We start from the raw sequence: 56,045 nt of genomic DNA, 5'->3' as shown, positions 1-56,045 counted from the left end.
CAAGCCGGCCGCCAAAGTAATCTGAGATGGCGGTGAAGGCGCGGCGGATGGCGGGAATGCCGCGCGCCACCATGCCGGGTTTGACCACCAGGGCGGCGTCCTCTGCATAGAAGGCCATCAGGGCGTCGAAGTCGCGCCGGGAGATGGCGGCGTCGCAGGTCTCGATCAATGTGCGAAGGGGATGTGGATTCATCGTTGCTCCTCGGTGGCTGGCGGGGGGGGTTGCCCGCCCCGGGCCGGATAAAAAATCCCCCGCTCTCGATAGAAAAGCGGGGGATTTTCATTTTTTCATTAGTGCTTAACCGAGCAGGAAGGCCTTGAGGCGGCCAAAGTCGGCGGGCAGGTTGTGGGAGAGCAGCGGCAGGGCGGCGTGCTTGGCGAGCGGGCCCGGCAGCGGCACATCCAGACCCAGGATCTCGTCCACCGACTCCTTGAACTTGGCCGGATGAGCGGTGCAGAGGAAGACCCCTACCTCGTCCTCGGCGAGCTGCTCATTCAGCAGATCCCAGGCGATGGCGCCGTGGGGCTCGCACAGGTAATCGAGCTGGTGCAGGCGTTTAAGGGCATCGCGAGTCTCGGCATCGCTGCGCATGCCAGACCCCAAGGTTTCCAGCGCCCAGCCTTCGCGGCGGCACAGCTCTTCCACCCGTGGCCAGTTGTTGGGGCGGCTCACGTCCATGGCATTCGACAGCGTTGCCACCGTCTGGTGCGGCTCCCAGCTGCCGGTTTTCAAGTAGCGCGGCACTGTGTCGTTGGCGTTGGTGGCGGCGATGAAGCGCTTCACCGGCAGCCCCAGCGCCTTGGCGATGAGACCCGCGGTGAGGTTGCCAAAGTTGCCGGACGGCACGCTGATGACCGCCTTGGCACGATCGGCCTTGGGCAGCTGGGCCACCGCCTCGAAGTAGTAGCAGACCTGCGCCAGCAGGCGGCTGATGTTGATGGAGTTGGCGGAGTTCAGGCCGATGGCGGTCTTGAGCCCCTCATCGTCGAAGGCATCTTTGACCAGCGCCTGACAGGCATCGAAGTCGCCGTCGATGGCGATGGTGCGGATGTTGCCGCCGAGGGTGCAGAACAGCGCCTCCTGCAAGGGGCTTATCTTGCCCTTCGGGTAGAGAATGACCACCTCTATCCCCTCCAGGCCATAGAAGGCGTGGGCCACGGCGGCGCCGGTGTCGCCCGAGGTGGCGGTGAGTATGGTGATCTTGTCGTTGGTGCGGAAGGTCGCGAGGCACTGGGCCATAAAGCGACCGCCGAAGTCCTTGAACGCCAGGGTCGGGCCGTGGAACAGCTCGAGGGCATAGGTGCCGTCTTTGAGCTTCACCAGCGGCGCCGGGAAGGTGAAGGCGGCATTGATCAGCTCGCTCACCTTGGCAGCAGGCACTTCGTCCCCCAGCAGGTGGCTGATGATGCGCGCGGAGCGCTCGGCGAGCGGTAAGTCCAGCAGGGCATCGACTTCAGTCAGGGGCGCGATGGTTTCGGGGAAGAAGAGCCCCTGCTCGCGACCCAGGCCCTGGCGCACCGCCTGGGCAAAGCTGACCTGTTCACTCTTGTCCTTGATATTGTAAAGATTCATAGCTCGCTTCCTGTTACCCGTGCCCCTTCGATGTCTACTTTGCAGACCCGGGCAAATCCATCTTCATTGCGCACGAAGTGCGCCTCCATCCACTCTTTCATCCGTTCGGCCTGGGCCAGATCCTTCATCACCACGAACACGGTGGGACCGGAGCCCGAGATGCCGGTGGCCAGCGCCCCGTTCTGGGCGCCCTGGGCCCGCACCTCGTTGAAGCCTTCAATCAGCGCCGCACGGTAGGGTTCGGCGATCACGTCCTTCAATACGCTGGCCGCCAGCCCCTCCTGCCCTGTGTAGCTGGCGTGCACGAAGGCCGCCAGGCGACGACCGTAGGTGAGGCAATCCTGACGGCGATATTGCGCGGGCAGTATGGCACGGGCGGCGGCGGTGGAGACCACGGTGCCCGGGTAGCAGACCACCCAGTACCACTGCTCAAACACCGGTATGCCCTGGCTGATGACGCCGTGCTCTTCCAACACCAGCTGCATGCCCCCCAGATAACAGGGAGCCACGTTGTCGTAGTGAACGGAGCCGGAGATCTTGCCTTCCATCTCCCCCATCAGCAGCAGCATGTCGTGTTCATTGAGGGGGGCGCCGTGGAAGGCGTTGAGCCCTTCCAGCGCCGCCACCACGCTGCAGGCGCTGGAGCCCAGACCCGAGCCCACCGGCAGGTTCTTCTCCAGCACCATCGCCAGCGGCTTGAGGCCCAGGCCGCGCTTCTCCAGCGCCTCGCCATAGGCGAGCCAGCAGTCATAAAGGATGTTCTTCTTGGGATCATCCGGCAGCTTGTGGGCGTAGCGGCCCACGGAGGAGAGGGCGAAAGGCACCTCTGCCGATTTGACCTGGACGCGATCCCCCAGCAGGGAGCCATCCACGGGGGCGAGCGCCGCCCCCAGTACATCAAATCCCACGCTCAGGTTGGCGCTGGAGGCCGGTGCATAGGCGACCACGCTGCCGCCCTGCGCCATGGCATCTTGTTCAAAATCGGGGTTCATCGCTGAACTCATGTTACAGCTCCTGCTTCCAGTTCTGGGTGCGCAGCACGTCGGCGAAGACGCCGGCGGCGGTCACTTCGGTCCCTGCGCCATAGCCGCGCAGCACCAGGGGGATGGGCTGGTAATAGGTGGAGAAGAAGGCGAGCGCATTCTCCCCGTCTTTTACCTTGAACAGAGGCTCGTCGGCACCGACCGCCTTGATGGCGACCTTGCACTTGCCACCTTCAATCGACCCCACGTAGCGCAGCACCTTGCCCTCGCTCTGAGCCAGGGCGAACTGATCGCGGAACCAGCCATCGGCCTCGGGCAGACGGGCCATAAAGGACTCCACATCGCCGCTGACGTCAAAGCCAGGGGGCAGCGCCTGCTCCACTTCCACGTCGGACAGCTCCAGCGCCATGCCAGCCTCGCGGGCCAGGATCAGCAGCTTGCGAGCCACGTCCATGCCGTTGAGATCGTCGCGGGGATCCGGCTCGGTGAAGCCGTTGCCACGGGCAATCTTGGTGGCGTCGGAGAAAGCCATCCCCTCATCCAGCTTGCCGAAGATGAAGGAGAGCGACCCGGACAGGACGCCGTCGAAGGCGCGCAGCTTGTCACCGGCCTTGATGAGATTCTGCAGGTTCTCGATGACCGGCAGGCCCGCGCCCACGTTGGTCTCGTAGAGGAACTTGCGGCGGGTCTGGCGGGCGGTGCGGCGCAGCGCCTTGTAGTAATCCAGCGACCCTGTGTTGGCCTTCTTGTTCGGAGTGACCACGTGGAAACCGGCGGCCAGGAAGTCAGCATACTGAACGGCGACCGCCTCGCTCGAGGTGCAATCGACGATCACCGGGTTGATGAGGTGGCTCTCTTCCACCAGCTTCTTCACCGCTTCCAGGCTGAAGCTGTCACGGGCCTCCACCAGCTGCTCACGCCAGTTGGCGAGGCTCAGGCCATCCTTGTTGACCGCCATCTGGCGGCTGTTGGCGATGCCGACCACCCGCAGACCGGTGCCCTGTTCGGCCAGCACCGGCTGCTGGCGGGCAATCTGATCCACCAGGGCCGCACCGACGCCGCCGACCCCGACCACGAAGAGATCGATGAATTGCTGGCTGCCGAAGAAATTCTGGTGGCACGCCTTGATGGCTTCCGCCACCTTGCGATCCCGCACCACCGCAGAGATGGAACGCTCGCTCGACCCTTGCGCGATGGCGACGATGTTGATGGAGGCTTGCGCCAGCGAGGTGAAGAAGCGTGCAGCCATCCCCTTGGAGGTGCGCATGCCGTCACCGATGAGGGAGATGATGGCGAGATCTGTCATGATCTCCAGCGGATCCAGCAGCTGGTTCTTGAATTCCAGCTCGAACTCGCGCTCCAGCACCTTGCGGGTCTTGTCGCTGTCGTAGCTGTGGATACAGAAGCTGACGCTGTATTCGGAAGATGACTGGGTGATCAGCACTATGCTGACCCCGGCGCGGGAGACGGCGGAGAAGATCCGGCCCGCCATGCCCACCATGCCCTTCATGCCGGGGCCGGAGACGTTGAACATGCACATGCCGGAGAGATCCGAGATGGCCTTCACCTTGAGATCGTCATCCCCCTGCTCGACGCCGATAAGCGTCCCCGGCCCCTGCGGGTTGAAGCTGTTCTTGATGAGGCAGGGAATGTGGAACTGGGCCACGGGGGCGATGGTTTTCGGGTGCAGCACCTTTGCACCGAAGTAGGAGAGCTCCATCGCCTCCTTGTAGGAGAGGGTTTTCAACAGGTAGGCGTCAGGCACCAGGCGCGGGTCGCAGTTGTAGCAACCTTCCACGTCGGTCCAGATCTCGCAGCATTCGGCATCCACACAGGCGGCCAGCACGGCGGCGGAGTAGTCGGAGCCGTTACGGCCCAGCAGCACGGTTTCGCCCTTGTCGCTGCCACCGGTGAAGCCCGGCATCAGGTAGAGGCAGTCGGAGCGCAAGCCCTTGGCTGCAAAGCGCAGGCGGGAGGCCTCGATGTCCACATGGGCTTCGAGGTAACCGCCGTCGGTCACCAGCAGCTGCTCCGGCACGATGAGATCCAGTTCGAGACCGCGCACTCGCAGCAGCTCGTGCATGAAGGCGATGGAGAGGTTCTCCCCCCGGCTCAGGATGCGGGCCTGGACGTTGTCCGGGCAGAGCCCCAGCAGGCGGATACCCTGCATCAGGCGCTCCACCTGATCCAGCTCGGCGGTGAGACGGGCCTGCAACGCCTTGTCATCCAGCGCCGGATAGGCCGCCTTCAAGCCCGCCAGCAGGCGGGAGAAGATGCCGTTGATTTCAAACAGGGTATTGCTGGCATCCATGCCGCGGCTGGTCTGCTCTACCAGGGCCACCAGGTGGTTGGTTACCTTGGCCGGAGCCGACAGCACCAGGGCAACCTGGGATTGGCCGTGGGTGTTCACCGCGATATCGGCGACCCGTAAGAAACGCTCTGCGTCGGCCAGTGACGACCCGCCAAATTTCAACACTCTCATCGCTTTCTCTCCCTGTAAATCTATGAAATGCAATCTAAAAACCAATCCAACAAAAAGGCCCGTACTGGGTGGGTACGGGCCTTTTAAGATTTCTGTGCTTGTTCGTCAGCGCATCAACCGGCCCCAGTGCCACCTGTGGTGGTACCGGTAATAATGGTGGTGGTGATGATGTTGGTGAATAGCTGCATGACGAACACTCTTGAACGAAACTGGTTGTTAGCAATACCTTGCCGGACCTTGGGCTGTCAACCTAAACCTCTTTGCCAAACTTGCGGGCGAGGTCTTTGCAGAGCAGATGCAGCATATTCAGATCCCGCTGCGGCAGCATGGGTACTCGGTCCATCACCCATTGATGCAGCTTTTCATCCTGAGAAACTCCGAGTTCACCAAGCAATTCTGCTGTTTTTGATTTGAGTACGCGAACCTGCCCGGCACCATCAAAATTTTCTGCTACCACCTGGGGCTCGTCCAGCAGGGGACTCATCTCGTAGGCATACAGCATGATCGCCTGCCCCAGGTTCAAAGAGGGATAACTCACCTTGAGGGGCAGATAGCTGATGAGGTCCACCTGGGCAAGCTGCTCGTTGGAGAGGCCGGACTCCTCGCAGCCAAACACGATGGCCACCTTTTCGAGGGAAGGCTTGGCGCGGATCTGATCGCGGATCTCGGCCGGGGTGAGGTAGTGCTGATAACGGCCACGCTGGCGGGCCGTGGTGGCGACCACCAGATCCATGTCGGCAAGGGCCTCCTCCAGGGTGTCGAAGGCGCGTGCCTCGGTCAGGATCTCCTGGGCGCCATGGGCGACCCAGCTCGCCTCCTCCTCTTCGTGTACCCGGCTCCCTACCAGTCGCATGGCATCGAAGCCCATGGTTTTCATGGCGCGAGCGGCCGCACCCACATTGGCCGCGCGAGCGGGGGCTACCAGTACAAAATAGAGTTTCATCGGGTTTCTCCTGAACAGGGCCGACGCCGCGAACTGCAGCAAACCGCCGGTAAAACAGGGGCGCAATCTACCGTTTATCCCCGAACATTGCCACTTGAACAGATGTTTGGATGTTGCCATAGTGGCCGGACGAGTGAGCCCGTTGCCTACCGGCACAGACGCCATCGGCCCGATACATCACAAGGAAGAGAGAGATGCAGCAGCCATTGGAACAGGCGGTCGCCGAGACGATCTTGCAGCGTTTCGAGTCGTTTTACAGCCGCTTTCTCGAGATAACCCAGGGCAGCAAGAGCCGCTTCGAGAACAGCGACTGGTTGGGGGTGCAGCTCGCCGGGCGCGAGCGCATTCGCCTCTATGATCATCACGTCGGTGCCACCACCGCCCTCATCAAGCAGATGATGGGGGAGCAGTTGCCGACCCAGGCCCTGCTCAAGCAGGTGAAGGGGGCCTTCAGCGATCTGCTGCCCCGCTGCGAGAACTTCGAGGTGGCGGAGTCCTTCTTCAACTCCGTCTATCGCCGGATCTTCCGCCATCGCAACATCCGCGACGAGAATCTCTACATCCACCCCTTTCGCAGTCGGGGTGAGCACCCGGATCTGAGCGCCTTGCTGCGAGTCTATCGCACCGACCTTGCCCACCTGCCGCAGACCCTGAGCCAGCTGCTCGGGGATTACAGCTTCACCCTGCCCTTTGAGGACAAGCAGCGGGACATCATCGACATTCACCGCCATCTGGCGGAGAGCGGCCCGGCCATACTGCACGAGGAGCCATTCGCCATCGAGCTCTTGAAGGAGGTGTTTTACCGCAACAAGGGGGCCTATCTGGTGGGCCTCATTCGGGTGAAAGGCGAGGTGCATCCCTTCATCCTGCCGCTGCTCAGCACCGGCCAGAGCATCTATGTGGACACCGTCATCTTCGAGCCTGAGCTGGCCTCCATCGTATTCGGCTTCGCCCGCGCCTACTTCATGGTCTATGCCCCGGTGCCGGCCCTGTTCGTGCTGTTCCTGCGCCAGATCATGCCCCGCAAGCCGGACTACGAGATCTACAACGCCATCGGCTGCCAGAAGCACGGCAAGACCGAGCTCTATCGCCACTACCAGCAACACCTGGCCCAGAGCCGGGAGCAGTTCGTCATCGCACCCGGCATCAAGGGGATGGTGATGAGCGTGTTCACCCTCCCCTCCTACGATGTGGTGTTCAAGGTGATAAAAGACGAGTTCACGCCGCCCAAGGACGTGAGCCACGAGCAGGTGAAGGCGAAATACCGGCTGGTAAAACAGCACGACAGGGTGGGTAGGATGGCCGACACCCAGGAGTTCACCAACTTCGAGTTTCCCCTGGACCGCATCTCGCCGGAGCTCCTGGCCGAGCTCAAGTCGGTGGCCCCCTCGGCGCTCACCATTACGGCCGACAAGCTGGTGATCAAGCACCTCTACACAGAGCGCAAGATGATCCCGCTGAACCTCTATCTGGATCAGGCGGACGAGCAGCAGACCCGGCTCGCGCTGGAGGAGTACGGCAACGCCATCAAGCAGCTGGCGGCGGCCAACATCTTCCCCGGCGACATGCTGTTCAAGAACTTCGGCGTGACCCGCCACGGCCGGGTGGTCTTCTATGACTACGACGAGATCTGCTACATGACGGAGTGCAACTTCCGCCAGATCCCGCCGCCACGCTACCCGGAGGACGAGTGGAGTGCCGAGCCCTGGTATTCGGTGGCCCCCAATGACATCTTCCCCGAGGAGTTCGCCACCTTCCTGCTGCAAAAGCCCCAGGTGCGGGAGATCATGATGCAGGTGCACAAGGAGCTGTTTGATGCCAACTACTGGAAGATGCTGCAGGGCAACATCAAGGAGGGGGTATTCGAGGATGTCTATCCCTATCGGCGCAAGAAGCGCTTCCGCTTTCAGCGGGGGGGATGATCCCGGCTGAAACAGCAAGAAATGACGCCGCAGCGTTAATGTCGGGCAATCCAGGGGCCATTGACCGACCCTCTGCTGTGTAAGAATCCGAAACCAGTTGATTTGGTTTCGGATTCTTTATGCGTATTGAACAGGATCATGACCGCCTTCACGCCAACGATGTCGCCCAGCTTGAATCGCTCTCTGACCTCATTCCCGCGGCCCCTAACCTCACTGCTCGGGGAAGAGGGCCTCGTCACCCTGCACCCTCGACGCCTGTCCATTACGCCTCTCTTTCTATCCCTGCCATGTCGCGCCGCGGCACAGATCCGGCGCTACAACCAGGGCAGGGTCGCCGCACTGGTGGGGAGCGACTGGTTGAGCAACGCCAGCTGCACCGTCTCCCGACTCACGTGGGGAGCATAGAGGTGGATGAAGTCGTACATGTAGTCCCGCAGATGGGCATGCCTGCGCAGGCAGACATGGGCCGTGCTCGAGGCGATCAGATGATCGATGTTGAGACAGACCAGGCTCTCCCTGTCCGCCTCGTCGAACGCCGAGGTGGCGATCACTCCCACCCCCATGCCGAGGCGCACATAGTGCTTGATGATGTCGCTGTCGGTGGCGGTCAGCACGATGCGGGGACTGAGGCCATGACGGCCGAACGCCTTGTCCATCTTGGAGCTGCCGGTGAAGCCGAACACATAGGTGATGAGGGGATAACGGGCCAGATCCGCCATGGCCAGCGGCTGGCAGTCGAGCAGAGGATGACCATGGGGTACCACCACGCCGCGCCCCCAGCGGTAACAGGGAACGGTCGCCAGCTCCTCGAACAGGTGCATGGACTCGGTGGCGATGGCCATCTCCACGTCCCCGTTTTCTACCATCTGTGCCAGCTGGGCCGGCGCCCCCTGATGCAGCTGGATGCCCACCGCTGGGTAGCGGCGGGAGAAAGCGGTGATCACCGCGGGCAGCTTGTAGCGGGCCATGGTGTGGGTGGTGGCGATGCGCAGCACCCCGCTGGTGGCCAGCTGGTCACCGAGGGAGAGCTGGCCAATCTGTTCGACCTGGGCCACCACCCCCTTGGCCAGCTCCATCACCTGCTCCCCCATGGGGGTCAGGCCCGCCAGGTTCTTGCCCTTGCGGGTGAACAGCGCCAGCCCCAGCTCCTCCTCCAGCATCTTCATCTGCTTGCTGAGGGTCGGCTGGGAGGTGTAGAGCTTCTCCGCCGTCGCCGAGATGTTGAAGTTGTTCTTCACTATCTCGGTGAAGTTCTTGAGCCGGGCAAGGTTCATCAGGGGGCCAGGCGCTCGATGTGCCAGCCATCCCCCTCGCGGCTGTAATAGAAGCGATCGTGCAGGCGATGCTCACCCCCCTGCCAGAACTCCACCGTCTCGATCCGCACCCGGAAACCACCCCAGAAGCTCGGCAGCGGCACCTCGCCATTGGCAAACTTCTGCTTGAGCTCGAGGAACTTGGCCTCCAGCACGCCACGGGCCGAGATGCGGGTCGACTGCTTGGAAACCCAGGCGGCTATCTGACTGTCCTTGGGGCGGCTGTGGAAGTACTTCATCACCTCGAAGGTGCTCATCTTCTCCACCCGGCCGGTCACGTGCACCTGACGATCCAGGGTGTGCCAGGGGAAGAGCAGACTGATACGGGGGTTGCCTTCCAGCTGGTGTGCCTTGCGGCTGCCCATGTTGGTGTAAAAGACCATCCCCTGGGCGTCGTAGTGCTTGAGCAGCACGGTACGCTGCCAGGGCTGCCCCTCGGCATCCACGGTCGCCACCACCATGGCGGTGGGATCGGTCAGCCTGGCCTCGCACGCCTGGGCCAGCCACTTCTCGAACAGGGCGAGGGGTTCGGCCGGCAGATCGGCCCGGTGCAGCCCGCCCCTGGTGTATTCACGACGCAGATCAGCCACATCCATCATCTTGATTTTCCTTCTCTCTTTCTTTGCCGCCCGTGCGGCGATGCGTGCAGGCATTGTGCGACGAGCACGTCATGGGTACAAGGCTCGGGGCGACCAAATAGCGGTGCAAAAAAGGAAAGGGAGGCCCATGCCTCCCTTTTTCTGCGAGCAGGCTGCCGCCTGTCTATGGTTTGCCGTCAACCGGCGGACAATGGGCCAGCATGCGCTGATTGTATTGCGCCGCATAGGTGCTCAGTCTGGCATGGGCCTCTTTCTGATCCGGCTTGATGACATCGCCGAACCCGTCCAGATAGCGCACGCCACAACGGGCCTTGGCTGCCGCCTGTTCACCCACCGCAATGCCGGGTGCCACCTCGCCACGCCCGGCCCGCACGATCAGCCGGTAATCCTGCTTGGCCAGGCTGGCACTGATCGCCTGATCCAGGGCGTCGGCATCGGCCTGGCAGCCGCCTATCAGGGTGAGCAGCAGCACGCCGGCCAGTCTCATGCCCGCCTCCGTTGCCAGCCCAGCAACGCCAGGGCCAGGGTCCAGAAGCCGAGGGCACCGCCACCACCGCCGCCCCCTTCCACGCGCTGGGTCACCGACAGCTTGAGCGGACTGATGGCAAAGAAGAGGTTGTCACTGCAGGCCACTTTCAGCCTGGCGGTGCCGTCACTGCCCGCCGGAATGGCGACACTCGCCGACCCCGAGTTCGGCTGGCCGCCGGCGAGCAGGGTCCAGTTCACCCCCTCGTCCCGGGTCATGTAGAGATCTACCTTGCTGCAGTTGATGGGGGCCGCGTTGGTACCGGCGACGTCCCAGTCGATGGTCTGTGTCTGGCCGGCTGCCAGCGGCGTCACCAGGGGGCTGGTCAGTGCAAAGGCCTTGCCGGTGTTGACCACCTGGATCTTCATGTCGTCGCTGCTGACACCCCCCTTGCCGTCCCGAGCCGTGAGGCGGAAGTTGAGATCCCGGTTGGTGGCAGGCCAAGCCTCCCCCTTCGCCAGGGTGTTGGTGAGCAGCGAGGGAAGGCTTGGCAGGGTGCGTTCCGGCGCGCTGGTCGGCGCCACGAAACGGAACAGCGGACGACTGCCGTCGTCCACCATGCTGGCGACGCTGAAGGACTCGGTGCCGAGATCGATCTGCTCCCAGGTGTAACTCAGGGCGTCGTTATCCAGATCGGTGCCGGCCCCCTTGAGCACGAAGGGGGTGTTGGCCGGGATCACATGGTCGTTGCCAGCGGCCACCTGGGGCGCATTATTGGTGAGGCTCTGGGTGGTACCGCAGCTCGACACCGTGGCCATGTGCGCCCGCATCTGCTCGATGGACTTGCTGTGGAAGTAGGGCAGGCTGTTGGCCTGCAGGTCCTCTTCCCCGCAGATCCCGGCATAGGCCATGATGGAACTGCCGCTGCCGGGCTCCCAGGCCTGGCTGGCCTCCCGGTTGCCGCCACCACAACTGCCGGTGGTGCCGTTGAAGGTATGGTCGGCCCCGAACTGGTGGCCAATCTCGTGGGCCACGTAGTCGATGAAGAAGGCATCTCCCACCGGGTTCGAGGAACCGGTCATGCCTGCCGATTTATCCGCGGTGCAGAGCACTCCCAGCCCCGCCAGCCCACCGCCCCCGGTGTTGACCACGTGACCGATGTCGAAGGCACCGAGCCCCTGGGTCTGCGCCACGGCCTGCACCTGCATGTTGACGTCGACGTCGCTCAGGCCAGAGCCGGACGGGTCATCCCCGTTGAAGAAGGGATCCGTGGCCGCGTCGGTGAAGATGATGGTGTCGTTGCCGCTGGCCAGCTGGAACTCGGCTGCCACGTCACGCTGGTACACCTCGTTGACCCGGTTGAGCAGGGTGGTGATGGCGCCGAGACCGGCCTCCACAGTCCCGCCGTGATACTGGGTGTACTCCCCCGCCGCCGAGATGGCGATGACGTAGCGCTTGCGCTCGTTGCCATCCACCAGCACCTGGCGGGCCAACGTGCCGGCCTTGCTGCCGATGACGCGATCGGCCTCCTCTTCCAGCCGGCTGTGGGCATCCTGCTGGTAATAGACCGCATAGCCCTCGCCGTTGCGCAGGGGATCGACAAACACCATCCGGCCCTGGTGGCTGAACATGGCGTGGAAACCCTGGGGACCGAGATCGACACGCCCGGTTTCGACCGGGTTTGCTTCGTCGTGTCCCTTGAAGGTCCGGATCCCGGGGTACTTGGCGGCAAGATCTGCCGGCAGCAGATCATAGGGCTGCAGGCTGAAGGTCACCTCCTTGTCATCCGGCAGCGGCAGGGTCAGTCGATGCTCCCCTCCCAGCAAACCGGCGAAGTAATCGGCCGGTACGGTGGCGATGCGATATTGGCTGGCTCGCACCTCATAGCCATCGGCAGCGGTGGCCTTTGCCGCCACCGTATTCCACTCACTGGCGGCCAGGCCGGTGGTGCTCATCAGACCGGCCACCAGCAGCGCCAGCGGAGAGTATTTCATCAACTGCATCTTTTTATTCCTTTTTCAATGCGTTCGCCTGAACTGCCTCAGCATCATTTTCCTGCCACGGTGAGAAGTCCAGCACCATCCGCTGTACATTCCCCGAATGGGGACGGTTGCACCAATGCAGTCTAGCCCCTATCATGGCGCGGATTTGTCCGTTTCAGAACCCTCCTGTGTCACGGGCCGGTTCATCCTTTTTTGGCCAAGGTTAATCTCATGCTCAAATCCCCACTGTTGCCCCGTTTCGGGGATCTGGTCGTTGCCATCGTTGACGATGTGCTGGGTCAGGGTCTTACCCTCGACCGCGCCTATGCCCGTCACTTCTCCGGCATCGAACTCAAACCGCAAGAACAGGCAAGGATTGCCCTGGTCACCGGCGACCTGCTGCGTCGTCTCAGTCTTTATTGCTTCCTCACCGGCATCCAGGTGCGTCAGGCCGAAAAAAATGTCTGGCCGCTGCTGCACGGCTGGCACGCCTTCCACAAGATTGCCCAGCCCAACAACCCGACCCTGGATCGCTTCAACGAAGAGGCGTTCCGTCGCCGTCTGACCGAGGCCAAGAAGAACCCGGTGCTGATGGATGGCTGCCCTTCCTGGCTGGAAAAACTCGGCAGCGAGCAGCTGGGTGACGCCTGGCCCGCCGAGCGTGCTGCCCTGGCCTGGATGCCCAAGCGCTACCTGCGGGTCAACACCCTCAAGTGCAGCCGGGAAGAGCTGCAGGCCATTCTGGCCAAAGAGCACGTCACCACCATCCCCGTCGATGGGGTGGATACTGCCCTGCAGGTCACCTCTGACGCCGCCCTGTTCCGCACCAAGGCCTTCGCCGACGGCTGCTTCGAGCAGCAGGATGCCGGCTCCCAGCTGGTCGCGGCCGCGCTGGAAGTGACCCCGGGCATGCGCGTCATCGACGCCTGCGCCGGTGCCGGTGGCAAGACGCTGCATATCGCCGCCATGATGGAGGGAAAAGGCCGCCTGCTGGCGATGGACGTGGAAGAGTGGAAGCTGGAGAACCTCAAGCAACGCGCCCGCCGCGCCGGTGCCCACAACGTGGAGACCCGGGTCATCACCAGCAGCAAGACCGTCAAGCGCCTCAAAGAGAGTGCCGACCGCGTGCTGCTGGACGTGCCCTGCTCCGGTCTTGGCGTACTCAAGCGCAATCCGGATGCCAAGTGGCGTGACACCGCCGAGCGGTTGCCGGTGCTGGTTGCCCTGCAAGAAGAGATACTGCAGCGTTACAGCCAGATGGTGAAGGTGGGTGGTCTGCTGGTCTATGCAACCTGCTCCATCCTGCCCCAGGAGAACCGTCAACAGGTGGACAAGTTCCTCGCGGCCAACGAGAACTTCCGGCTGCGTGACGATCACACCGTGAGCCCGTCCGAAACCGGCTTCGACGGTTTCTACATGGCACGGATCGAGCGCATCGGCTGAGGCCCTGCGCACGCATAGAAAAGGGGAGCCAATGGCTCCCCTTTTTGCATGATGCGGATGCGACCTTATTCGGCGGCGGCATCATCCTGCTTGTGCTTGGCGGCGACTTCCTTGATCAGGGTCTGCAGCTCGCCGGCCTGGAACATCTCGATCATGATGTCGCAACCACCGACCAGCTCACCTTCCACCCACAGTTGCGGGAAGGTCGGCCAGTTGGCAAATTTCGGCAGCTCGGCACGGATGTCCGGGTTTTGCAGGATGTCGACGTAAGCAAAGGGCTCGCCACAGGACATCAGGGCCTGGGAGGCCTGGGCAGAGAAACCGCAGCTGGGTAGCTTGGGGGATCCCTTCATGTATAGGATGACGGGATTCTCAGCCAGCTGCTGTTTGATCTTTTCAATAGTTTCCATAAATGCCTCACTAGAGCGATTTCGGCGGCCATTCTACTGCAAACCGGGCAGACCACAAACTGGCAAACGGTCCCGAATGCAAGAAGTGATGAATCAATACGTCGCAGCTTGATCCGGATCATGGCGAGAATCAAGAGTTGTTCGCTCATCTTTGATGCTGCTACAATCGACGGGCTTTGGGCCGTTCAGGCCCCATCATTTCAAGAACAATTCTTTTCAACATAGAAAAGAGTATGCAATGTCTTGCAACCGTCGCCTTCGCACGGACCAGCCAATGGAGAGTAGAAAATGGCATTCGAACTTCCCGCTCTGCCCTATGCAATCAATGCTCTGGAACCGCACATCTCCCAGGAAACCCTGGAATACCACCACGGCAAGCACCACAACACCTACGTGGTCAACCTGAACAACCTGGTGCCGGGTACCGAGTTTGAAGGCAAGTCTCTGGAAGAGATCATCAAGACCTCCACCGGCGGTGTCTTCAACAACGCCGCCCAGATCTGGAACCACACCTTCTACTGGCACTGCCTCTCCCCGAACGGCGGTGGCGAGCCTACCGGCGCCCTGGCCGATGCCATCAACAAGGCATTCGGCTCTTTCGCCGAGTTCAAGGATGCGTTCACCAAGTCTGCCATCGGTAACTTCGGTTCCAGCTGGACCTGGCTGGTAAAGAAAGCCGACGGCTCCCTGGCCATCGTCAACACCTCCAACGCCGGCTGCCCGCTGACCGAAGCCGGGACCACCCCGCTGCTGACCGTCGACCTGTGGGAGCACGCCTACTACATCGATTTCCGCAACCTGCGTCCGAAGTACATGGAAACCTTCTGGGCCCTGGTCAACTGGGAATTCGTGGCCAAGAACCTGGCTGCCTGATAGCCGCTTCATGCCAAAACGCCCCGCACTGCGGGGCGTTTTTTTATGGCAGGCAAGCAACGAAAAAGGCGCCATCGGCGCCTTTCTGATAACCATTGACCTTACTGGTCTATCTCGTCCAGATATTCGTCCAGGTTGCTGTCATCCTCCTGCTGGCCCTGCTGCTTGAGCTCAGGCTGGCGACCCGTCACCTTGCCGTCGTTGTACTGCAGGTAGAAGTCCTTGGTGAGGGCATAAGGATCGAGCGCATTGTCGATGATCCGCTCCTGATCGATGAGCTTGGCGCGGGTACCCAGGCCATCCAGCGCCCAGTGAATGAATTTCATGGGGAAAGTCAGCAGCGCGTAGGGGAAGTACACAGTATCGATGGTATCCCCCACCAGCTCGCGGGTGGTGGTCGGGCCGTAGACAGGCACCATGATGTAGGCACCATCCCCGATGTCCGCCTTGCCGAGCACGGTGTCCATTTCCAGCATGTTGCGCTCGAGGCCGGCATGTCTGGCCACGTCGAAGATACCCAGCAGACCCACTGTGGTGTTGAGGGTGAAGCGGCCCAGGTTGGTCCCCGCCCCCTTCAGGTCACCGACCAGCAGGTGGTTGACCATGCTGCTCGGCTCGTCGAAGTTATCCACGAAATTCGCGATACCGTCCTGCACCCCCTGCGGCACATAACGGGCATAGCCATGGACCACGGGGCGGGCCACATAGGGCTCCAGCACGTCATAGTTGACGGCCCACATGGCGCGGTTGGCGCCCTGGAAGGGGTCACGGGGATCGCTGGCCGTGCTGGTCGCTTCGGGACGGCTGGGGGTTTCCTTGAGATCCAGGCTCTCTGGACCCGGCTTGGGAGGGCCACCCGCACAGCCCCCCAACAGCAGTGCCACTGCCAATGCTCCTGAACGCAGATACATATGAAAGTCCTAAGCTTTTTATTGGGAATTGCCATGAATTATAGGTAGCTCGCCCCTCCAGGGGCGGGCTACCTATGTAAAAGAGGTATTAGAGTGCGTGATCGATGCGGATGTCAATCGGCACTGTGGGGATAGCATTCGTCGATACCGTGACCGAGACGCCCTCAAAAGCGCCCTCCTTGTTCATCACGTTGCCGCCCCGGGAGAGACGGGCCTTGAACTGCAGCTCGGGATGAGCCGCCAGCTTGCTGCCCTCCATCATGGCATCCCCATCCCCCAGTGACAGGGTGAGGGGCAACTGCGGGCCCGGGATGCGCTTGACCGCGATGGGCATGGGTGGGCCGTTGGGGATCACCGCAAACACGAACAGGTGAGCGTCCTCAGGCAACTGGATGCCTGGCGCCAGAGTGATGTGCAGGGGATACTCTCCCTCCTTCACCACTACCTGGGCATTGCCCTGCTCGACCTGAGCGCCCTGGGCGGCAGGTGCGGCTGTCACGGCCATGCCACGCTGCTTGAGCTGCTGCTCGGCATACTCGATGGAGCGCTCCACCATGGCGTGGCGGGTCGAGCCCTGCTCCAGCAGCGGCAACATGGCTCGCCAGCGAACCAGCGCGGTCTGGAAGTCCTCTTTCTGCAGCGCCATGAAGGCATGAACCGAGCGCGCCTCTATGTTGGCCGGATCCTGGGCAATAGCCGCCTGCAGCAGCTGATCCGCTCTGGCCTCCTCCCCCGTCATCATCAGGGCCTGGGCATAGGGCACTGCCACCATGGCCTTCTGCGGGGCCAGGGAATAGGCCCGCTCCAGCGCCTCGCGGGCCATCTCGGGGTCATTGCCATCCAGGGTCAGACGCCCCAGCAGCAGCCAGCCACGATAGTCGTTCGGTTCTTCTTTCAGCCGGGTGCGCAGCCCCAGGGTGAAGTCCAGCAGATCCTGCTCAGTGACATTGCTATCCCGCTCCACCAGGATACGGTTGCTCAGCTCACCAAGACGGCTGCTAGCATCCTGCCAGCGGCTCACCTCCTGCCAGGCCCCCAGCTTGTAATAAAGCCCCAGACTCACCACCACCAGCACCAGCACACCCGGGATCCAAGTCAGGCTCTTGCCGCCACGGGCGCTCTGCTCCACGTCGGGGATGTCGTCCAGCAGGCTGCGTTGCAGCTCCACCAGGGACTCGGACTCCTCGGCCAGTATCCCCTGCTCACGCTCCTCACCTATCTCCAGCAGACGCTGACGGTAGAGCTGCTTGTTGAGCGCCGAGCGGCTGATGCTCTGCCTGCCCTCGCCGCGCCACAGCGGCAGGATCAGCGCCAGGCTCGCCAGCACCAGCAGGGCCGCGATCACTATCCAAAATGCGGTCATTGTTTCTCTTCCTCTTTGAGCAACTCGGCCAGACGGCGCCGCTCTTCTTCGCTCAGGGCGTTATCCATTCGTTTTGTCGCCGCCGGGGCACGGCGGCTGCGCACCACGACCGTGGTGGCGCCGATGACGATGACCAGCAGGGGGCCAAGCCAGAGGATCAGGGTGGAGGCCATCAGGGGCGGATCATACAGGATGAAGTTGCCGTAACGGGCCACCATGTAATCCACCACCTCTTGCTTCTCCTTGCCCTCGCGTACCATCTGGTAGGTCTTGTCCCGCAAATCCTTGGCGAGCCCGGCATTGGAATCGGCGATGTCCTGGTTCTGGCACTTGGGACAGCGCAGCTCCTTGGTCAACTCGCGGAAGGTCTGCTCCTGGGCATCGCTGTCGAAGGTGTAGACGTCGATGGCGGCGCTGGCCTGACCGGCGCCGAACAAGCCCGCCAGCAGCAACAGGGAGGCAATAAGGGTTTTCATCAGAGTTGCCCTCACTTCATGGCATCGAAGATGGGTTTGAGGGTCGAGGCCCAGATCTCGGGATTGACGTCCCCCACGTGGCGATAGCGGATGATGCCCTGGCTGTCGATGAAGAAGGTCTCGGGCGCGCCGTAAACCCCGAGATCCAGCCCCAACATGCCGTCCGGATCGTAGAGATTGACCTCATAGGGATTGCCGAGCTCCGCCAGCCACTTGATGGCCTTGTCCCGCTCATCCTTGTAGTTCATGCCGACGATGGGAATGCCCTGCCCCGCCAGCTGCTTGAGGTAGGTGTGCTCCCCATAGCAGGTCGGACACCAGGTGGCCCAGACGTTGAGCAGCATGGGACGCCCCTTGAAGATGCTCCTGTCATGCTGCTTGTCGAGGTCATAGATGTCCTGCAGGGTGAACACGGGCACCTCCTTGTCCACCATCACGGATTCCAGCTTGGTGGGGTCGGAGTAGAGCCCCTTGAACAGGAACACGGCGCCCATCAGGAAGATGATGAAGGGCAGCAGAAACAACCAGGTCTTCTTGCTCATGCCTTGGCCTCCTCGTCACGACGGCCGAACCGGTAGCGCTTGTCCAGCATGGCCAGCACGCCGCCGATGGCCATGAAGACGCCGCCGAACCAGATCCAGCGCACGAAGGGCTTGTAGTAGATCCGCACCGCCCAGGCGCCGTTGTCGAGCTGCTCGCCAAGCGCTGCATAGAGATCCCGGGTGAAGCCGGCGTCGATGGCGGCTTCCGTCATCGGCATGCGACTCACCTTGTACATCCGCTTCTCGGGCTTGAGCAGGGCTACCTGCTTGCCGTTCTTGTGCACCTCCAGCACCCCCTTGAAGCCGTCGTAGTTGGGGCCGTTCTTTTCGGCTGTCCCGGCAAACACGAATTCGTAGTCGGCGAAGTGCACCCTGTCGCCGGCCTGCATCCGCAAGTCCTTCTCGATGCTGTAGTTCTGGGTGCAGGCGATGCCGATGATGCTGACCGCGAGCCCCACATGGCCCAGGATCATGGCCCAATGGCTGTTGCCGAGCTTGCGCACCCCGGTGGCAAAGCTGTGCTTGTGGGTGGCGCGTACCCAGGTCTCCTGAATGCTGGTAATGATGATCCAGCTACCCAGACCGATGCCGAGCGCGGCCCAGGGCTTGAACTCCCCGGCAAAGAGCTGCGGCAGCAGCAGGGCGGCGACCAGGCTCAGCCCCAGGGCCAGCACCACCTTGCCCTTGAGCTCGCCGAGCTCCTGACGGCGCCAGCGGAACAGCGGCCCCACCCCCAGCAGCAGGGCGAACGGGATGATCAGCCAGCTGTAGATGTGGTTGAAGAAGGGGGTGCCGATGGAGATGCTGCCGAGCCCCAGCTCCTTGTGCACCAGGGGCAAGAGGGTGCCGAGCAGCACGGTGAGCAGGCCCGCCACCAGCAGGATGTTGTTACCAAGCAGCAGGGTCTCGCGGCTCCACAGCTCGTGTTTGCCGTGGCTCTTGACCTGGGAGCCCTTGAAGGCGAACAGCAGCAAGGAGCTGCCTATCACCGCCAGCAGGAAGCCCAGAATGAAAAGGCCGCGGGTCGGGTCGGAGGCAAACGCATGGACCGACACCAGCACGCCGGAGCGCACCAGGAAGGTACCGAGCAGGCTCAGGGAGAAGGCCGAGAGCGCCAGCAGCACTGTCCAGGCCTTGAAGGTGGCGCGCTTCTCGCTCACCGCCAGGGAATGGAGCAGGGCCGTGCCCGCCAGCCAGGGCATGAAGGAGGCGTTTTCCACCGGATCCCAGAACCACCAGCCGCCCCAGCCAAGCTCGTAATAGGCCCACCAGGAGCCGAGCACGATTCCCAGGGTCAGGAAGACCCAGGCCGCCATGGTCCAGGGACGGGACCAGCGCGCCCAGGTGGCATCGAGCCTGCCCGTCATCAGGGAGGCAATGGCGAAGGCGAAGGCCACCGAGAAGCCCACGTAGCCCATGTAGAGCATAGGGGGGTGGAAGATGAGGCCGGGATCCTGCAGCAGGGGGTTGAGGTCGCGCCCATCCACCGGGAAGTACGGCAGGGTGCGGGTGAAGGGGTCAGAAGTGAACAGCACGAAGGCGGTGAAGCCCACCGAGATGAGGCCGAGCACCCCCAGCACCCGCGCCACCGCATCGAGCGGCAGGCGACGGCTGAACAGGGCCACGGCCGCGGTCCAGCCCCCCAGGGTCAGCACCCAGAGCAACAGGGAACCCTCGTGGGCCCCCCACACCGCCGAGATGCGGTACTGCAGCGGCAGCAGGCTGTTGGAGTTGGTAGCCACGTACTGCACGGTGAAGTCGTTGTCGACGAAGGCCCAGGTGAGGCAAAGGAAGGAGAGCAACAGCAGCAGAAACTGGCTGTAGGCGAGCGGACGGGCCGCCGACATCATGCCGAGGCGCCCCCACTTGGCCCCGAGCAGCGGGTAGCTGCCCAGCAGCAGAGCGGTGGCAAAGGCCAGGATCAGTGCGAATTGCCCCAGTTCAGGGATCATGGCTGGCTTCCTTTCAATTGCGCCGCGACCAGAACCGGTGCACAGGCATGAGACGGTGAGAACTGCCCTACTTCGGGGATCATTGACTATTTCCTTTCGATTGCACGATGAGACATACCGATCCGGCGGCGACACGAGGTGAACACAAGATCAAGGCTGCCGGGATCATTGCTTGGCCCCTTGCAACTGTGCCTCGGTATATTCGGGCTTGAAGTGCATACCATTGGTGGCATCGGCCACTTCCGGCGGCATGTAGTTCTCGTCGTGCTTGGCCAGCACCTCGAAGGCGGCCACCGTGGTCGCATCCTTGAGGGTGCCCTGGGCGACGATGCCCTGCCCCTCACGGAACAGGTCCGGCAGGATGCCATCGAATTCCACCGTCACCAGATGGCCGCCGTTGTCCACCAGCTTGAAGGCCACCTTGAGGCTCTGGGGATCGCGCTGCACCGAGCCCGGCACCACCAGGCCGCCGATGCGCAGGCGCTGCCCCTCTTCCGGCTTGATCTTGTCCGGTCCCTTGCCTTCCACCAGCTCGCTCGGGGTATAGAAGAGATCGATGTTCTGGCTGAGGGCATAGAGCACCAGGCCGATCACGCTGGCGAGGCCCAGGCTGATGGCCAGAATGATGGTGAGGCGTTTCTTGCGTCTCGGGTTCATAGGGTGTTCTCCATCTGCTGGGCCGCCTTGCGACGGGCCTCGCGGGCCTGCTTGTTGCGCAATTCACCGAGCAGGTTGCGGGTTTTCAACCGGGTGGAAATGACGATGCCGACCAGGCAGAGCGCGGTCAGACCGAAAGAGAGCCAGACGTAGAAGGCGTAACCGCCCATGGCCATGAAGTCGCTGAATGAGGCAAAGTGCATGCTTACTTCTCCTGGCTGGCGATGTCGGCGACCCAGGGACGATGCCACTCCCGCATCAGGAGTTCATTCCTGAACCGCATCAGGGTCAGGGCCCCGAGGAAGGCCGCAAACGCCAATATCATGATGAGCAAGGGCCACAGCATCTCGGGGGAGATGGAGGGCTTGTCAAACTTGGTGATGGAGGCGCCCTGGTGCAGGGTGTTCCACCACTCCACCGAGTAGTGAATGATGGGCAGGTTGATCACCCCCACCAGCGCCAGGATGCCGGCGGCGCGACCAGCCACCACCTTGTCGCTGAAGGCGTTGTAGAGGGCGATGACGCCAAGATAGAGAAACAGCAGGATGAGCTCGGAGGTGAGGCGCGCATCCCACACCCACCAGGTGCCCCACATGGGCTTGCCCCAGGCGGCGCCGGTGAAGAGAGCGATGAAGGTGAACACGGCGCCCACCGGGGCGATGGCCGCCACCGTCATGTCCGCCATGCGCAGTTGCCACACCAGCCCGATGAAAGCCGCCACTGCCATGGTTGAGTAGGCCCCCATGGAGAGGATGGCGGCAGGCACGTGGATGTAGATGATCCTGAAAGAGTCTCCCTGCTGATAATCAGCGGGGGCAAAGGCCAGTCCCCATACCGTGCCTATGATGAAGGCAAGCAGGCTTGTCACGACAAACCAGGGCAGCAGGGTGCCGGCCAGCCCATAGGCGCGCTCGGGTTTGGCATAAGGGTGCAACCATTTCCACATAGCTCACGGAACCTTTCAGTTATTAATTTTTAAGTGGCGAGGGCTACCATACCCACCGGCGGGAAACATCATATCCCCCGAAAGCAATAAGCAGCCATCCCCTTGATCTATCTCAATTATATTCTTCACAAAACAGCCTCAAAAGAAGCTCTTTTGATAATCAATCAATTGACGCTGACCCGCAGTGCCGCCGAGATGGCCAGGGGCGTCAGGGTCAGGGCCCCCACCAGCATGGCCCCCAGGATCGCGAGCTGGCCCCCGTAGGGCAACCCCATGCTCGCCGCATCGATGGCGGAGGTGGCGAAGATCAGCACCGGGATATAGAGCGGCAGCAGCAGCAGGCTGAGCAGCACGCCCCCCTTGCGCAGCCCCGCCGTCAGTGCCACCCCGACCGCCCCGAGCAGGCTCAGCACCGGGGTGCCGAGCGCCAGGGTGGCCACCACGGCCAGATAGGTTCTGATGTCCAGGGAGAGCAGGATGGCGAGCAGCGGGGAGACCAGCAGCAGCGGCAGGCCGGTCAGCAACCAGTGAGCGATCACTTTCGCCAGCGCCAGCAACCCCAGCGGATGAGGCATCAGCATCATCTGCTCAAGGGCGCCGTCGCTGAAATCATCGCGAAACAGCCGCTCCAGGGAGAGCATGGCCGCCAGCAGGGCCGCCACCCAGATGATCCCGGGGGCGATACGGGCCAGCAGCTGCGGCTCGGGCCCGATGCCGAGGGGAAAGAGGGTGATGACGATGAGGAAGAACCAGAGCGGGTTGAAGATGTCGGCGCGTTGGCGCAGGGCCATCAGCAACTCGCGGTGAATAAGGTGTATGACGGCGCGCAGCATGGCTACTCCTGCAACAACGAGGTCAGCGACAGGGTCTTCAGGCGTCCCTGCATCAGGGTCAGATCCTGGTGGGTGGTGAGCACCACCATGCCCCCCCGATCCGCGTGAGCCAGGAACAGCCGCTCCAGCACCTTGACCCCCTGCTTGTCGATGGCGGTGAAGGGCTCGTCGAGGATCCAGAGCGCCGGGCGCTCCGACAGCCAGAGCCTGGCCAGCGCCACCCGCCGCTGCTGCCCGGCCGAGAGCTGGCCCGCGGGATAATCCTCGAAACCGGCGAGGCCGACCTGGGCCAGCACCTGCCAGAGATCCACGTCGCCCTCGGCCGTGCCGTGCAGCTTCTGATAGAAGGAGAGGTTCTCGAGGGGGGTCAGGGTCGCCTTGACGCCGGGCTGATGGCCCAGGTAGAGCAGGCTGGCATGGTACTCATCCCGGCAATCGCGGATGTTCTCCCCGTTCCAGCACACCTCCCCCGCGAAGGGTTGGGAGAGGCCGGTCAGCAGCCGCAGCAGGCTGGTCTTGCCCACTCCGTTGGGGCCTTCAATCTGCATCAGATCGCCCGAGCGCACCGCGAAGGAGAGATGTTCAAACAGGGTGCGATCTTCACGCACGCAGCTCAGATTGTTGGCTTGAAGCAGCATGGGGATGTAATCGTTGAAAATGAGGCGGCCTGCATCTTAACACAGGATCCGGAGGCGTCTTTTCAAAGATGCCAATAATCAACAGGATTTGTGGGGGAGATCGCGCACCGGCAGAAGAAGATGTGGCAGGGGGAAACTGGAGTGACCAGGCACGGGCAGAGGAAGGGGTGGCAGGGAAGAGCGGGGCGGCCAGTGCCTCCCCTCTCGATCTGAAGCAGGGGTCAGGTACGACCCTTGCGCAGGGAGATCAGCAACTCGGCTTCGGCCTGGGGCAACTCGCATTCGCTCATCACCTCGTCGAGGCCGGCCCCGAGCTCCACCATCTTGGCGGCGCGGCTGTAGAGGCGACGCTCCGGATCCTGCAGGGTCAACTCCTGCTGGCTATCCTGGATCTTCTGCATGGCCCCTTCGGCGGATTGCAGGCGCTGACCCATGCCGATGGCACCGGTATGCAGCTCCATCATCTGCTTGCGCAGACTCTCGAGTTGCCCCTGCAGCGTCTCCATCCTGGCCTCGGACTCTCGCTGACGGCGGCGGTGACCCAGAATACCGTAGAGGGCCAGCACCAGCGCCAACAAGGACAACCCCAAGGCTGCGAATTCAATCATCAAACTGTCACCTTCCTCATCACAGGGTCCCGCTCGGCGTCAAGGTGCCGCGGGCAAATCCGGGACCGCTGTTGTATCACTTTTTGACGCGCCGTTACAGGGAGCCGATATCGTCCCACTCTTCGTCGGAGAGCAGCTTGTTGAGATCCACCAGGATCAGCAGCTGACCGTCGCGGTTGCTCACACCCTGGATGAACTTGGCGCTCTCCTCGGTGCCCACTGCCGGGGCAGCGTCGATCTCGGAGGAGCGCAGATAGACCACCTCGGCCACGCTGTCCACCATGATGCCGATCACCTGCTTCTCCGCCTCTATGATGACGATGCGCGAATTCTCGCTCACATCCCCGGCCGGCAGGCCGAAGCGGGAGCGGGTGTCGATGACGGTCACCACGTTGCCACGCAGGTTGATGATGCCCAGCACATAGTCTGGCGCACCCGGTACCGGGGCGATCTCGGTGTAGCGCAACACCTCCTGGACCTGCATCACGTTGATGCCATAGGTCTCGTTTTCCAACTGGAAGGTCACCCACTGCAGCACTTCGTCCTCGGCCAGATTCTGTGCAATATTGCGCTTCTCTGTCATCTTCTTGATCCTTGTATGAACCCGTCAACGGGTAAAATTAGCAATAAAACCATGGCGGTGCCGATGTTGTCAGCGGCCTTCAATGTTCACGCCTCGGCCAAGGAGCACCAAGAGCTCCCTGACGTGCAGCAGGGCACACATCTTCTCCTTGACCATGCCCGCCAGCCAGGGGCGTTTCCCCTCCTGATGGCGCCACTTCACCTGATCCCGATGCAGCAGTTCGGTGCCCTTCAACTGATGACAGGCCAGTCCCCAGGGTGATTCCCCCAGCATAATCAGATATTTGTACTCGTCTATCTCCAGATGCTGGCCCGGCATGACCCACTGGGCCGTGTCGACCACGTTCATCTTCTGCTCCCGGGAGGTCATGATCCCCTTGTACCAGCCCGGCTGGCCGAACAGGGAGGTCACCTCCCCCAGCTGGTGAATGCCGCCGAGCTCGGTCAGGGGTACCGCGAAGGTCACTCCGGCCACGTCGAAGAAGAGCGCCTGAAACTCGTTGCCGGTATCCAGGTTTTCCCAGGCCGCAGGGGCAGGCTGAGGTTCCGCCGCCAGCGCGGGTTCGGCCAGTGCCAGGGCGACGGGCTCGGCGATCACCGGGATCACTTCGGGCGTCACCAGGGCCACCTCGACTGGCTCGGGCTCTGCCTCGACCTCGAGCTGGAAGGGCTCGACATGCACCTCCTCATGGCTCAGGACATCCATCTCATCCTGCACCTGGCTCACCTGGGCGAGCAGTTCGCTCAGTTGCGCCAGTCGGTTGTCGGTTTCGAGATAGGGCGCCGCAACCACCTCGGGCAAGGGGGCAGGCTGAGGCTGCAACTGCAGCACAGGGGCCGGCGGCTCGTCGTCCGGCCCTTCCCGCAGCAGGGCGTCATCGAGCAGCAGGGAGTGGAAATAGTCATCCATGGCCCGAACCTGGGTGGTCTCTCTCATGGCTTCACCTCCTGGGTCCGTTGACGCTCCAGCGCATCGAGATGGTTGAGCAGGGTCTCGTAGGCATAGGTGCCACGGCTGCCCGGTGCATAGATGGACGGGGGGATGTGCAGCAGGCTGGCATCCCGGAATTTGGTGTCGATGGGAATGACCGCATTCCACACCGCCTCCCCATACTGCTCCTTGATGGATTGCAGCGTCATCAGCGACGCCCGGGTACGCTTGTCGAACATGGTCGGGATCACGGTATAGCGGAACTTGTCCCGCTTGGATCGCTGCATGATCTCGAAGGTCTTCATCATCCGCTCCAGCCCCTTCAAGGCCAAAAACTCGGTCTGCACCGGCACCAGGATGCGATCGCAGGCCGCCAGCGCGTTGACCATCATCACCCCCAGCACCGGCGGGCAGTCGATGAGCACATAGTCATACTGATCCTGCACCCTGAGCAGGGCACGCTTGAGCACCAGCCCCATGCCTTCCCGGTTGCCCATGACCCTGTCCAGGGTCGCCAGGGTGATGGAGGCAGGCAGCAGGTGGATGTTCTCGAACTTGGTCTTCAGGGTCATCCGGTTGACCAGCTCGGCACTGGGCTTGGCCGCCTGGAACAGCTCATAGAGGGTGCCCTCCAGCCGGTCCGAGTCAAAATCGAAATAGGAGGTCAGGGAGGCATGGGGATCGGTGTCGATCAGCAGTACCCGCTGGCCACGCTGGGCCAGAATGCCCGCCAGGGAGACGACCGTGGTGGTTTTACCGACTCCACCCTTCTGATTGGCAACCGTCCAAACAATCACTGTATCAATCCTGCCTTGTTGTTATGCGTATGCCACCATCGGGCAGCGTCACCACTCTGACGTTCTCGCTGTCGACGCTCTGTGGCGCGGCCGATGCCGACGTCGCCGTCAGGGGTTTGGCGGGGGATGCCGGCACCCAGGCGAATCTGGAGATGGCGACCACGACCTTGCGATTCTGTAGCCGCCCCTGCTCGCTGCCGTTGTCAGCGAAGGGGGAGAACTCCCCATAGGCCTCATAGGCGAGCCGCTCGGGGGCGATGCCCTTGACCACCAGGGCGCCGAGCACCGCTTCGGCACGGGCGGCAGACAGGGTCCAGTTGGAGCGAAACATTTCGTTGTTGATCGGCTGGTTATCCGTGTAACCCCGCACCCTGACATAGTTATCGACCGGTTTCAGAATACCTGAAAGCGTATCGAGCACCGGGGCCGCATTGCTCCCCAGAAAGGCGCTGCCGCTGCGAAACAGCAGGCCGGAACTCAGCTCCACTGTCAGCCAGTTGTCATCCTTCGCCAGCTTGACCACGCCGGCCTCCACCAGGGCGCCCATGGCCTCCTGCAACTGCAGATCGATCGTCGCAAGGGCCGTGCCATCTTGCTGGATCGGGGTACCCGTGATAGGAGCGAGCGAAGGCGACGGGGAGGCCTGGCTCTCCAGCAGGGAAGGCGCGGCCGACACCGGGTTGTTGAGCAGGGAGTTGCCCTGCCCCTCCAGCAAGCCGTCGCTACGCGGTACCTGGTTGAATGCCTGGGTCATGCCCTCGATGACGGCGCGGTACTGCTCCTTGTTGACGATGGCTACGGAGTAGAGCACCACGAAGAGGGCGAAGATGAGCGTCATGTAATCGGCATAGGAGACCAGCCAGCGATCGAGATGTTCTCGCCCTTGCAGGTGCAAACGATAGCGCTTGCGCATGGCTATTCCCCTTTCAGATACGCCCGTAGCCGCCGTTCAACCTGCTGGCCATTCTCCCCGTGGGCGATGGCCAGCAACCCTTCCAGCGTCATCTCCTGATAGAGACCGTGGTGGTAGTGGAATGCCCGCAGGCGATTCGCTATCGGCAGATAGAGGAGGTTGGCAAAGCCCACCCCGTAGATGGTCGCGACGAAGGCGATGGCGATGCCGGCGCCCAGGGTGCCCGGCTCTTCCAGGTGAAACATGGCCTGGATGAGGCCTATCACGGCCCCTATAATGCCGATTGTCGGGCTGTAACCCCCCATGGCCTCGAACACCCTGGCGGCGTGCTCGTTGCGCTCCTGTTCGATGTCGATGTCCGCCTCCAGCAGGCGGCGGATATCCTCGATGGAGACCCCGTCCACTATCATGGTGAGGCCCTGACGAGTGAAGAGATCGCTCTCCTCTTCGGCCTGGTTCTCCAGCGCCAGCAACCCCTGCTGGCGCGCAAACTGGGCCCAGGCCTGCAGGCGCTCGGCCTGCTGCACCAGATCCCGCTGTGGCGGAAACAGCATCCAGCGCGCTTGGGCGAGCGCGGCAAGCATGTACTTGCGGGGCGTCTGCAGGATGACGGCACCCCAAGTGCCCCCGACCACGATGACGAAGGCCGGGCCATCCAGCAGGGTCAGCAGGCTGCCACCGTGCCACCACTGGGCGACGGCCACGGCAGCCAGCGCCAGCACCAGGCCGAACATGCCCATGGTCAGCGACCCAACTCGACCAGGATGCGCTGGGCTACCCTGTCCAGCGGCAGGGATTCGCTGGCGATGCCCGCCTTGGCAACCGCCTGGGGCATACCGTAGACCACGCAGGAGGCTTCATCCTGCGCCCAGATGGTGGCGCCCTGATCCTTGAGCAGACGCGCCCCGTCCCGGCCATCGGCTCCCATGCCGGTCAACACGATGGCGAGCACCTTGTCGCCGTAGATCTTGGCGGCCGAGGCGAAGGTGATGTCGACACAGGGCTTGTAGTTGACCTTGTCGTTGCCCTCGATGATGCGAAGGCGAGTACCGGGCCCGCGCCCTTCCAACAGCATCTGCTTGCCACCGGGGGCAAGATAGGCGTGACCCGGCTTGAGCACGTCACCGTCCTCTGCCTCCTTGACCCCGATCTGGCACAGGCCGTTGAGACGGGCGGCGAAGGCCGCGGTGAAGGTGGCCGGCATATGCTGGATTAACAAAATCGGATGGGGGAAATCTCCCGGCAGCTTGGTCAGCACGTTCTGCAGCGCCACCGGACCGCCGGTGGAGGTGCCGATGGCCACCAACTGATAGCTTTTGCCGCTGCGCTTGAAGCTGGCGGGAGCCGCGGCGGCGCGAACCGGTTCGGGCTGGCGCTCAAGAGGACGTGCCAGGGCAGCACCGAAGGCGGGACGCACCGCGGGCTCCGGCGCCCGGGGTCTGGCGGCTGCCATCAGGAAGCGCTTGCGGGCAATCTCCCTGACGCGCTGTTGCAGCAACTTGACCGCCTCATCCTTGTCACGGGCGATGTCTTCGAACTTCTTGGGCAGAAAATCGAGGGCGCCGGCATCCAGTGCATCCAGGGTCGCCTTGGCCCCCTCATGGGTCAGCGAGGAGAACATCAATATGGGGGTCGGACACTTGGCCATGATCTCGCGCACGGCGCTGATGCCGTCTAGCACCGGCATTTCGATGTCCATGGTGATGACGTCAGGCCGCAACTGCAGCGCCTTGTCTACCGCTTCCCGGCCGTTCTGGGCCGTGTCGATCACCGTCATCAGGGGGTCCTGATTGATGATCTCGCTGACCCGGCGACGGAAGAAACTCGAATCGTCGACCACTAATACCTTGACTGCCATTGTTATTCTTTTAACTCCTTGAGCCAGCCGCTCAGTGGCGGCGGGCATAAGCCTTGAGCAGGCTGGGCACGTCCAGGATGAGGGCGATGCCGCCATCGCTGGTGATGGTGGCGCCGGCCATGCCGGGGGTCCCTTGCAGCAGATTGTCCAGAGGCTTGATCACCACCTCTTCCTGACCGATGAGGTTGTCCACCACGAAGCCCACCTGCTGGGTGCCGATCTGGACGATGACCACATGGCCTGTGTCCTGACGGGCCGTCTTGCCGGCACCACGGACCAGCCACTTGTGCAGGTAGAACAGCGGGATCGCCTTGTCGCGCACTATGATGGTGAGCTGGCCGTCCACCACGTTGGCCTTCTTCAGATCCAGGTGGAAGATTTCGTTCACGCAGCCCAGCGGCAGGGCAAAGGTCTGTTCACCCACTTCCACCATCAGGGTCGGCAGTATGGCCAGGGTCAGGGGGACCTTGATCTCGAGGCGGGTGCCCTTGCCCCAGGTCGAATCTATGTGCACCGAGCCATTGAGGCTGACGATGCTGGTCTTCACCACATCCATGCCGACGCCACGACCGGAGATGTCGGAGATCTCGGACTTGGTGGAGAAGCCGGGGGCGAAGATCAGGTTGTAAGCGTCGTTGTCGCTCATGCGCGCCGCGCTGTCGGCATCGAGCACGCCACGGCTGATGGCGATGGCTTTGAGCTTCTCCGGATCCATGCCGGCGCCGTCATCCTCGATGCAGAGCAGAATATGGTCACCCTGCTGGGAGGCGCTCAGGGTGATGGTGCCCTGACGGGGCTTGCCCGCCTTTTCCCGCACGTCCGGCATCTCGACCCCGTGGTCGCAGGAGTTGCGCACCAGGTGAACCAGGGGATCGGCAAGGGCCTCTACTAGGTTCTTGTCGAGATCCGTCTCTTCACCCACCATCACCAGCTCGATATCTTTCTTGAGGGTGCGGGCGAGATCGCGCACGACGCGGGGGAAGCGGCCGAAGACTTTCTTGATAGGTTGCATGCGGGTCTTCATGACCGCGCCCTGCAGATCAGCGGTCACCACATCCAGGTTGGCCACCGCCTTGGACATCTCTTCGTCATTGCTGGCGATGCCGAGGCTCACCAGGCGGTTTCGCACCAGCACCAGTTCCCCCACCATGTTCATGATGACGTCCAGGGTCTTGGTATCCACCCGCACAGTGGTGTCGTTTTGCACCGCACTGCTCTCGGGGGCCGCCTGCTTGGCAGGGGCGGGTGCCGGGGCCGGTTTGGCCGGCGCAGGGGCGAGTTTGGCGGGGGCGGGGGCGGCGCTGGCAGCGACCGGCGCCTTGGGCGGGGTCACAGGCGCGGCGGGTGCCTTGGGCTCGGGAGCCGGTGCAGCCGCCGCCATGCTGTGTTGGGGCGCCTGGCCACGGCCATGCAATTCATCCAGCAGGCGTTCGAACTCGTCGTCGTCGATGAGCTCGTCCACCTCTTTTTGTACTGATTGCAGCGGGGAAAGATCAGGGGCACCGCCGTGCTGACCCTGGCCGTGCAGCTGATCGAGCAAGGCCTCGAACTCGTCGTCCGTGATGTCGCCCGAGCCGCTCAACACGGGGGCGGCAGACACCGTCGGCGCCTTGCCGGCACCGTGCAGTTCATCCAGCAGGCGCTCGAATTCGTCGGCAGAGATCTCGTCGATGGAGCCGCCACCGTTGACGGCAACAGGCGCACTCTCGGCGACGATGACGGGTTCGGGCTCGGGTTCTGGCTGCTGCGGGGCGGCAACGCTGGCGGTACGCAGTTGCTCCTGCCCTTCCGGTTTGCACAACTCGTGCAGATCATGCAGCAGATCGGCAGAGGCCGGGCTGGTCGGCTCCCGGTTCTGCACCTGGGCAAACATGACGTTGATGGCATCAAGGGCCTGCAAAATGACATCCATCAGCTCGGCACTGAGGGTTCGCTTGCCGTTGCGCAGCATGTCGAACAGGTTCTCGGCACCGTGGCAGACGTCCACCAGCTCGGTCAGGGAGAGGAAACCCGCTCCCCCCTTGACGGTATGGAAGCCGCGAAAGATGGCATTCAACAGATTCTTGTCATCGGGCCGCTTTTCCAAGTCGACCAGTTGTTCAGACAACTGTTCCAATATTTCTGATGCTTCGACCAAAAAGTCTTGCAGTATGTCTTCATCAACTTCGAAGGCCATGCGTCACTCCATTAGAATCCCAGGCTAGACAGCAGATCGTCCACATCATCTTGACCATTGACCACATCGGACCTTGTCTGCGGGTTCATGATGGGGCCTTCTGCCTCGATGCCGCTCGCTGGCAGGCTGCGCGCCGAATTCTCGATGACGGCCTCACCAAACATGGTCAGCATCTCTATCAACTTTGTTTCAACTTCCTGCACCAGCTTGATCACCTTGCGGATCATCTGACCGGTCAAGTCCTGGAAATCCTGAGCCATCAGGATTTCAGTCAGCAGTTGTCGTAACTTATCGGCATCCGTCTCCGAAGCCTTAATAAAATCATTCAGTTGATGGCAGAGTGCCTTGAACTGGCCCAGTTCAAGATCCCGGCTCATCAAGGCATTCCAATTGGGCATCACCAGCTGAATGTTGTCATTGAGTCGATCGGCGATGGGAAGGCTGGCCTCTACCGCATCCATGGTGCGATTGGCCGCCTTGTCCGTCATGTCGATGACATAGCTGAGACGCTCCCGGGCATCCGGGATCTCGTGGGTGGCCAGGTCGGGGATCCTGGGATCCAGGCGAAAATCTTGCAGTGAGTTGTGTAACTGACGGGTCAGCTGCCCCACCTTGTCAAACAGGGCCGCCGCATTGGGGGCGCACACATCGGCGAGGATGGTATCGGCCTGTTCAAACTCTTCTCGCTCCAGGTGGGCAACCAGCATCCTTGCCTGTTCAAGCGAGATCATGGCACTCGTTTTGGCCTTCATCCCTGCCGCTCCTTAGCCGATTCGTTCAAAGATCTTGTCGAGCTTCTCTTTGAGGGTGGCGGCAGTGAACGGCTTGACGATATAGCCATTGACCCCGGCCTGGGCGGCTTCGATGATCTGCTCGCGCTTGGCTTCCGCAGTCACCATCAGTACCGGCAGGTGCTTGAGCTTGTCATCGAGACGGATCGCCTTGAGCAGGTCTATGCCCTGCATGCCGGGCATGTTCCAGTCGGTGACCACGAATTGATAATCGCCGTTTTTCAACATCGGCAGGGCCGTGTTGCCATCGTCTGCTTCATGGGTATTGTTATATCCCAGGTCACGCAGCAAGTTCTTGATAATCCGGCGCATCGTTGAAAAATCGTCGACGATGAGGATTTTCATGTTCTTGTCCAAAATTCCCTCCTAAATAGCCGCCAAAACGGCTCACTTACATGATGCAGATCGCAGGTTTTATGGTGCGGATTATGCCTTAGAGTTGCGTTCCAGTGTAGCCAGTACAACCACTTATAAATTCCAATCTCTCAGACGGGCCCGCAGCCTGTGCATGGCCTGGCTGTGGATCTGGCTCACCCGAGACTCGCTGACGCTCAGGACTTCCCCGATTTCACGCAAGTTCAGCTCTTCGTCGTAATACAGTGACAGCACCAGGGCTTCCCGTTCGGGCAGGCGGGCGATGTGTTCGGCCAGGGCGCCCTGGAAGCGCTCGGCCGCCAGATCGTCGAAGCCGCCGTGACCGCTAGCGTCATCGGGATGCCCTATCACATCCTCGCTGACCCCGAGATCCTCGATGCCGATGATCTTGCCGCAGGAGACATCCTGCAGCATGGCATGGTATTCACCCAGGGAGACCCCCATGTTGGCGGCCACCTCGGTGTCTCTGGCATCCCGGCCATGGGCCTGCTCCACGTTCTCGATCGCCTCGGCGATGGCACGGCTGTTGCGATGCACCGAGCGGGGCACCCAGTCCCCGCGGCGGATCTCGTCGAGCATGGCGCCGCGGATGCGGATGCCGGCATAGGTTTCAAAGCTGGCGCCCTTGCTGCCGTCAAAGTTGCGGGAGGCTTCGAGCAGCCCAATCATACCTGCCTGGATCAGGTCATCCAGCAAGACACTGCTTGGCAGGCGAGCCAATAAATGCTGGGCAATCCGCTTGACCAGGGGAGCGTGACGCTCCACCAGCACGTAGGAATCCTGATGACGCAAGTATGCTTGGGCTTTATTCACGGGAGTCTTCCTGTGCTATGACCGGCTTTTGCAATAAATTTTCCAGGAAAAATTCGAGGTGTCCCCCCGGCTGGTTTGGGATGGGCCAGCTCGCCGCCTTGTTCGCCAGGGCACGGAATGCCAGGGAGGCGGGCGACTTGGGGAACGCCTCGACGATCAACTTCTGCTTGCGCACCGCGGCCCGCAGGTTGGTGTCGTAAGGCACGCAGGCCACCAGCTCGAGGGAGGTGTCCAGGAAGCGGTCGGTGACCCGGGTCAGCTTGGCGAAGAGCTCCTGTCCCTCGCGCAGGGAGCGCACCATGTTGGCCACCACCTTGAAGCGGAACACCCCGTGATCCTTGGAGAGGATCTTGATGAGGGCATAGGCATCCGTGATGGAGGTGGGCTCGTCGCACACCACCACCATGATGTCCTGGGCCGCACGGGTGAAGCTCAACACCATGTCGGAGATCCCCGCCGCCGTGTCCACCAGCAGCACATCCACCTGGGTCTTCATCTCGCTGAAGGCGCGGATGAGCTCGGCATGTTGCACCGGCGACAGCTCGACCATGGACTGGGTGCCCGAGGTGGCCGGCACTATCATCATGCCGTAGGGCCCCTCGACGATGATGTCGTCTATGGTGCACTCCCCCGCCAGCACATGGGAGAGGTTGCGGTGCACCCGCAGCCCCAGCATGACGTCGACGTTGGCCAGACCAAGGTCGGCATCCAGCACCAACACCCGCTTGCCCTGGGCGGCCATGGCTCCCGCCACGTTCAGGGTCACGTTGGTTTTGCCAACGCCCCCCTTGCCTCCAGACACGGCGATCACTTTCACTCGATTGTTTTGACGCATTTTGCGCAGACCACTCGCCTGATCCATATACATGTTACTCATAAAACTCCGAATCTTCGGCCTCGCCAAAGCCTGAACCCCAGAAGTAAGGGTCTTCTGTTTCCCGCTCCAGCGAGCCCATGGCCGCGCCAACCAGCAGCGCCGCATTGGCAACTTGAATATCTTCCGGCACCCGCTGTCCATCGGTGATGTAGCTGATGGGCAGGGCGTTCTGAATGCATACGTTAATCACTTCACCCAGATTCAGGCTCTCGTCAAGCTTGGTCAGGATGCACCCGGAGAGCGGAATGCGCCTGAAGTGATCCACCGCCTCCTGCATCACCCGGCGCTGGGAGGTGGCCGACATCACCAGGTAGCTGCGAATGCGCACCTTGGCATTCTTGACCAGGGTGTCGAGCTGCTCGGTCAGACGGATATCCCGCTGCCCTACCCCGGCGGTATCGATGAGCACCAGCCGGCGGTTGCGGAACTGATAGAGCGCATTGGCGAGCTCCTCGGCATCACGCACCTGACGCACCGGGCAACCCATGATGCGACCATAGGTCTGCAGTTGTTCGTGGGCCCCGATCCGGTAGTTGTCCGTGGTGATGAGAGCCACCTGCTCGGCGCCATACTTCATGGCAAAGCGAGCCGCCAGCTTGGCGATGGTGGTGGTCTTGCCCACCCCGGTCGGGCCGAGCAGGGCCACGGCACCGCCCTGGCGCAAGATGTCGTCTTCGCTGATCTTGAGCTGGGCCGTCAGTACCTCGGCCAGCTGGGCCATGGCCTGATGGATGGGCATGTCTTCCGGGATAAGCCCGGCAAGCTGATCGGCGAAGGCATCGTCGAACCCCATCTTCTTGAGTTCCTTGATGAGCAGCGCCCGCATCGGCTCGCGGCGCTCCACCTCCTGCCACATCAGACCAGAGATCTGGTGCTCGAGCAGCTTGCGGATGCTGGCCATCTCCTTGCGCATCCCCTCCATCTCCTGATCCCGAGGCGCGGACTGGGCAGCACGGGGGCCGGGGGCCGGGCGCGCCTTCGGCTTGGCGGGTTCGGGGGCTGCGCCCCACTGGCCCTGTTCGGCTAGGGTTCTGGGTGCGCTGGAGGCCGCAGCCAGTCCAGCGGACTGGGTGCCGGCACCGCCATTGGCGGGCCAGGAGGCAGCGGCAGGACTACCGTTGCCCGTCCCATTGGCAGACCATGACCCCGGGGCGGCATTGCCGCCAGCCGGGTTGGCCGGGTTGAGCTTCTGCTGGCGTGCCAGCAGAGCCGCCAGGGTATCGGCATAGTATTCGTTCTGCTCCTTGGGGGGAGCCGAGCGCGTCATCTGCTTGCCCGCAGACGAGATATTGACGCTCTCATCGTTCAACTGACGGCGAACCGGCGCATCTTTAGGTCCAGGCACCTGGGACTGATAATCGACGGCCGCGACTATCTCCACCCCACCGGTGACCTTTTTGTTGGACATGATGACGGCATCCGGCCCGAGAGTCTCCTTGACCTCGGCCAGCGCCGTGCGCATGTCTTTGGCAAAAAACCGCTTAATCTTCACCCGTCATCTCCGCTAACTAGCCCTGTCCCACCGCACTGACGATGCGGATCTGCTTGTCATCAGGCACTTCCTGATAAGACAGGACGCGTAATCCAGGAATGGCATTCTTGACAAATTTCGCCAGGGTATTGCGCAATATCCCCGATGTCAGAAGCACGGCCGGCTGGCCTTCCAGTTCTTGTCGTTGAGTGGCTTCCACCAGGGAGCGCTGCATCCGCTCCGCCAGTCCCGGTTCGATACCGGCGCCATCTCCCCCACCTGCTTGCAGGGATTGATGCAATATGCGTTCCAGTTCTGGTGAAAGGGTGATCACCGGCAGCTCGGGCTCTGGGCCGGCAATCTCCTGCACGATCAGCCTGCGCAGGGCGATACGGCAGGCGGCGGTCAGCACTTCCGGGTCCGGACTGCGTGGTGCATATTCCACGAGGGTCTGCAGGATAGTGCGCATATCGCGAATTGGCACGCCTTCATTGAGGAGATTTTGCAATACCTTCACCAGGTTGCCCATGCTGATCACCTCGGGAACCAACCCTTCCACCAGCTTGCTCTGATGCTTCCCTATCATGTCCAGCAGTTGCTGCACCTCGTCGTGACCCAGCAGCAAGGCGGCATGGTTGGAGAGGATCTGGCTCAGGTGGGTGGCCACTACGGTGGCTGCGTCCACCACGGTATAGCCAAGGGTCTGGGCCTGGGAGACCTGATCCTTGGCGACCCAGACCGCCTCCAGCCCGAACGCGGGATCCTGGGTCGCGATGCCCTGGATCTGGCCAAACACCTGGCCCGGGTTGATGGCCATCTCCTTGTCGTGATAGACGGTGGCCTCGCCGGTGCTCACCCCCATCAGGGTGATGCGGTACTGGTTGGGGGCGAGATCCAGGTTGTCGCGGATGTGCACCGCAGGCACCAGGAAGCCGAACTCCTGGGAGAGCTTCTTGCGCACCCCCTTGATCCGGTTGAGCAGCTCTCCCCCCTGGTTCTTGTCCACCAGCGGGATGAGCTGATAGCCCACTTCCAGACCGATGATGTCCACCGGCATCACGTCGTCCCAGCTCAGGTCCTTCGGCTCGATCGGGCCATCGCCCTGAGCCGGCAGGAGTTCACCGCTCGCAACCCTGGCCTTGTTCAGTTTCTCCCGACGCAGCAACCACCAGGCTCCGGCCGCCGCCACCGCTCCCAGGCTCAGGAAAGCCAGGTGCGGCATGCCGGGCACGCTGCCCATCATCAGCAGGATGCCAGCGGAGATCACCAGCGCCTTGGGGTTCTCGAACAGCTGGCCGAGTACCGCCGTGCCCATGTCCTGATCGGTATTTTGACGGGTGACTATGATGGCCGCGGCAATGGAGAGCAGCAGGGACGGGATCTGGGCCACCAGGCCGTCACCGATGGCGAGCAGGGTGTAGATCTGGGCCGCTTCACCGAAGCTGAGCTGGTGCTGCATCATGCCGATGATGAAGCCACCGATGATGTTGATGAAGAGGATCATGATGCCGGCGATGGCATCCCCCTTCACGAATTTGGAGGCACCGTCCATGGAGCCGTAGAAGTCGGCTTCCTGGGTCACATCCTGACGGCGCTTCTTGGCCTCTTCCTGGTTGATGAGGCCGGCGTTCAGGTCCGCATCGATGGCCATCTGCTTGCCGGGCATGGCGTCCAGAGTGAAGCGGGCGCTCACCTCGGAGATCCGGCCCGCACCCTTGGTGACCACCACGAAGTTGATGATCACCAGGATCATGAAGACGATGATGCCCACCGCATAGTTGCCGCCGATGACCACGTTGCCGAAGGCCTCGATCACATGGCCCGCCGCCGCGCTGCCGTTGTGGCCTTCCAGCAGCACCACCCGGGTGGAGGCGACGTTGAGCGCGAGCCGCAAAAGGGTCGCTATCAGCAGGACGGTGGGGAAAGCGGCAAACTCCAGCGGCCGACGGGTATAGACGGCCACCAGCAGCACCACGATGGAGAGGGCGATGTTGAAGGAGAACAGGATATCCAGCATCAGCGGCGGTATGGGGAGTACCACCATGCCGAGGGAGGCGAGCACCAGCAACGGGGTCCCGATCCCCTTGCTGAGCAACCATCTGTACTCTTTGAAACGGCTCACTCCAGCCTTGAATCCCATCGTTCTTCTCGATTTACAACTGCCGATGGCGAATTAAAGCAAATATCAAGCCAATTACCCAACCAGTTGATTTATATAAATTTTATTTTGATGCTGTCAGAAGTCCGTCGGAGGACTTGTTCGGGTAACTTGATGGGGAGCGAGGTGTTGCCAGCAAATCCCGCTGGAATGAGCAGAACCGTGGCAAACAGGGCGGGAGCGAGGTTAGTTGCGATAGTCCGGTGGCACAGTGGACAGATCCCTGGCGATCATGGGTGACCAGCCACCCTCAGCTGAACACCAAACTACTTGCGATATTCCGGCGGAATGGGCAGATCCCTGGCGACCGGAGTCGGACGGCGGCCACGGCCACGGCGGAACTTCTTGAGCTGATAGACGTAGGCCAGCACCTGGGCTACGGCGGCAAACAGCCCCTCGGGGATCTCCTGACCAATCTCGGTGGCGTGGTAGATGGCCCGGGTCAGCGGCGGCGAGGACATCACGGGGATGTCGTATTCCCGCGCTATCTCCCGGATCTTCATCGCCACCTCGTCAACCCCCTTGGCCAGTACCTTGGGGGCGGCTCCGGGCTTGCCCGCGTCGTACTTCAGGGCCACCGAGTAGTGGGTCGGGTTGGTGATGATGACGTCCGCCTTGGGCACATCCCCCATCATCCGGCGCATCGCCATCTGCATCTGCAACTGGCGTATCCGTCCCTTGACCTCGGGCTTGCCCTCGCTGTCCTTGAACTCGTCCTTGATCTCCTGCTTGGTCATCTTGAGCTGGCGATTGTGGTTCCAGGTCTGGAACGGCACGTCTATGGCAACGATGGGGATCAGGGCGCAGCAGAGGATGATCAGCATCCACAGCAGCAGGTCCAGCGCATCGATGATGCCGCCGGGGAAGCCCTCGAGGGAGAGATTGAGCAAATGATTGAACTGGCTCGACAGCATCCACCAGGCGAACAGGCTAATGAACACCACCTTGGCGATGGACTTGACGAGCTCCACTAGGGATTGCACCCCGAACATCCTCTTCAAACCATTCAAAGGGCTCAGCTTGCTCCATTTGGGCAGCATGGCCTCGGAGGAGAAGTTCATCCCCCCCAGCAGGGTGTTGCCCACGAAGGCGGCGATGGTCACCAGCAGGAACAGCAGGCCGAGAGGTTGCAGCAGCTCCCACAGCAGGGTGGGCAGCATGACCCCCATGGCGTTGGGGTCGAAGGCCTGATCCCGGTCCAGGGTAAAGCCCATGGTGAGCACCTTGACCATGGCACCGGCCAGACTCTCCTTGATCATCAGCAAGCCGAACACGGTCGCCAGCAGGACGCTGGCGGTCCCCAGCTCTTTGGAGCGTGCAATCTGCCCTTTTTCCCGGGCCTGTTGCAGTCGTTTGCCCGTGGGTTGTTCTGTGCGTTCCTGATCGGTATCAGCCACGCTGACCTCCGACTGACTGGCCGCTGTCGATCAGCCAGCCAATAGCATGGCTTGGTTGTTCGGTGCCGTTGACCTGATCGGTATCAATGAGATGCAGTCCCCCGACTGACTGGCCGTTGTCGATCAGCCAGCCGATAGCATGGCCTGGTTGTTCGGTGCCGTTGACCCGATCGGTCTCAACCATTTTGCTGCCCCCCTAGGCACTGGACCTGGATAAGCTCGCAGCTGGTCTCCTGCACCCGCTCCCAGAGGGCGTCGAAGTGCCCCATGAAGCCCCCTATGGTGAGCCAGAGGATGAAGAGGCCCGACATCATGCTGACCGCAAAGCCGATGCTGAAGATGTTGAGCTGGGGGGCCGCCCGGGTCATGACCCCGAACGCGAAGTTGATGAGCAGCAAGGCTATGATGGCCGACAGCGCCATCACCAGGGAGGCCTGGTACATGACCCCGAGGAAGCTCACCAAGCTGCGGATGGCGGGCAGGCTGAGCCCGCTGTCCGAGACCGGCAGGGTCTCGAAGCTCAGCACCACCATCCTGATCATCAGGAGGTGCCCATCCACCGCCAGGAACACCAGGGTCGCCAGCATCAGGTAGAACTGGCCCACCACGGGGGCAGACTGGCCGTTCATGGGATCCACCAGGGTGGCGAAGCCCAGACTGGTCTGCATGGCGATGATCTGGCCCGCCATCACGAAGCTTTCCAGCAGAAACTGGGTCATGAGGCCGAGCGCTATGCCGATGAGCAGCTGCTGCCCCAGCACCAGGAAGCTGCCGACGGAGAACAGCTCCACCTTGGGCATGGGGGGCAGCAGGGGGGCGATGATGAAGGTGATGGCGAGCGCCAGTCCCATGCGAACGTTGGCAGGAGCAAGCCGGCTGCCGAACACCGCCATCACCATCAGCAGGCTGCTCACCCGGGCAAGCGGCCAGAGCACGGACGCCAGCCACTCCATGATCACCGCAGTGGTATAGCTCATGCCGCCACTCCGGGAGCCATGGGACGGGTCGTCATCGGCAGCCTGACGGTCGCTAATGCCGACATAGGCATCAGCCGACCACCTCGGGGATCTGGCTCACCATCAGCTGGAAGAAGTCCATCAGGCTCTGCAATCCCCAGTGGGCACCAGCCCCCAGGGCCAGCAGTGTGACGACGAGACGGGGCAAGAAGCTCAGGGTCTGTTCGTTGATGGAAGTGGCGGCCTGAAAGATGGCGACCACCAGCCCCACCATCAGGCTCGGCAGGATCACGGCGCACACCATGATGGTCACCAGCCAGAGCGCTTCACGGAATACGTCGACAAAGGTTTCCGGACTCATCTTATCGGCTCCTTTCCATTGACCGGCTTACCCCGCCCCCAGCCCGAAGCTGGTGGCCAGGGAGCCCAGGATCAGGTTCCAGCCATCCACCATGACGAACAGCATCAGCTTGAACGACAGGGAGACCAGGATTGGAGGACAACCTCATCACCCCGCCCCCAGCCCGAAGCTGGTCGCGAGCGACCCCAGGATCAGGTTCCAGCCATCCACCATGACAAACAGCATCAGCTTGAACGGCAGGGAAACCAGCATGGGCGACAGCATCATCATCCCCATGGCCATCAGTATGCTCGCCACCACCAGATCGATGACCAGGAAGGGCAGAAACAGCATGAAGCCTATCTGGAACGCGGTCTTGAGCTCGCTGGTGACGAAGGCCGGGATCAGCACCCGCAGCGGCACATCCGCTGGCTCGGTCACCTGCACGTTCGCTATCTCCATGAAGGTGTTGAGATCCTTGACCCGGGTCTGGGCCAGCATGAACTGGTGGATGGGCAACTCGGCCTTCTCCAGCGCCTCCTTGGGCCCTATGGTCTCCGCCAGATAGGGCTGCAGCGCCTCCTCGTTGATGCGATCCAGCACCGGCGACATGATGAAGAAGGACATGAAGAGGGCGATGCCGATCAGCACCTGGTTGGACGGGCTCTGCTGCAGGCCTATGGCCTGTCTGAGGATGCCGAGCACCACGATGATCCGGGTGAAGGAGGTCATCATGATGACAATGGCCGGCAGGAAGGAGAGCGCGGTCATCAGCGCCAGCACCTGCAGGGTCAGGCTGTACTCCTGACTGCCATCCGCCATGGTCTTGACGGTCAGCGCCGACATGCCGTCCTGAGCCATCGCCAGGGGCGACAGCAGCACGGCCAGCAGGCTCAGGCACCCGATCCAGTTAACTTTTTTCATGCTTGCCCATCAATTTGCCGAGCTGCTGGGAGAACGCCTGGGGTTGACGCTCGTCCAGGGGCTCTTCCAGGCGATAGAGGAAGTTGACCTGCTGCGGCGTCACCCCGATGAGCAGCTGTTGATCGCCCACCTTGACCACCATCAGCTTCTCCTTGTACCCAAGCGGCAGGGTGGCGATGACCTTCATCTGGCCCCCCCCCATCACCTGCGTGAGCTTGCTCTTCTTGAGCAGGAAACCCAGCACCAGGATGAGGCCGATCACCATCAGGCTGGAGAGCAGCCAGGAGGTGATGCTGGGGGGATTGGCCCCCTCTGCCAGCGCCGGGGCGGCGAACAGTATCAGAGCGAGAGCACGGATCATTTGAGTTTCTTAATGCGCTCTATCTGGCTGATGACGTCGGTCAGGCGAATCCCGAACTTGTCATTGACCACCACCACCTCGCCGTGGGCGATCAGGGTGCCGTTGACCAGCACGTCCAGGGGTTCGCCCGCCACCCGATCCAGCTCCACGACAGAACCCTGGTTCAGTTGCAGCAGGTTGCGGATGCTGATCTGGCTGCGTCCCACTTCCATGGCGATGGTCACCGGAATATCCAGAATGGTGTCCAGCTTGCGCCGCTCCTCGGCGCTGATGGGAGCGTCGTCTCTCAGCTCCTCCAGGGGGGCGGGCTTGGCCTCGGCCGTCACCTGCTCTTCCAGCGCGGCAGCCCAGGCGTCAGCCATCAGATCCTGCTCGTCATCGGTTCCGCTCATCTTCACTTCCTCATGCTGCTTCTTGACCCAGGTCGCAGGCGACGGGTCTATTAGGGCTGTTTATCGGCGATGCTGCGTTCGAGCTCTTCCAGCTCGGCCTCGCCATCGATGCGCACGCCCCCCCGGGTCACCAGATGCATCTCTGTCTTGACTCCGTCAGGGCGCTTGATTTTATCCACTATCTTGAGCGCCACGTTCTCCTTGGTACGCCCCATCTTGGCGTGGAAGGTGGGCAGGTCCTCCACGAAGACCAGCAGGTTCTCCGGCATCTCCACCGGGATGATGTCGCCCGGTTGCAGCTCCATCAGCTCGCGCAGGGTCAGCTCCGTCTCCAGCAGCTTGGCCTTGAGCTCCACCTTGACGTCCATGATCTCGTCGCGCAGGGCCTTGCTCCAGCGCACGTCGGTGTCCCCCTTGTCGCTCTGCACCCCGGCATCCAGCAGCTCGCGGATGGGCTCCAGCATGGAGTAGGGCATGGCCACGTGGAAGTCGCCGCCGCCGCCATCCAGCTCGATGTGGAAGGAGCTCACCACTATCACCTCGGTGGGACTGACGATGTTCGCCATGGCCGGGTTCACCTCCGAGTCGAGGTATTCGAAGCCCACATCCATCACCGGCGCCCAGGCATCCTTGTAGTCCTCGAACACCAGCTTGAGCAACATCTGGATGATGCGCCGCTCGGTGGGGGTAAACTCGCGCCCTTCGATCTTGGCGTGGTAGCGGCCGTCACCGCCGAAGAAGTTCTCCACCAGGATGAAGACGAGGCGCGCCTCCATGGTGATGAGCGCCGTCCCCTTGAGTGGGCGGAAGCGCACCATGTTCAGGCTGGTCGGCACGAACAGGGTGTGCACGTACTCGCCGAACTTGAGCATCTGCACGCCGTTGATGGAGACCTCGGCAGTGCGCCGCATCATGTTGAACAGGCTGATGCGCATGTGACGGGCGAATCGCTCGTTCACCAGCTCCAGGGTCGGCATGCGGCCACGGACGATGCGGTCCTGGGAGGAGAAGTCAAACTGGGCGATACCGGGATCCCCGGCCGCCCCTAGTTCTTCCTCTTCGACATCATCGACACCGTGCAGCAGGGCATCAATTTCGTCCTGACTTAACAGATCGCTCACGCTTCACCTTTCATTGCATGACAAAGCCGGTAAACAGCACTTGTTCGATTACGGGGGAAGAGACCAGATCCTTCAGGACCCGGCGACACTCTTCAAATGAATCCTGACGCAGCTTCTCCTTGCCCTCGAAGGTCATCAGCTGCTCGGCAGTGGCCGCGCTGAAGACCCGCAGCAGGGTCCCTTCGATCAGGGGGATATTCTGTTTGGCCAGGGTCTCGTCAGCGGCCCCGCGCACCATCAGCTGGATCTTGATCTGCACCAGCCGATCCCGTTGCCCGCCCGCCACGTTGAACACGAAGGGGCGCGGCATTCCCACATAGAGGGAGGGCTGGGGCGCACTGGCTTCGGGCTTGGCCTCGGCCGTGTCGGCCGCCGGCTCGTCCGACCCGGCAAACATGAACCAGGCACCGGCCCCGCCACCACCCAGGAGGATGACGACCAGGGCGACTATCATGATCAACTTCTTTTTCTTGGCCGCCGCCGGGTCCTTCAGCGTCAGTTCGTTATCGTCTGCCATCCCTTGTCCACCCTAGTCTCAAACTTGTTCGGTATCATAAACTTACTCGGGCAGGCATCAAGCATAGAAATCAATTCCGGCATCGTTTGTCGATTCCACCAGCAGACTCAGGGTACGGGTCGCATTTTCCCCCTCCCCCTGGCCGTTGCCGCCAAAGGATCCGCTCCCCTGCTGACCCCGTTGCTCCTGACCATTGAAGGTCGACTGACCCTGGGATTGTTGCTGTGATGGCTGCCCCTGGTGCTGCGCCTGTTGTTGTACCTGAGTCTGGCCAAGCTGTATCCCCTGCCCCGCCAGCATGTCTCTGAGCCTCGGCATGGCCTGCTCCAGCATCTCCCGGGTCTGGCCATGCTGCACCACGAAGTGGACATTGGCCTGGCTATCCGCCCCCATCTGGATCTGGATCTTCATCTTGCCAAGGCCCAGGGGGTCTAGCTGGATCTCTGCCTGCTGCAATTTGTCAGCCAGCATCAGGTTTACCTTCTGGTGCAACTGGGCCGGTGCCTCCGGGGTGGCCAGCTTGAGGTGCGGCAGGCTCTGGGGTTCCCGCCGCGCGCTCACCTCGGCCGCCGGCTTGCCATCGCTGGTCTGGGTCTGCTGCAGCGGCTGGCTTCCCTCGCTCGGCTCGGTACCCCCGACTTCCATCCCGAGCTGCTTGCCCAGCTCATCCAGCTTGGATTTCTGCGCCGCTGGCTTGAGTTCCACTGCGGCTCCGACTGCCACCGCGGGTTCGCCCTCCATCTGCTGGATACCGGCCGACAGGGCCGTCAGCGAGGCTTGCGGCCCCTGGGATTCGTGACGCGCCAGCGTCTGCTGGGGCGCCGTCAGCACGGGTTCCGGGTCCGCAGCCCTGGCCAGGGGAGCGGCACTGTGGGCCGCGCCAGCGCTCGCATCGGGTTTGCTCACCCCCGTCGTCTGCGCTGGGCTGGACTCTCGTTCCGGCCGTTCCGGCGCAGCCATGCGAGGTTTGCTGCCATCCTCAGTCGCGGCATCCGTGCTGGCCTCAACGCCATCAGTCACGCCAGCGTCCATCCTGACCAGCCCTTCACCAAAGGCCTTGGTCGCACCGGCCTGCACGGCATGAGGCGTTTGTGCGCCAACACCATTGACCGCGGCTTCCGAGGCCATCTGTTTCTGGGGCTCACCTGTCACCTGGGCCGCTGCGATCCGTGGCTCGGTGGCTTGTGAGGTCGCGACCACCTTGGCCAGCAGGGCGGCGCGCTCTTCGCCAGACAAGGGGAGCACCGTCGGTTTCGATGATGCAAGCTCGGGATCGACCGGCGTGCCTGCATCCACGGCTGCGTCTTCCAGCTGGCTTATCGGCAGGGTGTTGGCGGAGGCAGCGTCTTCCAGCCGGCTTATCGGCAGGGTATTGGCGGAGGCAGCGTCTTCCGGCCGGCTTATCGGCAGGGTATTGGCGGTGGCGGCGATGGCCTGAGCCCCCTTGCCGGGTTCATTCGTACTGTTTTCCTTGTCCGCAAGAGCGGACACCTGGGTGCTATTCCCCTCGCCCGCTTGTTGCAACAGCGCCTGCTGTGTGGCGATCTCTCGCCCTGCAGCGCCCGGTGTCGGGGCAGGCTTGCCGCCGTCGGTCAACGACGGCGACTCGGGCGGCAAGTCATTGCCGTCGGTGGCCACGGGCAGTGCCTGCGTCATTGGAGCGACGGCAGGCAGAGTCAGGCTGGTGTCCTGGCGCAGGGAGGCCTGCAGCTGCTGCAGAAAATCGTCGGGGGGAAGATCTGTCTCGCTGGCCTTTGCCTTGTCGGCTTTGTGCTGCGTGCTCGAGGTAGCCTCTTCGGCCACCGCCAAAGATTTGGCATCCAGGGCGAGTGCGGTGAGCGCGTCGTCGCTCACGGGAGTGGCGACGGCGCCCTTGTCGACCAGCTGCGCCAGGGCCATGGCATCGGCAAAGGCAGCCTTGCTGTCCCCCTGCAGCGGCTCGGCCCCTTCCTGGGTGAGGCCCGGGAGGGTGATGCCACTGTCGGCAGGGGTGGCCTGAGTCGCGGCCTTGATCAACTGGGTCTGTATCATGCTGGGATCCCTGACGACAATCCGGTGTGGTGGCCGCACGGCCAGCAGGCAGGTGCGGCGTCTTAGCCTGTGTTGGCAATAGAAAGCAAGTTACAGGCCAGAATGGTGATAGCGTCGCAGGATGGCGTAATCGTCCAGCATCTTCTGTTCCTGACGCTGGGCCTTCAGCTGAGCTCGCCCCGCCTGCTTCTCGAGCAGCAGCTCGACCGCCTTGCGCCGCTGCTGGGCTTCGAGCCACTGGGTACGGCACTGGGCCAGCGCCTCGCGCACCTGCAACACCCCCTGGTACTGCTGGGTCGCCGCATTTTCCAGCTTGTTGATGAAGGCGTGATACTGGCTGTTCTGCTGGGGCGTGATCCCCTGCAGCCCGCGATCAGTCCACTGCTGATGGTAGATCTGGCGGTACTGGTTGAGGGCGTTCTGCTGATCCATGAACAGCTTGAGATCCTGCTGGGCCTTGGCCAACGCCAGGGCGGCCTGCTGTTCGGCCTCCAGCAGTCGGCCTGCCAGCAACGTCAATCCTTTACTCATCGGGGCTCTCCACCGGTCAACGCATCAGTGGCATGGCCACCAGTTGCAGGGATTGCAGGCCTTCATCGTAGTGAATGACCTCGCGCATCTTCTGCTGCAAGAACTGATCCAGGTAGGGTTTCTGGATGATGGCCCGATCGATGCGCGGATCCGATCCCTGGCTGTAGGCGCCTATGGTGATGAGATCCCGGTTCTGCTGATAGAGGGAGTAGAACTGCTTGAAGGTGCGCGCCAGCTCCATGTGCTCAGGTGAGGTCACCATGGGCATGACCCGGCTGATGGATTTTTCGATGTCAATGGCGGGGTAGTGGCCCGCATCCGCCAGCTCCCGCGCCAGCACGATGTGGCCATCGAGGATGGCCCGCGCCGCGTCGGCGATGGGATCCTGCAGATCGTCCCCCTCCGTCAGCACGGTGAAAAAGGCCGTGATGGAGCCCTGGCCATCGCTGCCGTTGCCGGCCCGCTCCACCAGCGCCGGCAATTTGGCAAACACCGAGGGCGGATAGCCTTTGGTGGCCGGCGGCTCCCCCACCGCCAGGGCGATCTCGCGCTGGGCCTGGGCGTAGCGGGTGAGGGAGTCCATCAGCAGCAGCACGTTGAGCCCCTGCTCGCGGAAATACTCGGCGATGGCGAGCGCGGTCTCGCACCCCTTGAGTCGCATCAGCGGCGAGGCATCGGCCGGCGCCGCCACCACCACGGCGCGCTCGCGCCCCTCGGCGCCGAGGATCTCCTCGATAAACTCCTTCACCTCCCGGCCACGCTCGCCGATGAGGCCCACCACCACCACGTCCGCCACCGAGCCGCGGGTCATCATGCCGAGCAGCACCGATTTACCGACGCCGGAACCGGCGAACAGCCCCATGCGCTGGCCACGCCCCACGGTGAGCACGGCGTTGATGGCCCGCACCCCCACGTCCATGGGTTGATGGATGGGACGACGGGCCAGCGGGTTGATGCGATGCTGGGCGAACTGCACCGTCTGGGACGAGATGATGGGGCCGAGTCCGTCCAGGGGCTGGCCGATGCCGTCGATGACCCGGCCAAGCAGGTTCATGCCCACCGGAATGCCGTGATCCTCGGTGACGGGCACCACGCGGGCGCCGGGAATGACCCCCTTGAGCTGCTCGCTCGGCATCAAGAACAGGCGATCGCCGGAGAAGCCCACCACTTCGGCCTCCAGCACGCCATCCTGGGTGTCGATACGGCACAGAGCCCCGATGGCGGCGCGGCAGCCGATGGCCTCCAGGGTCAGCCCGACCACCCGGGTGAGCTTGCCCGCCACCGGCGGTATGGGCGCAAGATCGCGGACCCGGTAGCCTTGCAGTCGGCCGAGCAGGGATGTTGTCATCGCGCCTCCAGAGATAAAAGGGAAAGAGGCCGAGCCCCGGAGTCAGCCGGCATGGTCGCGCCGTCGACAGACGGTACGCAGCAGCGGCACGCACTCCCTATGCCAAACCGGGGAAGAGAGTTAGTCGGCATTGTCACGAAGGAAATTGCGCAGTAACTGATCGATGCGTCCCGCCAGGGTCAGATCGATGCTGGAGAGTTCGGTGGCCAGCTGCAGATCACCCGGGGAGAGGGTGGGGTCGCTCTGCAGCCGCCAGTGACGCTTGGCACACTCCTCGGCGCCGAAGGCCTGCTCGACCCGGGCCACATCGTCCGGGTGCAGCATCAGGGTAACCCCCTGCTCGGCGGCGGGCAGCAGGGCAAGGCCCTGCTTGAGGGCCTCGAGCAACAATTTTGGGGAGGTCTCGGCCTCGTGGCGAATGAGGGCGCGGGCCAGCTGCTGCACCAGGCTGATGAGCTGCTGCTCAACCGCCGCGTCCAGCTCGCTCAGGGGCGTGGCGAGGCGGGCGGCGAGCGCTTGCCAGTGGGCAATCTCTTGCTCCACCTGGTCGCGGCCCATGGCGAGCCCCTCTTCACGGCCCTGCTCCAGACCCGCCTGATGGCCCTGCTGCAAGCCCTCCAGCTTGCCCTCTTCGAGCCCCTTGGCAAAGCCGGCGGCTCGCCCCTCGGCCAGCCCCTCTTCCCAGGCGGCCTGACGGATCGCCTCCACCTCTTCGGCGGTGATGCTGGGGGTGGGCTCCTCCGGTGGATCTTCTGGCGGCATCTCGTCCGCCTGCTCCTGGCGATACCAGTCAGGGCCGAGCCCCAGGGCATTGCTCTGGATCTCGGATTCGACCTCCATCTCGGGCCAGCCCCAGGCTTCCACCCGGGTCTCGTCCGCTTCGGGTCTGACATAACCCCGCAGCTTGTTGTTCTTGTTATTCATCTGCGAAAGACACTCCTGGCATGCCGGACGAAAGGACCGATATCATCGCACATTCCATTGCCCATGGCTTAGAGGAACTCTTCGCCACCGCCCGCCCCCAGCATGATCTCGCCCGCGTCCGCCAGACGGCGCGCCGTGGAGAGGATCTCCTTCTGGGCGGCCTCCACCTCGGAGACCCGGATCGGCCCCATGGCCTCCAGATCGTCCGCCAGCATCTCGGCGGCCCGCTTGGACATGTTCTTGAACACCTTCTCGCGCATCTGGTCATCCGAGCCCTTGAGGGCCCGTTGCAGCAGATCCCCCGGCACTTCCCGCAGCAGAGTCTGGATGCCCCGATCGTCCACGTCGATGAGGTTCTCGAACACGAACATCAAGTCCTGGATCTGCTGGCTCATCTCCTCGTCCGACTCGCGGATGGAGTCCATCAGCTGGCCTTCGATGTTGGTGTCCAGGTAGTTCATGATGTTGGCGGCAGCCTTGAGGCCACCCATCTTGGCCGCCTGGGCCCCGGCCGCACCGGCGAACTGCTTCTCCATGATGTCGTTGAGCTCTTGCAGCGCCGCCGGTTGCACCTCTTCGAGGTTGGCGATGCGCATCACCAGATCCAGGCGCACCTGCTCCGGGAACTGGCTCAGGATCTCGGCGGACTGCTCCGGCTCCAGATAGGAGAGGACGATGGTCTGGATCTGCGGGTGTTCATTCTGGATGATGCTGGCCACCTGGCGGGCATCCATCCACTTGAGGGAGTCGAGGCCGCGGGCACCGGATCCCAGGATGATCTGATCCACCAGGTTGCTGGCCTTGTCCTCCCCGAGCGCCGCCACCAGGGCCTTGCGCACGAAGTCTTCACTGCCGATGCCGATGTTGGTGTATTTCTGGATGTCGTCGATAAATTGACGATGCACCGCCGCCACCCGGTCGTGACTGAAATCCGACATGGAGGCCATGGACATGCCGAGCCGCTGCACCTGCTTGGGCTCGAGATGACGGAAGATCTGGGCGGCATCCTCCTCATTGAGGCTCAGCATCAGCACCGCCGCCATCTCCATCCCGCTCATCTGGTCCAGGATTTGGCGCTGGTTATCGGTAATCTCGTTACCGGTGACTTGGTTTTTCTTCTCTTCAGGCATCTCGGTTCGTTACCCATTCTTTGATGACCTGAGCAGCCAGGTCTGGTTCATTCGCTACCAAGGCACGCACGGCCTTGAGCAGGTCCTCGTCACGGTGCAGATCGGGCAGCTTGAGCTGGCCATCCCGCAGACCGAACACCGGCTCGGCCTCGGCCTGGGCTGCCAGCAGGCTCAGTTCGTCATCCCCACCCAGCACGGTGTGGTTGTCGAAGTCCAGCTCCCCTTCCGGCTTGGCATCCGGGTAGAGCAGACGCTTGAGCATGGGCCGCACCACGGTGACGATGAGCACTATGATGACCAGCACCGAGGCGGCGATGCGCACCGCACGCCAGAACCAGGGCTGTTCGTAGATGGGCATGTCGGCCACGGCTTCCAGCTCGGGGCGGTTGAACGGAATGGCAACCACCTCCAGGGTATCCCCCCGGGTCACGTCAAAGCCGAGGCCGCCGCTGAGCAGGCGACGCAGGGTATCGAGTTCGGCCTGGCTGCGGGGCTCGCGGGTGACGGCCCCCTCGGCACCGGGAGTGGCCTTGTAATCCACCGCCACCGACACCGTCATGCGGCGGATGCCGCCCTGCTGACGCCGGATGTGGCTGACCGTGGTGTCCAGTTCGAAGTTGCGGGTCGCCTCCTTGCGGGAGCGGCCGGAAGAGCCGGTTCCCCCTTCCCCGCCAGCGGCCTGTTCGGGAATGTTCGACGCGGCGGGGGGCTGGTTGGTGAGCGCACCGGGTACGCCGCCATTGCTGCCATTGGCGCTGTTCTCTTCCACCGTCATCTCGGAACGCACGGCGGGCAAGTCCGGATTGTAGGTCTTGCGGGTCTGCTCCTGCTGGGAGAAGTCGAGGGAGAGATCCACTTCCGCCGTGTAGTTGTCGGCCCCGAGCACCGGGATCAGGATGGCGTCAATTTTTTGTTTGTATTCCAGCTCCTGCTTCTGCTGCATCGCAAACTCCTTGCGAGTCTGGGCAGAGAGCGGATCCTGGGAGCCGGAGTTGAGCAGGCGACCGTTCTGATCGGTCACGGTGACGCGGGTCGGCTCCAGGCCGTGCACGGCGGAGGCGACCATGTCGACGATGGAGTCCACCTCCCCCTGGCCCAGCGCCGCCCCTTTCAGGCTCAGCACCACGGTGGCGCTCGGCTTGCGTTCGTTGCGGGCGAACACGTTGTCTTTCGGGATGGCCAGCAGCACCTGGGCCTTGGCGACGTTCTGGAACTGCTCGATGGCGCTCGCCAGCTGGCGCTCGCGGCTCAGTTTCAGCCGCTCGCTCTCCATGCGCTGGCTGACGCCGAAGCTGGAGTCCTTGAGCAGGATGGCTTCCCCATCGTTGCTGGCCTCGCTGCTGCTGGCGAGGCCGGCGCGGGTCAGGCGCAGCCGGATGTCTGCATAATTCTCGGCGCTGACCAGCACGCTCTTGCCGTCCACCTGATAGGGGATCTTCTGCTGATCCAGATAGTCGAGGGTGGAGACCAGCTCCTGGGTGCTGAAGGTGCCGAGGGGACGCATCTCCGGCTCCTTGCCCCACAGCAGGATGAAGACGGCGATGGCCAGACAGATGGTCAGCCCCAGGATCAAGGTGATCTGCCGCAACACATCGGTGTTGGACAAGAAGCCCAGCGCCGAGCTCTTCTGCTCCTGCTCATCGAGAGCGGCCGCCCCCTCGTTGTTCATCAGCAGATCGCCGTTTGGATCGTTAGCCACGATTTATGTCCTTATTGCTGACATGTTTATGATGCTCGGTCGCCATGGGCCTGAGTTATACCGGCATGTTCATGATGGTCTTGTAGGCATCGACCATCTTGTTGCGCACCTGCACCGTCGCCTCGAAGGCGATGGAGGATTTCTGCCCGGCGATCATCACTTCGGAGAGATCCACCGACTTATCCCCCAGGTCGAACCGGGTGCGCAGATCGTTGGCGCTGCCCTGCAGCTCGTTGACGTTGTCGAGGGCCTGCTGCAGCATCTGGCCAAAATCCGAGTTGACCTGACGACCGGGCTGGGTCAGCGGCGTGGCACCGGCTTCGACCCTGAGAGCCTGCATCTCTTGCATCAGGCTGCTTGCGCTTATTTCCATCTTCTCTTCCCAGACAAATCGTTGACACTGGCAAGCCTTAAGCAATTAGAGTGCCAATGCATAAGGATCCTGTACCCCACCTGTGCAACGGGCCATCATGCCGGCAGCAGGGATCCCGGGAAGATGCCCGCCTGCTGGCCGCGCGGCGAGCAGGCGGGCACATGAAAAAGGCCCGCATCGCGGGCCAGGCTCAGATTCCGATCTCTATTGCGTCAGATCCTCGTCGATCCAGTATTTGGATCCCGTGATGCTGACGCCGTACAGCAACCCCTTCTCGCCAAGCTGGTAGATGGCCATGCCGCCGTTGTAACCCGAGTCGAGCGACGCGCTCTCCTTGCCGGCGACCACGCCCGCCTCCGAGGTCGCCTCCCAACCCTTGTTCACGAAGTTGTCAAAGGTCTGTTTGGTCTCGAACAACATCACCTGCTGATAGAACTTGCCGCCGAAGCCAGCCGCCATGCCGGCGCCAAACATCTTCATATAGGTATGTTTGCCATTCGAGCGGTTCACCGCCACCCCGGATCCCTGATTGGTGTGGATCATCAGGGAGAACTTGCGCGAGTCGAACACCGCATAACCATAGGCCTTGTCAAACAGCAGCTTGGCGGAGGGTTGCTCGTTGAACAGCCGCACCAGTGCGGTATCGGCCATGGTATCGAGGGCGGTGCGGGCCTCTGTCGGGGTCTTGGGTTCCAGCATGGTATCGAGCTTCTTGTCGGCGGCCGTCAGCCACTCCTTGCCGGTGGCTGCGCTCTCTTCCGTCCAGGCACCCGCCTTGTTGTAGGCATCGGCCCCCCAGGTGGAGACAGACTCCCAGGTCGCCTTCGAAAAATCGGTGATCCCCTGCCACGCCTCCTTGCCGGTGTCGCTCACCGCAGTGCCAAGCTCGGAGGCCGCTTCCTTCAATTTCGCCCAGTCGGCATGGCTGGGGCTAGATGCAAGTGCCAGGACGGCGGCAATCAACCAGGATCGGCTCTTCATTGTGTGCTCCTTAAATATCGCGTCAGCGGACATGTCACCCTATCAGATTTAAGCCAATTCCAAGAAGTCCCGAATGCCTCTCCATTCCGCTCCAGTCAGCAAACACAGACTTCCCATCTCTCCAGTATGGTGTCGCAGCCCTCATCCGGTCTGAGGGAACTGCGGTCCCCGGACGGTCACGACCACCACCATCATGCACGGCTCTCCTTATCTGCCGATAGCCGACGGGCCCGACCGTAAATATTGTTCGGCCTGACAACCTCGGTTGTATAGTTTTTGGTTAGCCATTCCGGTAAAATCCGCGCCCTTGAATAAGAGCCACCTAAGAGTGATTGAGCGATGTCCAACACAAAACAGGCCCCCAAAGTAGGATTCGTCTCCTTGGGTTGACCTAAGATCGCAAGACCAATCCACATCTAATACAGTCAGGCTTGTGCTAGCGGTATCCCATCACTTAGCGCCGGTTATAATCCAAAACAAGCTGAGGCTGGGTTAGCATTACTTTACGAGGTCCAGCGACAAATGCATCCACCGCTGCGACAAACCACGATGAGCGAAGAGCGGCGGTCTTCCGTTGGAAGACATCAAAGTTGAAGCAACTTGGCTCAAACACAACCTACAAAGATCAATATCGAATCTGTTCAGATAAGTTCAAGGTGCCGGTTAATCAATCCAAAATCAGCAACTGGTTCATACCCTTTCTCTGAAAACATCAGTGCACCTCGCCGCTGCTCTTTCAGATTTGCTATGGCCTGAAAAAAGCAACTCTCGCACAGGTGAACCTCGTAACTTTCGCCATCGTGCTGAGTTCCATAACCCCAGTGGGCACTCAATGTGCCAAACTCGATATTGCTAACAGCCCCCTCCGTTTGGCAACTCTCTTCACAAACATCACAGCGAATATCGCTGATTACCTCGACCTCTTTTTTGGTCATGATTTTCATATCCTGTTACTCCATTCATGCAGCATCTGCGAATCAACTGCATCGAGTCCGCAGGTTGACCACTCCTCTGCATTGATGATTGCGTGTGATGGTCTCTCTAACTTTGCTACTGCCGCTCTATGTGATTCACCCAAGGGCTGTAGACTGACTGTGGAATACCAAGCATTACTAATGACCACCCCTCCGAGATGAAGATCCGTATGAATTCCGACATCCCATGCCAGAGACTTGTTCAGACCTTCCTTAGCTCCTGAAGCTCCTGAGGTATCGGCCATTGCTCCTTAAAATCCATAAATTCGGCAACAAACGAAGCCATAACACCCTTAACAAATTCATCATATGTGGATTGATTAATAGTGACATGTAAGAATGACTCCACTCTCAGAGAATCTCCTACTGCGGCTAAGAAATCCGCGTTTTGAAAAATTAGTGTCACGGTGCTACTTTTTTGATTCTGACTCAAAACGATCTGTTGATTGGACATTTTCCACCCTCAAATGATGCTTATATGCAGTGTCATTATAGGCGTGTACTCATAGCCGTGTACAGTGTGCCGTATAATGTAGACCATATCTCCTCTTGTGAGGAGATAACATGGATTCTGACGAGTTTGATCTTGCGGTGCTCGCAACTGCATTCGGTAAAAATGTACGGGAACTGCGGTCTGCACGCGGTATGCAACAGGAAAAACTTGCGCTAATTGCTGGTATAGATCGTGGTCACATGGGAAAAATCGAACGTGGGGAGACTAGGGTAACCTTGGAAAAAGTTTATCTGATCGCCAAAGCTCTTGGGGTCTCGCCTGCATCATTGCTGCCATAACCATAGCTGTTACTCTAACCAAATATTGCACGTTCCAGCATGGGGGGATTTTCTCGCTTGTCTAGGAGCCATAGCACAACGCATCCATCGACTTGAAGGTCAGATGGAGTCCGACGGGATCTGATTGTTCTGGGATTCAACGGGTGCAAGAAAACGATCTGGTTGTGACAACCTGCGACAGGCGCAGCAGAGAAGAGTTTGCATTGGTAAAACAATCATACTCTGCAAAAGCACGTTTTTTATTTCCGCCCAACATGGGCGAATATAGCCATATTTTATTGATACTATGTTTTCTATTTTCTATTTTCTATTTTCTATTTTCTATTTTCTATTTTCTATTTTCTATTTTCTATTTTCTGTCAGATCATAGAAAAACCATTACCAAGTGATGGTGCATTGATTTTCAAGCTAACTTAATGAATTTTAATTCATCAACACCAACTCACCGATTGAATAAAAATAAGGTGTGGGTTTGTAAAACTGGTCTCTCTTCGCTGCGCAGCAGCGGAATGTTGAAATGGAAAAAATTTATTTATAGCTCTCATAATTAGTAAATGGACAGTTTTCCAATTTTTTCAAGTGGGGGGATGTGAAAAAATCTTCAAAATCAATCTGGCTGATCAAATTTCAATCTATTATGCTAGTTTTAGCATATAGGCCAGCCGACTTATTACTTATTGACAAACCCCATGCTCAATCCGCCCTACAAGCTCGACAACAGCCTGGACTCCCATCTGTGTAGTCAACAACGTGGCTGGAGCCGCGCCACCGAGCCCCCAGGCTGTGCGGTTTAACCATGACACAGCCTTGATGGCATCGTTCCTGTGGAAGAGGAGTACCACATCGAGGGCCTGTGCAACTCCGTATACCCTAGCACCCTGCGATATTGATAGGGGAACCTCAATCCGAAGCTTTCGGGCCAGTGCACTCCGGCTAATACCAGCCCATTGGCAAACCGTCCCCACATCCGTCTTCATCAATTCAGCGAGCCGATAGAGTATGTCCGGTGATACGCCAGCCACGATCCATAGATGTGCTCCTAGTGGGTCACGAGGAATACCAAGAGCTTCTAGGAGAAAGTTCGCAGTAGCTGCTTGATAGGTTGCATAGGGCATCATGTAGCATTCCTCATTATACAAACACGACCTCTCATGAGCTATCCTACCCCAAACTGTCGTTTTCAGTAGAAGATTAGCAACAAAATGCCCCTGCATTGAGGAGAGCTGATGACCGAGTTGGTCTGTACTGAATCAGGTTTAGGCATTGAACTTGGATAGGGAGATAATAAGAATAATATGCTTCCATACTCTAGTTTGTGTGGAGAGAAATATTTCTTATCATCGACTCATTCTGTGAGCCAATGATATTGTCCTATCGGCTCATTTCGTGAGCCGAACAAGATCCTTCATCGGCTCATCTGGTGAGGTGGTCTCAACGCTCACTACCACTTGGATTTAATTTTTAGCTACATAGTTTCATAGCAGATCCTGATTACCCATGATTAGCAGTCAGTTACCACGAACTATACTGATCTTACGTACAGTTATCGAGGTGCGAGATCATGGCCAAAAGCAAAATCCAATTCCAGAAAGGCTAC

At 61.5% G+C, this 56,045-nt stretch carries 57 protein-coding genes and 2 pseudogenes (1 of these 59 running past the window's edge); 4 read left to right on the top strand and 55 right to left on the bottom strand.

Annotated features, from left to right (window positions below):
- The 5 genes from ACB039_RS18640 to ACB039_RS18620 form a co-directional block, all read right to left on the bottom strand.
- Positions 1-193, bottom strand: the 5' end (the start) of a protein-coding gene (locus tag ACB039_RS18640; protein WP_371166195.1) for a DUF4440 domain-containing protein. 227 nt of this gene lie to the left of the window's left edge; the window shows 193 of its 420 coding nt (coding positions 1-193); it begins with the start codon at positions 191-193; the stop codon falls past the left edge of the window.
- A gap of 105 nt (positions 194-298) precedes the next feature.
- Positions 299-1,573, bottom strand: coding sequence for a threonine synthase (gene thrC / locus ACB039_RS18635; protein WP_171268739.1), 1,275 nt, complete (start codon positions 1,571-1,573; stop codon positions 299-301).
- A complete protein-coding gene (gene thrB, locus ACB039_RS18630) occupies positions 1,570-2,538 on the bottom strand; it encodes a homoserine kinase (protein ID WP_152565451.1) in 969 nt (322 codons plus the stop codon). Before thrB ends, thrC begins: the two co-directional genes overlap by 4 nt.
- Before the next feature lie 40 nt (positions 2,539-2,578).
- The gene (thrA, locus tag ACB039_RS18625; protein WP_139751431.1) at positions 2,579-5,038 is read right to left on the bottom strand and encodes a bifunctional aspartate kinase/homoserine dehydrogenase I; all 2,460 of its coding nucleotides are present in this window, start codon (positions 5,036-5,038) and stop codon (positions 2,579-2,581) included.
- 250 nt (positions 5,039-5,288) lie between these two features.
- Positions 5,289-5,981, bottom strand: coding sequence for a tRNA/rRNA methyltransferase (locus tag ACB039_RS18620; RefSeq protein ID WP_371166194.1), 693 nt, complete (start codon positions 5,979-5,981; stop codon positions 5,289-5,291).
- A gap of 194 nt (positions 5,982-6,175) precedes the next feature.
- Between ACB039_RS18620 and aceK the strand changes: the two genes are divergently transcribed.
- Positions 6,176-7,903 carry a bifunctional isocitrate dehydrogenase kinase/phosphatase gene (aceK, locus tag ACB039_RS18615; RefSeq protein ID WP_042648594.1) on the top strand — a complete coding sequence of 576 codons (1,728 nt, stop codon included), beginning with the start codon at positions 6,176-6,178 and terminating at the stop codon, positions 7,901-7,903.
- A 314-nt stretch (positions 7,904-8,217) separates the two neighbouring features.
- Here aceK and ACB039_RS18610 read toward each other — a convergent pair whose 3' ends face one another.
- The 4 genes from ACB039_RS18610 to ACB039_RS18595 form a co-directional block, all read right to left on the bottom strand.
- On the bottom strand, positions 8,218-9,177 hold the full coding sequence (locus ACB039_RS18610) for a LysR substrate-binding domain-containing protein (RefSeq protein WP_371166193.1): 960 nt from the start codon (positions 9,175-9,177) through the stop codon (positions 8,218-8,220).
- The gene (gene pdxH / locus ACB039_RS18605; protein WP_371166192.1) at positions 9,177-9,815 is read right to left on the bottom strand and encodes a pyridoxamine 5'-phosphate oxidase; all 639 of its coding nucleotides are present in this window, start codon (positions 9,813-9,815) and stop codon (positions 9,177-9,179) included. The genes ACB039_RS18610 and pdxH overlap by 1 nt, the downstream gene beginning before the upstream one ends.
- 163 nt (positions 9,816-9,978) lie before the next feature.
- Complete coding sequence (locus ACB039_RS18600; RefSeq protein WP_041205334.1) at positions 9,979-10,302, bottom strand: hypothetical protein; 324 nt, start codon at positions 10,300-10,302, stop codon at positions 9,979-9,981.
- Positions 10,299-12,284: a reprolysin-like metallopeptidase gene (locus tag ACB039_RS18595; protein ID WP_371166191.1), complete on the bottom strand. Its 1,986-nt coding sequence runs from the start codon at positions 12,282-12,284 to the stop codon at positions 10,299-10,301. The genes ACB039_RS18600 and ACB039_RS18595 overlap by 4 nt, the downstream gene beginning before the upstream one ends.
- Before the next feature lie 210 nt (positions 12,285-12,494).
- Between ACB039_RS18595 and ACB039_RS18590 the strand changes: the two genes are divergently transcribed.
- The gene (locus ACB039_RS18590; RefSeq protein WP_371166190.1) at positions 12,495-13,706 is read left to right on the top strand and encodes an RsmB/NOP family class I SAM-dependent RNA methyltransferase; all 1,212 of its coding nucleotides are present in this window, start codon (positions 12,495-12,497) and stop codon (positions 13,704-13,706) included.
- A 65-nt stretch (positions 13,707-13,771) separates the two neighbouring features.
- On the opposite strand, the gene ACB039_RS18585 is transcribed toward ACB039_RS18590, so the two are convergent.
- On the bottom strand, positions 13,772-14,116 hold the full coding sequence (locus tag ACB039_RS18585; RefSeq protein ID WP_005331467.1) for a Grx4 family monothiol glutaredoxin: 345 nt from the start codon (positions 14,114-14,116) through the stop codon (positions 13,772-13,774).
- Positions 14,117-14,404: 288 nt separating this feature from the next.
- Here ACB039_RS18585 and sodB point away from each other — a divergent pair, with 288 nt between their 5' ends.
- Complete coding sequence (sodB, locus tag ACB039_RS18580; protein ID WP_005331469.1) at positions 14,405-14,989, top strand: superoxide dismutase [Fe]; 585 nt, start codon at positions 14,405-14,407, stop codon at positions 14,987-14,989.
- Between the two features lie 101 nt (positions 14,990-15,090).
- Here the strand turns inward: sodB and ACB039_RS18575 are convergent, their stop codons facing one another.
- The 44 genes and pseudogenes from ACB039_RS18575 to ACB039_RS18360 form a co-directional block, all read right to left on the bottom strand.
- Positions 15,091-15,900 carry a VacJ family lipoprotein gene (locus ACB039_RS18575; protein WP_042648587.1) on the bottom strand — a complete coding sequence of 270 codons (810 nt, stop codon included), beginning with the start codon at positions 15,898-15,900 and terminating at the stop codon, positions 15,091-15,093.
- An 88-nt stretch (positions 15,901-15,988) separates the two neighbouring features.
- Complete coding sequence (gene ccmI, locus ACB039_RS18570) at positions 15,989-17,263, bottom strand: c-type cytochrome biogenesis protein CcmI (protein WP_371166189.1); 1,275 nt, start codon at positions 17,261-17,263, stop codon at positions 15,989-15,991.
- Positions 17,260-17,739: a cytochrome c-type biogenesis protein gene (locus ACB039_RS18565; protein ID WP_005333041.1), complete on the bottom strand. Its 480-nt coding sequence runs from the start codon at positions 17,737-17,739 to the stop codon at positions 17,260-17,262. Before ACB039_RS18565 ends, ccmI begins: the two co-directional genes overlap by 4 nt.
- A gap of 11 nt (positions 17,740-17,750) precedes the next feature.
- Positions 17,751-18,281, bottom strand: a complete 531-nt coding sequence (locus tag ACB039_RS18560) for a DsbE family thiol:disulfide interchange protein (RefSeq protein ID WP_005333040.1) — start codon at positions 18,279-18,281, stop codon at positions 17,751-17,753.
- Positions 18,278-20,233, bottom strand: coding sequence for a heme lyase CcmF/NrfE family subunit (locus ACB039_RS18555; RefSeq protein WP_371166188.1), 1,956 nt, complete (start codon positions 20,231-20,233; stop codon positions 18,278-18,280). Before ACB039_RS18555 ends, ACB039_RS18560 begins: the two co-directional genes overlap by 4 nt.
- Before the next feature lie 165 nt (positions 20,234-20,398).
- On the bottom strand, positions 20,399-20,890 hold the full coding sequence (ccmE, locus tag ACB039_RS18550) for a cytochrome c maturation protein CcmE (RefSeq protein ID WP_171268727.1): 492 nt from the start codon (positions 20,888-20,890) through the stop codon (positions 20,399-20,401).
- Positions 20,887-21,093, bottom strand: coding sequence for a heme exporter protein CcmD (ccmD, locus tag ACB039_RS18545; RefSeq protein WP_025326268.1), 207 nt, complete (start codon positions 21,091-21,093; stop codon positions 20,887-20,889). Before ccmD ends, ccmE begins: the two co-directional genes overlap by 4 nt.
- 2 nt (positions 21,094-21,095) lie before the next feature.
- Positions 21,096-21,836, bottom strand: coding sequence for a heme ABC transporter permease (locus ACB039_RS18540; protein WP_005333032.1), 741 nt, complete (start codon positions 21,834-21,836; stop codon positions 21,096-21,098).
- A gap of 164 nt (positions 21,837-22,000) precedes the next feature.
- Positions 22,001-22,669 (bottom strand): heme exporter protein CcmB, encoded by a 669-nt coding sequence (ccmB, locus tag ACB039_RS18535; RefSeq protein WP_005333030.1) that lies wholly within the window; start codon positions 22,667-22,669, stop codon positions 22,001-22,003.
- 2 nt (positions 22,670-22,671) lie between these two features.
- Positions 22,672-23,307: a cytochrome c biogenesis heme-transporting ATPase CcmA gene (ccmA, locus tag ACB039_RS18530; protein WP_371166187.1), complete on the bottom strand. Its 636-nt coding sequence runs from the start codon at positions 23,305-23,307 to the stop codon at positions 22,672-22,674.
- Positions 23,308-23,528: 221 nt separating this feature from the next.
- Positions 23,529-23,915, bottom strand: coding sequence for a DUF2802 domain-containing protein (locus ACB039_RS18525; RefSeq protein ID WP_371166186.1), 387 nt, complete (start codon positions 23,913-23,915; stop codon positions 23,529-23,531).
- 94 nt (positions 23,916-24,009) lie between these two features.
- A complete protein-coding gene (locus ACB039_RS18520; protein ID WP_005333026.1) occupies positions 24,010-24,498 on the bottom strand; it encodes a chemotaxis protein CheW in 489 nt (162 codons plus the stop codon).
- Between the two features lie 69 nt (positions 24,499-24,567).
- On the bottom strand, positions 24,568-25,434 hold the full coding sequence (locus tag ACB039_RS18515) for a chemotaxis protein CheW (protein ID WP_371166185.1): 867 nt from the start codon (positions 25,432-25,434) through the stop codon (positions 24,568-24,570).
- Positions 25,431-26,225 carry a ParA family protein gene (locus ACB039_RS18510; protein WP_042648458.1) on the bottom strand — a complete coding sequence of 265 codons (795 nt, stop codon included), beginning with the start codon at positions 26,223-26,225 and terminating at the stop codon, positions 25,431-25,433. Before ACB039_RS18510 ends, ACB039_RS18515 begins: the two co-directional genes overlap by 4 nt.
- A 4-nt stretch (positions 26,226-26,229) precedes the next feature.
- Entirely contained in the window at positions 26,230-27,138 is a 909-nt protein-coding gene (locus ACB039_RS18505) for a flagellar motor protein MotB (RefSeq protein WP_371166184.1), read from the bottom strand.
- Positions 27,139-27,140: 2 nt separating this feature from the next.
- Positions 27,141-27,878 carry a flagellar motor protein gene (locus ACB039_RS18500; protein ID WP_371166183.1) on the bottom strand — a complete coding sequence of 246 codons (738 nt, stop codon included), beginning with the start codon at positions 27,876-27,878 and terminating at the stop codon, positions 27,141-27,143.
- A 2-nt stretch (positions 27,879-27,880) separates the two neighbouring features.
- A complete protein-coding gene (locus tag ACB039_RS18495) occupies positions 27,881-28,996 on the bottom strand; it encodes a chemotaxis response regulator protein-glutamate methylesterase (RefSeq protein ID WP_317842223.1) in 1,116 nt (371 codons plus the stop codon).
- Between the two features lie 31 nt (positions 28,997-29,027).
- Complete coding sequence (locus tag ACB039_RS18490) at positions 29,028-31,172, bottom strand: chemotaxis protein CheA (RefSeq protein WP_371166182.1); 2,145 nt, start codon at positions 31,170-31,172, stop codon at positions 29,028-29,030.
- Between the two features lie 11 nt (positions 31,173-31,183).
- Positions 31,184-31,924 (bottom strand): protein phosphatase CheZ, encoded by a 741-nt coding sequence (locus tag ACB039_RS18485; protein ID WP_025326257.1) that lies wholly within the window; start codon positions 31,922-31,924, stop codon positions 31,184-31,186.
- A 12-nt stretch (positions 31,925-31,936) separates the two neighbouring features.
- On the bottom strand, positions 31,937-32,320 hold the full coding sequence (gene cheY / locus ACB039_RS18480; protein WP_025326256.1) for a chemotaxis response regulator CheY: 384 nt from the start codon (positions 32,318-32,320) through the stop codon (positions 31,937-31,939).
- Positions 32,321-32,431: 111 nt separating this feature from the next.
- Positions 32,432-33,151 (bottom strand): RNA polymerase sigma factor FliA, encoded by a 720-nt coding sequence (locus ACB039_RS18475; protein ID WP_025326255.1) that lies wholly within the window; start codon positions 33,149-33,151, stop codon positions 32,432-32,434.
- On the bottom strand, positions 33,144-34,019 hold the full coding sequence (locus ACB039_RS18470; protein WP_025326254.1) for a MinD/ParA family protein: 876 nt from the start codon (positions 34,017-34,019) through the stop codon (positions 33,144-33,146). Before ACB039_RS18470 ends, ACB039_RS18475 begins: the two co-directional genes overlap by 8 nt.
- A gap of 1 nt (position 34,020) precedes the next feature.
- On the bottom strand, positions 34,021-35,520 hold the full coding sequence (gene flhF / locus ACB039_RS18465; protein ID WP_171268718.1) for a flagellar biosynthesis protein FlhF: 1,500 nt from the start codon (positions 35,518-35,520) through the stop codon (positions 34,021-34,023).
- 16 nt (positions 35,521-35,536) lie between these two features.
- Complete coding sequence (gene flhA / locus ACB039_RS18460) at positions 35,537-37,639, bottom strand: flagellar biosynthesis protein FlhA (RefSeq protein ID WP_268424372.1); 2,103 nt, start codon at positions 37,637-37,639, stop codon at positions 35,537-35,539.
- 284 nt (positions 37,640-37,923) lie between these two features.
- A complete protein-coding gene (flhB, locus tag ACB039_RS18455) occupies positions 37,924-39,054 on the bottom strand; it encodes a flagellar biosynthesis protein FlhB (protein WP_182788211.1) in 1,131 nt (376 codons plus the stop codon).
- Positions 39,047-39,238: a hypothetical protein gene (locus tag ACB039_RS18450; protein ID WP_371166181.1), complete on the bottom strand. Its 192-nt coding sequence runs from the start codon at positions 39,236-39,238 to the stop codon at positions 39,047-39,049. Before ACB039_RS18450 ends, flhB begins: the two co-directional genes overlap by 8 nt.
- A complete protein-coding gene (fliR, locus tag ACB039_RS18445; protein ID WP_371166180.1) occupies positions 39,231-40,031 on the bottom strand; it encodes a flagellar biosynthetic protein FliR in 801 nt (266 codons plus the stop codon). Before fliR ends, ACB039_RS18450 begins: the two co-directional genes overlap by 8 nt.
- 70 nt (positions 40,032-40,101) lie before the next feature.
- Positions 40,102-40,371, bottom strand: a complete 270-nt coding sequence (gene fliQ, locus ACB039_RS18440) for a flagellar biosynthesis protein FliQ (RefSeq protein WP_010673927.1) — start codon at positions 40,369-40,371, stop codon at positions 40,102-40,104.
- A 27-nt stretch (positions 40,372-40,398) separates the two neighbouring features.
- Positions 40,399-41,274: pseudogene (fliP, locus tag ACB039_RS18435) on the bottom strand (flagellar type III secretion system pore protein FliP).
- Positions 41,261-41,635, bottom strand: a complete 375-nt coding sequence (gene fliO / locus ACB039_RS18430; protein WP_226172002.1) for a flagellar biosynthetic protein FliO — start codon at positions 41,633-41,635, stop codon at positions 41,261-41,263. Before fliO ends, fliP begins: the two are co-directional and overlap by 14 nt.
- Positions 41,632-42,027 carry a flagellar motor switch protein FliN gene (fliN, locus tag ACB039_RS18425; protein ID WP_042650085.1) on the bottom strand — a complete coding sequence of 132 codons (396 nt, stop codon included), beginning with the start codon at positions 42,025-42,027 and terminating at the stop codon, positions 41,632-41,634. The genes fliO and fliN overlap by 4 nt, the downstream gene beginning before the upstream one ends.
- Positions 42,028-42,077: 50 nt before the next feature.
- Complete coding sequence (gene fliM / locus ACB039_RS18420; RefSeq protein WP_042650084.1) at positions 42,078-43,148, bottom strand: flagellar motor switch protein FliM; 1,071 nt, start codon at positions 43,146-43,148, stop codon at positions 42,078-42,080.
- 10 nt (positions 43,149-43,158) lie between these two features.
- Positions 43,159-43,665: a flagellar basal body-associated protein FliL gene (fliL, locus tag ACB039_RS18415; protein WP_371166179.1), complete on the bottom strand. Its 507-nt coding sequence runs from the start codon at positions 43,663-43,665 to the stop codon at positions 43,159-43,161.
- Between the two features lie 57 nt (positions 43,666-43,722).
- Positions 43,723-45,696 (bottom strand): flagellar hook-length control protein FliK, encoded by a 1,974-nt coding sequence (locus tag ACB039_RS18410; protein ID WP_371166178.1) that lies wholly within the window; start codon positions 45,694-45,696, stop codon positions 43,723-43,725.
- Between the two features lie 90 nt (positions 45,697-45,786).
- A complete protein-coding gene (gene fliJ, locus ACB039_RS18405; RefSeq protein WP_043129023.1) occupies positions 45,787-46,227 on the bottom strand; it encodes a flagellar export protein FliJ in 441 nt (146 codons plus the stop codon).
- Positions 46,228-46,243: 16 nt separating this feature from the next.
- The gene (gene fliI, locus ACB039_RS18400) at positions 46,244-47,575 is read right to left on the bottom strand and encodes a flagellar protein export ATPase FliI (protein WP_042650080.1); all 1,332 of its coding nucleotides are present in this window, start codon (positions 47,573-47,575) and stop codon (positions 46,244-46,246) included.
- A 120-nt stretch (positions 47,576-47,695) separates the two neighbouring features.
- A complete protein-coding gene (gene fliH, locus ACB039_RS18395; protein WP_042650079.1) occupies positions 47,696-48,499 on the bottom strand; it encodes a flagellar assembly protein FliH in 804 nt (267 codons plus the stop codon).
- 68 nt (positions 48,500-48,567) lie between these two features.
- A complete protein-coding gene (gene fliG / locus ACB039_RS18390; RefSeq protein ID WP_043129018.1) occupies positions 48,568-49,629 on the bottom strand; it encodes a flagellar motor switch protein FliG in 1,062 nt (353 codons plus the stop codon).
- Entirely contained in the window at positions 49,622-51,328 is a 1,707-nt protein-coding gene (gene fliF, locus ACB039_RS18385; protein ID WP_042650077.1) for a flagellar basal-body MS-ring/collar protein FliF, read from the bottom strand. The genes fliG and fliF overlap by 8 nt, the downstream gene beginning before the upstream one ends.
- Positions 51,329-51,383: 55 nt before the next feature.
- The gene (gene fliE, locus ACB039_RS18380; RefSeq protein WP_042650076.1) at positions 51,384-51,701 is read right to left on the bottom strand and encodes a flagellar hook-basal body complex protein FliE; all 318 of its coding nucleotides are present in this window, start codon (positions 51,699-51,701) and stop codon (positions 51,384-51,386) included.
- Positions 51,702-51,905: 204 nt separating this feature from the next.
- Positions 51,906-52,682, bottom strand: coding sequence for a lipoprotein (locus ACB039_RS18375; RefSeq protein WP_042650075.1), 777 nt, complete (start codon positions 52,680-52,682; stop codon positions 51,906-51,908).
- A gap of 641 nt (positions 52,683-53,323) precedes the next feature.
- Positions 53,324-53,626: a hypothetical protein gene (locus ACB039_RS18370; protein ID WP_042878961.1), complete on the bottom strand. Its 303-nt coding sequence runs from the start codon at positions 53,624-53,626 to the stop codon at positions 53,324-53,326.
- Positions 53,627-53,668: 42 nt separating this feature from the next.
- Positions 53,669-53,777 (bottom strand): annotated as a pseudogene (locus ACB039_RS18365) (IS630 family transposase); the annotation flags it as partial.
- Positions 53,778-53,858: 81 nt separating this feature from the next.
- Positions 53,859-54,110, bottom strand: a complete 252-nt coding sequence (locus ACB039_RS18360; RefSeq protein ID WP_017778755.1) for a hypothetical protein — start codon at positions 54,108-54,110, stop codon at positions 53,859-53,861.
- 110 nt (positions 54,111-54,220) lie between these two features.
- Here ACB039_RS18360 and ACB039_RS18355 point away from each other — a divergent pair, with 110 nt between their 5' ends.
- Positions 54,221-54,448 (top strand): helix-turn-helix domain-containing protein, encoded by a 228-nt coding sequence (locus tag ACB039_RS18355; protein ID WP_042019791.1) that lies wholly within the window; start codon positions 54,221-54,223, stop codon positions 54,446-54,448.
- 674 nt (positions 54,449-55,122) lie between these two features.
- Here the strand turns inward: ACB039_RS18355 and ACB039_RS18350 are convergent.
- Entirely contained in the window at positions 55,123-55,563 is a 441-nt protein-coding gene (locus ACB039_RS18350) for an antitoxin Xre/MbcA/ParS toxin-binding domain-containing protein (RefSeq protein WP_232105312.1), read from the bottom strand.
- Between the last annotated feature and the right edge of the window lie 482 nt (positions 55,564-56,045).

It is taken from the genome of Aeromonas sp. S2(2024) (assembly GCF_041402505.1).
In the GTDB taxonomy this organism is placed as follows: Bacteria; Pseudomonadota; Gammaproteobacteria; order Enterobacterales; family Aeromonadaceae; genus Aeromonas; species Aeromonas media.
The sequence above is the reverse complement of the archived record's forward strand: the minus strand, read 5'-3'. Positions and strand labels throughout refer to the sequence as shown.

What these genes read in the sequence shown, in the direction of transcription:
- ACB039_RS18495 (WP_317842223.1), bottom strand. Translation starts at nt 28,996, where the DNA reads ATGGCAGTCAAGGTATTAGTGGTCGACGATTCGAGTTTCTTCCGTCGC.
- fliJ (WP_043129023.1), bottom strand. Translation starts at nt 46,227, where the DNA reads ATGAGTAAAGGATTGACGTTGCTGGCAGGCCGACTGCTGGAGGCCGAA.
- fliR (WP_371166180.1), bottom strand. Translation starts at nt 40,031, where the DNA reads ATGAGCTATACCACTGCGGTGATCATGGAGTGGCTGGCGTCCGTGCTC.
- ACB039_RS18450 (WP_371166181.1), bottom strand. Translation starts at nt 39,238, where the DNA reads ATGGTTGAGACCGATCGGGTCAACGGCACCGAACAACCAGGCCATGCT.
- sodB (WP_005331469.1), top strand. Translation starts at nt 14,405, where the DNA reads ATGGCATTCGAACTTCCCGCTCTGCCCTATGCAATCAATGCTCTGGAA.
- ACB039_RS18500 (WP_371166183.1), bottom strand. Translation starts at nt 27,878, where the DNA reads ATGGGCATGTTCGGCCTGGTGCTGGCGCTGGCTGCCGTGGCCGTCGCC.
- ACB039_RS18355 (WP_042019791.1), top strand. Translation starts at nt 54,221, where the DNA reads ATGGATTCTGACGAGTTTGATCTTGCGGTGCTCGCAACTGCATTCGGT.
- fliH (WP_042650079.1), bottom strand. Translation starts at nt 48,499, where the DNA reads ATGAATAACAAGAACAACAAGCTGCGGGGTTATGTCAGACCCGAAGCG.
- ACB039_RS18575 (WP_042648587.1), bottom strand. Translation starts at nt 15,900, where the DNA reads ATGTATCTGCGTTCAGGAGCATTGGCAGTGGCACTGCTGTTGGGGGGC.
- thrB (WP_152565451.1), bottom strand. Translation starts at nt 2,538, where the DNA reads ATGGCGCAGGGCGGCAGCGTGGTCGCCTATGCACCGGCCTCCAGCGCC.
- ACB039_RS18360 (WP_017778755.1), bottom strand. Translation starts at nt 54,110, where the DNA reads ATGTCCAATCAACAGATCGTTTTGAGTCAGAATCAAAAAAGTAGCACC.
- ACB039_RS18540 (WP_005333032.1), bottom strand. Translation starts at nt 21,836, where the DNA reads ATGTGGAAATGGTTGCACCCTTATGCCAAACCCGAGCGCGCCTATGGG.
- ACB039_RS18590 (WP_371166190.1), top strand. Translation starts at nt 12,495, where the DNA reads ATGCTCAAATCCCCACTGTTGCCCCGTTTCGGGGATCTGGTCGTTGCC.
- thrC (WP_171268739.1), bottom strand. Translation starts at nt 1,573, where the DNA reads ATGAATCTTTACAATATCAAGGACAAGAGTGAACAGGTCAGCTTTGCC.
- fliN (WP_042650085.1), bottom strand. Translation starts at nt 42,027, where the DNA reads ATGAGCGGAACCGATGACGAGCAGGATCTGATGGCTGACGCCTGGGCT.
- ACB039_RS18610 (WP_371166193.1), bottom strand. Translation starts at nt 9,177, where the DNA reads ATGAACCTTGCCCGGCTCAAGAACTTCACCGAGATAGTGAAGAACAAC.
- ACB039_RS18470 (WP_025326254.1), bottom strand. Translation starts at nt 34,019, where the DNA reads ATGTATATGGATCAGGCGAGTGGTCTGCGCAAAATGCGTCAAAACAAT.
- ACB039_RS18565 (WP_005333041.1), bottom strand. Translation starts at nt 17,739, where the DNA reads ATGAAAACCCTTATTGCCTCCCTGTTGCTGCTGGCGGGCTTGTTCGGC.
- ACB039_RS18560 (WP_005333040.1), bottom strand. Translation starts at nt 18,281, where the DNA reads ATGAGCAAGAAGACCTGGTTGTTTCTGCTGCCCTTCATCATCTTCCTG.
- fliO (WP_226172002.1), bottom strand. Translation starts at nt 41,635, where the DNA reads ATGATCCGTGCTCTCGCTCTGATACTGTTCGCCGCCCCGGCGCTGGCA.
- ACB039_RS18410 (WP_371166178.1), bottom strand. Translation starts at nt 45,696, where the DNA reads ATGATACAGACCCAGTTGATCAAGGCCGCGACTCAGGCCACCCCTGCC.
- ccmE (WP_171268727.1), bottom strand. Translation starts at nt 20,890, where the DNA reads ATGAACCCGAGACGCAAGAAACGCCTCACCATCATTCTGGCCATCAGC.
- ccmD (WP_025326268.1), bottom strand. Translation starts at nt 21,093, where the DNA reads ATGCACTTTGCCTCATTCAGCGACTTCATGGCCATGGGCGGTTACGCC.
- ACB039_RS18485 (WP_025326257.1), bottom strand. Translation starts at nt 31,924, where the DNA reads ATGAAGGCCAAAACGAGTGCCATGATCTCGCTTGAACAGGCAAGGATG.
- ccmB (WP_005333030.1), bottom strand. Translation starts at nt 22,669, where the DNA reads ATGCTGCGCGCCGTCATACACCTTATTCACCGCGAGTTGCTGATGGCC.
- pdxH (WP_371166192.1), bottom strand. Translation starts at nt 9,815, where the DNA reads ATGATGGATGTGGCTGATCTGCGTCGTGAATACACCAGGGGCGGGCTG.
- ACB039_RS18595 (WP_371166191.1), bottom strand. Translation starts at nt 12,284, where the DNA reads ATGCAGTTGATGAAATACTCTCCGCTGGCGCTGCTGGTGGCCGGTCTG.
- ACB039_RS18600 (WP_041205334.1), bottom strand. Translation starts at nt 10,302, where the DNA reads ATGAGACTGGCCGGCGTGCTGCTGCTCACCCTGATAGGCGGCTGCCAG.
- fliG (WP_043129018.1), bottom strand. Translation starts at nt 49,629, where the DNA reads ATGCCTGAAGAGAAGAAAAACCAAGTCACCGGTAACGAGATTACCGAT.
- ACB039_RS18525 (WP_371166186.1), bottom strand. Translation starts at nt 23,915, where the DNA reads ATGATTGAATTCGCAGCCTTGGGGTTGTCCTTGTTGGCGCTGGTGCTG.
- thrA (WP_139751431.1), bottom strand. Translation starts at nt 5,038, where the DNA reads ATGAGAGTGTTGAAATTTGGCGGGTCGTCACTGGCCGACGCAGAGCGT.
- ccmA (WP_371166187.1), bottom strand. Translation starts at nt 23,307, where the DNA reads ATGCTGCTTCAAGCCAACAATCTGAGCTGCGTGCGTGAAGATCGCACC.
- aceK (WP_042648594.1), top strand. Translation starts at nt 6,176, where the DNA reads ATGCAGCAGCCATTGGAACAGGCGGTCGCCGAGACGATCTTGCAGCGT.
- fliQ (WP_010673927.1), bottom strand. Translation starts at nt 40,371, where the DNA reads ATGAGTCCGGAAACCTTTGTCGACGTATTCCGTGAAGCGCTCTGGCTG.
- fliE (WP_042650076.1), bottom strand. Translation starts at nt 51,701, where the DNA reads ATGGAAATAAGCGCAAGCAGCCTGATGCAAGAGATGCAGGCTCTCAGG.
- fliL (WP_371166179.1), bottom strand. Translation starts at nt 43,665, where the DNA reads ATGGCAGACGATAACGAACTGACGCTGAAGGACCCGGCGGCGGCCAAG.
- flhA (WP_268424372.1), bottom strand. Translation starts at nt 37,639, where the DNA reads ATGGGATTCAAGGCTGGAGTGAGCCGTTTCAAAGAGTACAGATGGTTG.
- ACB039_RS18505 (WP_371166184.1), bottom strand. Translation starts at nt 27,138, where the DNA reads ATGCGCAAGCGCTATCGTTTGCACCTGCAAGGGCGAGAACATCTCGAT.
- ACB039_RS18370 (WP_042878961.1), bottom strand. Translation starts at nt 53,626, where the DNA reads ATGAAAATCATGACCAAAAAAGAGGTCGAGGTAATCAGCGATATTCGC.
- fliI (WP_042650080.1), bottom strand. Translation starts at nt 47,575, where the DNA reads ATGACAACATCCCTGCTCGGCCGACTGCAAGGCTACCGGGTCCGCGAT.
- ACB039_RS18515 (WP_371166185.1), bottom strand. Translation starts at nt 25,434, where the DNA reads ATGAGAGAGACCACCCAGGTTCGGGCCATGGATGACTATTTCCACTCC.
- ACB039_RS18350 (WP_232105312.1), bottom strand. Translation starts at nt 55,563, where the DNA reads ATGCCCTATGCAACCTATCAAGCAGCTACTGCGAACTTTCTCCTAGAA.
- ACB039_RS18585 (WP_005331467.1), bottom strand. Translation starts at nt 14,116, where the DNA reads ATGGAAACTATTGAAAAGATCAAACAGCAGCTGGCTGAGAATCCCGTC.
- ACB039_RS18490 (WP_371166182.1), bottom strand. Translation starts at nt 31,172, where the DNA reads ATGGCCTTCGAAGTTGATGAAGACATACTGCAAGACTTTTTGGTCGAA.
- ACB039_RS18620 (WP_371166194.1), bottom strand. Translation starts at nt 5,981, where the DNA reads ATGAAACTCTATTTTGTACTGGTAGCCCCCGCTCGCGCGGCCAATGTG.
- ACB039_RS18375 (WP_042650075.1), bottom strand. Translation starts at nt 52,682, where the DNA reads ATGAAGAGCCGATCCTGGTTGATTGCCGCCGTCCTGGCACTTGCATCT.
- ACB039_RS18520 (WP_005333026.1), bottom strand. Translation starts at nt 24,498, where the DNA reads ATGACAGAGAAGCGCAATATTGCACAGAATCTGGCCGAGGACGAAGTG.
- ACB039_RS18555 (WP_371166188.1), bottom strand. Translation starts at nt 20,233, where the DNA reads ATGATCCCTGAACTGGGGCAATTCGCACTGATCCTGGCCTTTGCCACC.
- ccmI (WP_371166189.1), bottom strand. Translation starts at nt 17,263, where the DNA reads ATGACCGCATTTTGGATAGTGATCGCGGCCCTGCTGGTGCTGGCGAGC.